General features: G+C 60.7%; 53 protein-coding genes and 3 tRNA genes (1 of these 56 cut by a window edge). 12 read left to right on the forward strand and 44 right to left on the reverse strand.

The features are described from left to right. Window positions 1-238: 238 nt before the first annotated feature. From gmhB to AACW18_RS20025, 22 genes are all read right to left on the reverse strand, one after another. Entirely contained in the window at window positions 239-781 is a 543-nt protein-coding gene (gmhB, locus tag AACW18_RS19920) for a D-glycero-beta-D-manno-heptose 1,7-bisphosphate 7-phosphatase (protein WP_042652971.1), read from the reverse strand. Window positions 782-895: 114 nt separating this feature from the next. Continuing rightward, complete coding sequence (gene tuf, locus AACW18_RS19925) at window positions 896-2,080, reverse strand: elongation factor Tu (RefSeq protein ID WP_126623228.1); 1,185 nt, start codon at window positions 2,078-2,080, stop codon at window positions 896-898. Window positions 2,081-2,134: 54 nt separating this feature from the next. Then, complete coding sequence (gene fusA, locus AACW18_RS19930; protein WP_042654553.1) at window positions 2,135-4,240, reverse strand: elongation factor G; 2,106 nt, start codon at window positions 4,238-4,240, stop codon at window positions 2,135-2,137. A 74-nt stretch (window positions 4,241-4,314) separates the two neighbouring features. Next, entirely contained in the window at window positions 4,315-4,785 is a 471-nt protein-coding gene (gene rpsG / locus AACW18_RS19935; protein ID WP_033129801.1) for a 30S ribosomal protein S7, read from the reverse strand. Between the two features lie 93 nt (window positions 4,786-4,878). After that, entirely contained in the window at window positions 4,879-5,253 is a 375-nt protein-coding gene (gene rpsL / locus AACW18_RS19940; protein ID WP_005306278.1) for a 30S ribosomal protein S12, read from the reverse strand. A 182-nt stretch (window positions 5,254-5,435) separates the two neighbouring features. After that, on the reverse strand, window positions 5,436-5,714 hold the full coding sequence (gene tusB / locus AACW18_RS19945; RefSeq protein WP_218389651.1) for a sulfurtransferase complex subunit TusB: 279 nt from the start codon (window positions 5,712-5,714) through the stop codon (window positions 5,436-5,438). Between the two features lie 7 nt (window positions 5,715-5,721). Further along, entirely contained in the window at window positions 5,722-6,078 is a 357-nt protein-coding gene (gene tusC / locus AACW18_RS19950) for a sulfurtransferase complex subunit TusC (RefSeq protein ID WP_042654551.1), read from the reverse strand. A 9-nt stretch (window positions 6,079-6,087) separates the two neighbouring features. Beyond that, a complete protein-coding gene (gene tusD, locus AACW18_RS19955; RefSeq protein WP_218389652.1) occupies window positions 6,088-6,480 on the reverse strand; it encodes a sulfurtransferase complex subunit TusD in 393 nt (130 codons plus the stop codon). Between the two features lie 86 nt (window positions 6,481-6,566). Next, window positions 6,567-6,947, reverse strand: a complete 381-nt coding sequence (locus tag AACW18_RS19960; protein ID WP_042654549.1) for a RidA family protein — start codon at window positions 6,945-6,947, stop codon at window positions 6,567-6,569. Between the two features lie 24 nt (window positions 6,948-6,971). Further along, on the reverse strand, window positions 6,972-7,688 hold the full coding sequence (locus AACW18_RS19965; RefSeq protein WP_042654548.1) for a helix-turn-helix transcriptional regulator: 717 nt from the start codon (window positions 7,686-7,688) through the stop codon (window positions 6,972-6,974). Window positions 7,689-7,884: 196 nt separating this feature from the next. Then, window positions 7,885-12,189, reverse strand: coding sequence for a DNA-directed RNA polymerase subunit beta' (gene rpoC / locus AACW18_RS19970; protein WP_042654547.1), 4,305 nt, complete (start codon window positions 12,187-12,189; stop codon window positions 7,885-7,887). Between the two features lie 91 nt (window positions 12,190-12,280). Then, complete coding sequence (rpoB, locus tag AACW18_RS19975; RefSeq protein WP_042654546.1) at window positions 12,281-16,309, reverse strand: DNA-directed RNA polymerase subunit beta; 4,029 nt, start codon at window positions 16,307-16,309, stop codon at window positions 12,281-12,283. 222 nt (window positions 16,310-16,531) lie between these two features. Beyond that, window positions 16,532-16,894, reverse strand: coding sequence for a 50S ribosomal protein L7/L12 (gene rplL, locus AACW18_RS19980; protein ID WP_042019315.1), 363 nt, complete (start codon window positions 16,892-16,894; stop codon window positions 16,532-16,534). Window positions 16,895-16,945: 51 nt separating this feature from the next. After that, a complete protein-coding gene (gene rplJ / locus AACW18_RS19985; protein ID WP_042654545.1) occupies window positions 16,946-17,446 on the reverse strand; it encodes a 50S ribosomal protein L10 in 501 nt (166 codons plus the stop codon). Window positions 17,447-17,703: 257 nt separating this feature from the next. After that, window positions 17,704-18,405, reverse strand: coding sequence for a 50S ribosomal protein L1 (rplA, locus tag AACW18_RS19990; protein ID WP_042654544.1), 702 nt, complete (start codon window positions 18,403-18,405; stop codon window positions 17,704-17,706). Window positions 18,406-18,409: 4 nt separating this feature from the next. Next, entirely contained in the window at window positions 18,410-18,838 is a 429-nt protein-coding gene (gene rplK / locus AACW18_RS19995) for a 50S ribosomal protein L11 (protein WP_016352267.1), read from the reverse strand. A gap of 134 nt (window positions 18,839-18,972) precedes the next feature. Then, complete coding sequence (nusG, locus tag AACW18_RS20000) at window positions 18,973-19,524, reverse strand: transcription termination/antitermination protein NusG (protein ID WP_033130103.1); 552 nt, start codon at window positions 19,522-19,524, stop codon at window positions 18,973-18,975. Window positions 19,525-19,533: 9 nt separating this feature from the next. Next, complete coding sequence (secE, locus tag AACW18_RS20005; protein WP_042654543.1) at window positions 19,534-19,905, reverse strand: preprotein translocase subunit SecE; 372 nt, start codon at window positions 19,903-19,905, stop codon at window positions 19,534-19,536. A gap of 60 nt (window positions 19,906-19,965) precedes the next feature. Then, window positions 19,966-20,042 (reverse strand) — tRNA-Trp (locus AACW18_RS20010). A 52-nt stretch (window positions 20,043-20,094) separates the two neighbouring features. Continuing rightward, the gene (tuf, locus tag AACW18_RS20015) at window positions 20,095-21,279 is read right to left on the reverse strand and encodes an elongation factor Tu (RefSeq protein ID WP_126623228.1); all 1,185 of its coding nucleotides are present in this window, start codon (window positions 21,277-21,279) and stop codon (window positions 20,095-20,097) included. Window positions 21,280-21,450: 171 nt separating this feature from the next. Then, a tRNA-Gly gene (locus tag AACW18_RS20020) sits at window positions 21,451-21,525 on the reverse strand. A 38-nt stretch (window positions 21,526-21,563) separates the two neighbouring features. Then, window positions 21,564-21,648, reverse strand: a tRNA-Tyr gene (locus AACW18_RS20025). Between the two features lie 261 nt (window positions 21,649-21,909). Between AACW18_RS20025 and coaA the strand changes: the two genes are divergently transcribed. Beyond that, window positions 21,910-22,848, forward strand: a complete 939-nt coding sequence (gene coaA / locus AACW18_RS20030; RefSeq protein ID WP_042654330.1) for a type I pantothenate kinase — start codon at window positions 21,910-21,912, stop codon at window positions 22,846-22,848. Between the two features lie 84 nt (window positions 22,849-22,932). Here coaA and birA read toward each other — a convergent pair whose 3' ends face one another. Both birA and murB read right to left on the reverse strand, forming a co-directional pair. Continuing rightward, a complete protein-coding gene (birA, locus tag AACW18_RS20035) occupies window positions 22,933-23,898 on the reverse strand; it encodes a bifunctional biotin--[acetyl-CoA-carboxylase] ligase/biotin operon repressor BirA (RefSeq protein WP_218389653.1) in 966 nt (321 codons plus the stop codon). Next, complete coding sequence (gene murB / locus AACW18_RS20040) at window positions 23,895-24,932, reverse strand: UDP-N-acetylmuramate dehydrogenase (RefSeq protein WP_218389654.1); 1,038 nt, start codon at window positions 24,930-24,932, stop codon at window positions 23,895-23,897. Before murB ends, birA begins: the two co-directional genes overlap by 4 nt. 125 nt (window positions 24,933-25,057) lie before the next feature. Between murB and AACW18_RS20045 the strand changes: the two genes are divergently transcribed. Both AACW18_RS20045 and AACW18_RS20050 read left to right on the forward strand, forming a co-directional pair. Further along, entirely contained in the window at window positions 25,058-25,711 is a 654-nt protein-coding gene (locus AACW18_RS20045) for a potassium channel family protein (RefSeq protein ID WP_218292009.1), read from the forward strand. Continuing rightward, window positions 25,708-27,063: a TrkH family potassium uptake protein gene (locus tag AACW18_RS20050; RefSeq protein WP_218389655.1), complete on the forward strand. Its 1,356-nt coding sequence runs from the start codon at window positions 25,708-25,710 to the stop codon at window positions 27,061-27,063. Before AACW18_RS20045 ends, AACW18_RS20050 begins: the two co-directional genes overlap by 4 nt. Window positions 27,064-27,124: 61 nt before the next feature. Here AACW18_RS20050 and AACW18_RS20055 read toward each other — a convergent pair whose 3' ends face one another. Further along, a complete protein-coding gene (locus AACW18_RS20055) occupies window positions 27,125-29,092 on the reverse strand; it encodes a DNA topoisomerase III (protein WP_218389656.1) in 1,968 nt (655 codons plus the stop codon). A 347-nt stretch (window positions 29,093-29,439) separates the two neighbouring features. Here AACW18_RS20055 and AACW18_RS20060 point away from each other — a divergent pair, with 347 nt between their 5' ends. Beyond that, window positions 29,440-30,570 carry a NapC/NirT family cytochrome c gene (locus AACW18_RS20060; protein ID WP_218389657.1) on the forward strand — a complete coding sequence of 377 codons (1,131 nt, stop codon included), beginning with the start codon at window positions 29,440-29,442 and terminating at the stop codon, window positions 30,568-30,570. A gap of 22 nt (window positions 30,571-30,592) precedes the next feature. Further along, a complete protein-coding gene (torA, locus tag AACW18_RS20065; protein WP_218389658.1) occupies window positions 30,593-33,073 on the forward strand; it encodes a trimethylamine-N-oxide reductase TorA in 2,481 nt (826 codons plus the stop codon). 138 nt (window positions 33,074-33,211) lie between these two features. Here torA and AACW18_RS20070 read toward each other — a convergent pair whose 3' ends face one another. The 4 genes from AACW18_RS20070 to AACW18_RS20085 all read right to left on the reverse strand — a co-directional run bounded on the left by AACW18_RS20070 (window position 33,212) and on the right by AACW18_RS20085 (window position 36,398). Beyond that, window positions 33,212-33,673, reverse strand: coding sequence for a hypothetical protein (locus tag AACW18_RS20070; protein ID WP_042654338.1), 462 nt, complete (start codon window positions 33,671-33,673; stop codon window positions 33,212-33,214). Window positions 33,674-33,891: 218 nt separating this feature from the next. Beyond that, window positions 33,892-35,241: a sensor histidine kinase gene (locus AACW18_RS20075; RefSeq protein ID WP_042654470.1), complete on the reverse strand. Its 1,350-nt coding sequence runs from the start codon at window positions 35,239-35,241 to the stop codon at window positions 33,892-33,894. A 49-nt stretch (window positions 35,242-35,290) separates the two neighbouring features. Next, window positions 35,291-35,947 (reverse strand): response regulator transcription factor, encoded by a 657-nt coding sequence (locus tag AACW18_RS20080; RefSeq protein ID WP_042025200.1) that lies wholly within the window; start codon window positions 35,945-35,947, stop codon window positions 35,291-35,293. 118 nt (window positions 35,948-36,065) lie between these two features. Further along, on the reverse strand, window positions 36,066-36,398 hold the full coding sequence (locus AACW18_RS20085) for a PepSY domain-containing protein (RefSeq protein WP_042654339.1): 333 nt from the start codon (window positions 36,396-36,398) through the stop codon (window positions 36,066-36,068). A gap of 63 nt (window positions 36,399-36,461) precedes the next feature. On the opposite strand from AACW18_RS20085, the gene AACW18_RS20090 reads away from it, so the two are divergent. Beyond that, window positions 36,462-36,713, forward strand: coding sequence for a PepSY domain-containing protein (locus tag AACW18_RS20090; protein ID WP_042654340.1), 252 nt, complete (start codon window positions 36,462-36,464; stop codon window positions 36,711-36,713). Window positions 36,714-36,751: 38 nt separating this feature from the next. Here AACW18_RS20090 and msrQ read toward each other — a convergent pair whose 3' ends face one another. Both msrQ and msrP read right to left on the reverse strand, forming a co-directional pair. Continuing rightward, window positions 36,752-37,396, reverse strand: a complete 645-nt coding sequence (gene msrQ / locus AACW18_RS20095; RefSeq protein ID WP_126623445.1) for a protein-methionine-sulfoxide reductase heme-binding subunit MsrQ — start codon at window positions 37,394-37,396, stop codon at window positions 36,752-36,754. Further along, complete coding sequence (msrP, locus tag AACW18_RS20100; RefSeq protein WP_042654342.1) at window positions 37,393-38,397, reverse strand: protein-methionine-sulfoxide reductase catalytic subunit MsrP; 1,005 nt, start codon at window positions 38,395-38,397, stop codon at window positions 37,393-37,395. Before msrP ends, msrQ begins: the two co-directional genes overlap by 4 nt. Before the next feature lie 367 nt (window positions 38,398-38,764). Here msrP and AACW18_RS20105 point away from each other — a divergent pair, with 367 nt between their 5' ends. Further along, the gene (locus AACW18_RS20105; RefSeq protein ID WP_218389659.1) at window positions 38,765-39,238 is read left to right on the forward strand and encodes a DUF1097 domain-containing protein; all 474 of its coding nucleotides are present in this window, start codon (window positions 38,765-38,767) and stop codon (window positions 39,236-39,238) included. Window positions 39,239-39,274: 36 nt separating this feature from the next. Here the strand turns inward: AACW18_RS20105 and AACW18_RS20110 are convergent, their stop codons facing one another. The 4 genes from AACW18_RS20110 to cydH all read right to left on the reverse strand — a co-directional run bounded on the left by AACW18_RS20110 (window position 39,275) and on the right by cydH (window position 42,665). Next, window positions 39,275-40,555: a sigma 54-interacting transcriptional regulator gene (locus tag AACW18_RS20110; protein WP_042654344.1), complete on the reverse strand. Its 1,281-nt coding sequence runs from the start codon at window positions 40,553-40,555 to the stop codon at window positions 39,275-39,277. After that, window positions 40,552-41,061 carry a hypothetical protein gene (locus AACW18_RS20115; RefSeq protein WP_042654345.1) on the reverse strand — a complete coding sequence of 170 codons (510 nt, stop codon included), beginning with the start codon at window positions 41,059-41,061 and terminating at the stop codon, window positions 40,552-40,554. Before AACW18_RS20115 ends, AACW18_RS20110 begins: the two co-directional genes overlap by 4 nt. Window positions 41,062-41,069: 8 nt before the next feature. Next, the gene (locus AACW18_RS20120; protein WP_218389660.1) at window positions 41,070-42,470 is read right to left on the reverse strand and encodes a sensor histidine kinase; all 1,401 of its coding nucleotides are present in this window, start codon (window positions 42,468-42,470) and stop codon (window positions 41,070-41,072) included. A gap of 102 nt (window positions 42,471-42,572) precedes the next feature. Beyond that, window positions 42,573-42,665, reverse strand: a complete 93-nt coding sequence (cydH, locus tag AACW18_RS20125; RefSeq protein WP_126623226.1) for a cytochrome bd-I oxidase subunit CydH — start codon at window positions 42,663-42,665, stop codon at window positions 42,573-42,575. A gap of 125 nt (window positions 42,666-42,790) precedes the next feature. Here cydH and folK point away from each other — a divergent pair, with 125 nt between their 5' ends. Beyond that, a complete protein-coding gene (gene folK / locus AACW18_RS20130) occupies window positions 42,791-43,336 on the forward strand; it encodes a 2-amino-4-hydroxy-6-hydroxymethyldihydropteridine diphosphokinase (RefSeq protein ID WP_218389661.1) in 546 nt (181 codons plus the stop codon). Window positions 43,337-43,345: 9 nt separating this feature from the next. On the opposite strand, the gene AACW18_RS20135 is transcribed toward folK, so the two are convergent. Continuing rightward, window positions 43,346-44,050, reverse strand: a complete 705-nt coding sequence (locus AACW18_RS20135; protein ID WP_218389662.1) for an SDR family oxidoreductase — start codon at window positions 44,048-44,050, stop codon at window positions 43,346-43,348. A 208-nt stretch (window positions 44,051-44,258) separates the two neighbouring features. Here AACW18_RS20135 and AACW18_RS20140 point away from each other — a divergent pair, with 208 nt between their 5' ends. After that, on the forward strand, window positions 44,259-44,663 hold the full coding sequence (locus tag AACW18_RS20140) for a CBS domain-containing protein (protein WP_042654349.1): 405 nt from the start codon (window positions 44,259-44,261) through the stop codon (window positions 44,661-44,663). Here AACW18_RS20140 and AACW18_RS20145 read toward each other — a convergent pair. Further along, window positions 44,660-45,196, reverse strand: a complete 537-nt coding sequence (locus AACW18_RS20145) for a DUF2301 domain-containing membrane protein (protein WP_218389663.1) — start codon at window positions 45,194-45,196, stop codon at window positions 44,660-44,662. The genes AACW18_RS20140 and AACW18_RS20145 overlap by 4 nt on opposite strands. Before the next feature lie 80 nt (window positions 45,197-45,276). Here AACW18_RS20145 and AACW18_RS20150 point away from each other — a divergent pair, with 80 nt between their 5' ends. Beyond that, window positions 45,277-46,041, forward strand: coding sequence for a substrate-binding periplasmic protein (locus AACW18_RS20150; protein ID WP_218389664.1), 765 nt, complete (start codon window positions 45,277-45,279; stop codon window positions 46,039-46,041). Between the two features lie 103 nt (window positions 46,042-46,144). Here AACW18_RS20150 and asnC read toward each other — a convergent pair whose 3' ends face one another. Then, window positions 46,145-46,606 carry a transcriptional regulator AsnC gene (asnC, locus tag AACW18_RS20155; protein ID WP_042654352.1) on the reverse strand — a complete coding sequence of 154 codons (462 nt, stop codon included), beginning with the start codon at window positions 46,604-46,606 and terminating at the stop codon, window positions 46,145-46,147. A gap of 153 nt (window positions 46,607-46,759) precedes the next feature. Between asnC and asnA the strand changes: the two genes are divergently transcribed. Next, the gene (gene asnA, locus AACW18_RS20160) at window positions 46,760-47,758 is read left to right on the forward strand and encodes an aspartate--ammonia ligase (RefSeq protein ID WP_042654353.1); all 999 of its coding nucleotides are present in this window, start codon (window positions 46,760-46,762) and stop codon (window positions 47,756-47,758) included. A gap of 230 nt (window positions 47,759-47,988) precedes the next feature. Here the strand turns inward: asnA and AACW18_RS20165 are convergent, their stop codons facing one another. From AACW18_RS20165 to rluD, 4 genes are all read right to left on the reverse strand, one after another. Beyond that, window positions 47,989-48,813: an MBL fold metallo-hydrolase gene (locus AACW18_RS20165; protein WP_218389665.1), complete on the reverse strand. Its 825-nt coding sequence runs from the start codon at window positions 48,811-48,813 to the stop codon at window positions 47,989-47,991. A 58-nt stretch (window positions 48,814-48,871) separates the two neighbouring features. Beyond that, window positions 48,872-51,445, reverse strand: coding sequence for an ATP-dependent chaperone ClpB (gene clpB / locus AACW18_RS20170; protein ID WP_218389666.1), 2,574 nt, complete (start codon window positions 51,443-51,445; stop codon window positions 48,872-48,874). A 245-nt stretch (window positions 51,446-51,690) separates the two neighbouring features. Continuing rightward, window positions 51,691-52,428 (reverse strand): peptidoglycan editing factor PgeF, encoded by a 738-nt coding sequence (gene pgeF / locus AACW18_RS20175; RefSeq protein ID WP_218389667.1) that lies wholly within the window; start codon window positions 52,426-52,428, stop codon window positions 51,691-51,693. 121 nt (window positions 52,429-52,549) lie between these two features. After that, the gene (rluD, locus tag AACW18_RS20180) at window positions 52,550-53,530 is read right to left on the reverse strand and encodes a 23S rRNA pseudouridine(1911/1915/1917) synthase RluD (protein WP_042654357.1); all 981 of its coding nucleotides are present in this window, start codon (window positions 53,528-53,530) and stop codon (window positions 52,550-52,552) included. 116 nt (window positions 53,531-53,646) lie between these two features. On the opposite strand from rluD, the gene AACW18_RS20185 reads away from it, so the two are divergent. Then, a complete protein-coding gene (locus AACW18_RS20185) occupies window positions 53,647-54,402 on the forward strand; it encodes an outer membrane protein assembly factor BamD (protein WP_042654471.1) in 756 nt (251 codons plus the stop codon). Between the two features lie 79 nt (window positions 54,403-54,481). Here the strand turns inward: AACW18_RS20185 and AACW18_RS20190 are convergent, their stop codons facing one another. Beyond that, entirely contained in the window at window positions 54,482-55,810 is a 1,329-nt protein-coding gene (locus AACW18_RS20190; RefSeq protein WP_218389668.1) for a CoA-disulfide reductase, read from the reverse strand. Between the two features lie 80 nt (window positions 55,811-55,890). After that, window positions 55,891-57,172 carry the 3' portion of an L-cystine transporter gene (locus AACW18_RS20195; RefSeq protein ID WP_042654359.1) on the reverse strand. Its footprint extends 119 nt past the window's final position, so the window shows 1,282 of its 1,401 coding nt (coding positions 120-1,401); the start codon falls outside the window, past its right edge; it ends in the stop codon at window positions 55,891-55,893.

The raw sequence follows: 57,172 nt of genomic DNA on the forward strand, positions 1-57,172 counted from the left end.
GTTGCAACGTTTTGTCGCTGCGGGAGTGGCATTCTACTCAACCGCCTTCTCGAGTCAAGCCTTATTTTCAGAGGCTTTATCGAGGCACCGACCGGCTTGTTTGCGTTGCCGCTTGCCCTGTCGATGGAGGCGCATTATAGGGAGTAGAAACTTTCTGGCAAGCGGTTAATTGCAGAAATATGGCTTTCGTGATGCGTTCGCTCACAAAGCCACCAACATGTATATTAAGCGAACGAATTCAGCCTGCGACCGGTACTGAAACGGCAAAATCATGCAGGTTGTCATAGACGGCATCCGCCAGTGCAGTACCTTCATCTGTCAGCGGTTTGCCGGTACGCACCATGACTTTATGCCCCACCTTGGCATTGGCGGCGGCTTTCAGGTCGGAAGGCTTATCACCCACCATATAGGAACGCGCCATATCGATACCCAGCTCCTGTTGTGCCAGCAGCAGCATGCCGGGCTTCGGCTTGCGGCAATCGCAGGGTGCACCATGATCCGGGTGATGGGGGCAAAAATAGATGCCATCGAGATCCACATCTCGGTCGGCCAGCGACCAATCCATCCATTCGGTGAGGTTCATGAAGTCGTCTTCACTGAAGTAGCCGCGGGCGATACCTGACTGGTTGGTGACCACAATCAGCAGATAGCCTTTCTGCTTCAGCAGTTGCATGGCTTCGATCACACCAGGCAGGAAATGGAAGTCATCGACCTGGCTGACATAACCGGTGTCTTCGTTGATGACACCGTCACGATCCAGAAAAATGGCGGGTTTACTCACGGGCACTACCTCGGCAATGGATGTTTAAAAAGTATCTCACAGGGCAGATAAAGCCCCAAAAAGTAAAAGGGGCGGCCGAAGCCACCCCTTTTATGTGTGCAGATAGCGAATCGATTAAGCGATTACGCTAGCAACAACACCAGCACCTACGGTACGGCCACCTTCACGGATGGCGAAACGCAGGCCGTCGTCCATCGCGATCGGGGCGATCAGGGTAACAACCATTTTGATGTTGTCGCCTGGCATTACCATTTCAACGCCTTCCGGCAGTTCGATGGTACCGGTCACGTCGGTAGTACGGAAGTAGAACTGCGGACGGTAGCCCTTGAAGAACGGGGTATGACGACCACCTTCTTCTTTGGACAGTACGTACACTTCAGATTCAAACTTGGTGTGCGGCTTGATGGAGCCCGGCTTGGCCAGTACCTGACCACGCTCTACGTCTTCACGCTTCACGCCACGCAGCAGGGCGCCAACGTTCTCACCGGCACGACCTTCGTCCAGCAGCTTGCGGAACATTTCAACACCGGTACAGGTGGTGGTCACGGTATCTTTGATACCGACGATTTCCACGGTCTCACCGACTTTAACGATACCGCGCTCAACACGACCGGTTACTACGGTACCACGGCCAGCGATGGAGAAGACGTCTTCGATAGGCATCAGGAACGGCAGGTCGATTGCACGCTCTGGCTCCGGGATATAGGTATCCAGGTGGTTAGCCAGCTCGATGATTTTCTCTTCCCAAGCAGCGTCGCCTTCCAGCGCTTTCAGCGCGGAACCACGGACTACCGGCAGGTCATCACCCGGGAAATCGTACTCGGTCAGCAGTTCGCGAACTTCCATCTCGACCAGCTCAAGCAGCTCTTCGTCGTCGACCATGTCGCACTTGTTCATGAACACGATCATGTACGGGATACCAACCTGGCGACCCAGCAGGATGTGCTCACGAGTCTGCGGCATCGGGCCGTCAGTCGCAGCTACTACCAGGATCGCGCCGTCCATCTGGGCAGCACCGGTGATCATGTTTTTAACGTAGTCGGCGTGACCCGGGCAATCTACGTGGGCGTAGTGACGGGCAGCGGTGTCGTATTCTACGTGGGAGGTGTTGATGGTGATACCACGCTCACGCTCTTCCGGCGCCTTGTCGATCTGGTCGAAGGCGAAAGCTTTACCACCGAAGTGCTTGGCCAGCACGTTGGTGATGGCGGCGGTCAGGGTGGTTTTACCGTGGTCAACGTGGCCGATGGTGCCGACGTTTACGTGCGGTTTATTACGCTCAAATTTTTCTTTAGACACGACGTAGTCCTTCTAGGTTAAACCCGCCTACCGTCGTAGGCGGGGAATCATAAATTACTTGGATTTGCGCTCTTCGATGACTGCCTGGGCCACGTTGTTCGGGGCGTCGGAGTACTTAGCGAATTCCATTGCGTAGGAAGCACGACCTTGGGTAGCGGAACGCAGGGCGGTCGCATAACCGAACATCTCGGCCAGCGGCACCAGGGCACGTACGATCTTGCCGGACGGGCCGTCTTCCATACCTTCGATCAGGCCACGACGACGGTTCAGGTCACCGATAACGTCGCCCATGTAATCTTCCGGGGTCTCGACTTCAACCTTCATGATCGGCTCGAGCAGGACCGGGCTTGCCTTCATGTAACCAGCCTTGAAGGCCAGGGAGGCAGCGATCTTGAACGCCAATTCGGAGGAGTCGACATCGTGGTAAGAACCGTAGTGCAGACGCACACCCAGATCCATTACCGGATAACCTGCCAGCGGGCCGGATTTCAGCTGCTCACGGATACCCTTGTCAACGCCCGGGATGTATTCGCCAGGGATTACGCCGCCTTTGATATCGTTAACGAACTCATAGGCTTTGCCGGCTTCCAGCGGGTACATGTCGATGATGACGTGACCATACTGACCACGACCACCAGACTGCTTGGCGTGCTTACCTTCGATGTCCTTGACGGTTTCACGAATGGTTTCACGGTAGGCAACCTGCGGCTTACCTACGTTCGCTTCAACCTTGAACTCGCGACGCATACGGTCAACGATGATGTCCAGGTGCAGCTCACCCATACCGGCGATGATGGTTTGACCAGATTCTTCGTCAGTCCATACGCGGAAAGACGGATCTTCCTGCGCCAGACGGCCGAGTGCCAGACCCATCTTCTCTTGGTCAGCCTTGGTTTTCGGCTCAACCGCGATGGAGATTACCGGCTCCGGGAATTCCATACGCTCGAGGATGATCGGTGATTTTTCGTCACACAGGGTGTCACCAGTGGTCACGTCTTTCAGACCGATGGCGGCCGCGATATCGCCTGCGCGAACTTCTTTGATCTCTTCACGCTTGTTGGCGTGCATCTGAACGATACGGCCAAAACGCTCGCGCTTCTCTTTGACAGAGTTCAGCACGGAGTCACCGGAGTTAACCACACCGGAGTACACGCGGAAGAAGGTCAGGTTGCCTACGAACGGGTCGGTAGCAATCTTGAATGCCAGAGCAGAGAACGGCTCTTCATCAGAAGCATGACGCTCGTCTTTGGTGACGCCGTCCAGCTTCAGACCGTCGATGGCCGCTACGTCGGTCGGTGCCGGCAGATAGTCAACCACGGCATCCAACATGGCCTGTACGCCCTTGTTCTTGAACGCGGAGCCACAGGTAACCAGGATGATTTCGTTGTTCAGAACGCGCAGACGAAGAGCTTTCTTGATCTCTTCCTCGGTCAGTTCTTCACCGCCCAGGTATTTTTCCATCAGATCTTCAGACGCTTCAGCAGCGGCTTCGACCAGGGTCATGCGCATTTCTTGCGCTTGTTCCAGCAGCTCAGCCGGGATCTCTTCGTAATCGAAGGATACGCCCTGATCTGCTTCGCTCCAGTTGATGGCTTTCATCTTGACCAGATCGATAACGCCCTTGAAGTTCTCTTCTGAACCGATGTTCAGTTGCAGCGGAACCGGGTTACCTTTCAGGCGGGTCTTGATGTGCTCAACGCAGCGCAGATAGTTGGCACCAGTACGGTCCATCTTGTTGACGAACGCGATACGGGGAACCTTGTACTTGTTAGCCTGACGCCATACGGTCTCAGACTGTGGCTGTACGCCACCTACGGCACAGTACACCATCACGGCGCCGTCCAGAACACGCATTGAACGCTCTACTTCGATAGTAAAGTCAACGTGGCCGGGGGTATCGATGATGTTGATACGGTGCGGTTGGAACTGTTTGCCCATACCGGACCAGAACGCGGTGGTCGCGGCGGAGGTGATGGTAATACCACGCTCTTGTTCCTGTTCCATCCAGTCCATGGTGGCAGCGCCATCGTGAACTTCACCGATCTTGTGACTTACACCGGTATAAAACAGAACGCGCTCGGTAGTGGTAGTCTTACCGGCGTCGATGTGAGCGGAGATACCGATGTTACGATAACGCTCAATGGGGGTTGTACGAGCCATTGTCATCCTCTTACTAGGAGCGTGCCCCTAGATAACTGAAGGTGCGCAGAGCCAAAAGACCCTGCGCAAGCGGATTACCAGCGGAAGTGAGCGAAGGCCTTGTTCGCTTCAGCCATACGGTGAACGTCTTCACGTTTCTTGACAGACGAACCCTTATTGTCAGCGGCATCCAGCAGCTCGCCAGCCAAACGCTGAGCCATTGATTTTTCACCACGTTTACGAGCGGCGTCAACCAACCAGCGCATTGCCAGGGCATTGCGACGGACCGGACGAACTTCTACCGGTACCTGATAAGTTGCACCACCGACACGACGAGATTTAACCTCGACGGACGGACGGATGTTGTCCAGAGCGACTTCGAACAGGGCCAGGTGCTCTTTGCCAGATTTGGTGGCAATGATGTCCAGGGCGCCATAAACGATGGCTTCTGCAACAGATTTCTTACCGTCAACCATTACTACGTTGACAAATTTAGCCAGCAGCTCTGATCCGAACTTAGGATCCGGCAGGATTTTACGCTGACCAACAACACGACGTCTTGGCATTTCAAATTCTCCGTAACTTCAGGGATTACCCAAAACTAGAAAGTTATCTAACTAGAAACGAATTAACGTTTGGCCTTACTTAACGGAGAACCATTAAGCTTTAGGACGCTTCACGCCATACTTGGAGCGAGCCTGCTTACGGTCTTTAACACCGGCACAGTCCAACGCACCACGAACGGTGTGATAACGAACACCTGGCAAATCCTTGACACGACCGCCACGGATCAGAACAACGGAGTGTTCCTGCAGGTTGTGACCTTCACCGCCGATATAGGAGGTGACTTCGAAGCCGTTGGTCAGACGTACACGGCAGACTTTACGCAGTGCAGAGTTAGGCTTCTTGGGGGTGGTGGTATATACACGGGTGCATACGCCACGCTTCTGAGGGCACGCTTCCAGCGCCGGCACGTTGCTTTTCACAACGAGCTTGATGCGTGGCTTGCGAACCAACTGGTTAATAGTTGCCATCAAAAGGCTCCTGATAATGACTTCATAAACGTGTGAAAAATCCTCCCCGCAGATACGGGGACGCGAAATTTTATGCCCTGTTGTCTGGGGAGTCAAGATTTATACAATTCGTGCGCCAAAAGGGCAAATGACATCCCGCAACTAATGTGGTAACCACCTGAGCTATCAAGCAAAAATTAAAACTAGCCGGCCCAGGTCTGGGGTGATCCATGCTCGGCGATCAGGCTGATCAGGCCGGGCATGTCGAGTTCCATCCCGATCCTGCACGGCAATCCCCTCGCCCGCAGGTCTTCCTCCATCACATAGAGCGGGATCCCGGCCAAGCGTTCACACCACTCCGGCGCGACGACAGCCACCACGGCATCCTGCATCAACACCAGCGGATCCTCTGCCTGGCGATAGCGCAGTGCCTGTTCGAGGTCCTGGTTCAGGAAGGGAGAATTCAATACCAGCTGAATCATGGGCACCTCAGAAGCTGATGTGGGTGGTGCAACGGCCCCACTGGTGGCGGATCTCCGCGGGGGACAGCGCCGTCACGGGGATCAGCAGATCCGCCGCGGTCAGGCCACGCTCGGCCAGCGAAGCCGCACAGACATAGACCTCCTCGATGTCGTACAGTTCCAGCATCTTGAAGGTCGGAGCATAGTGGCGCTGCAATATCGCCTGTGGCGACTGTTCCTTGACCAGCTGCAACACGCCGTCCCCCAGCAGGAACAGGGCCAAAGACTCGGTCAATGCCGAGGTAGCCAGCAGGGCATCCAACCCTTCCCGACCGCTCGCCGTGCCATGGGGACCACGCCGGCAGATAAAGGCAATCTTGCTCATCTCATCCCCCTAGAACTGGACGAAGCGATCGGCAGTCAGGCTGGCCTCGGCCAGCTGCCCCAATCCACTCAGGCGAAATGGCGCCTGCAGGTTGAACTGGGTCTTGCCGACCCCCTTCGCCTCGGTCTCGTCGAGCACACCACGCCGCATGGCGGCGGCGACACACACATCGATGCCGATGCCCTGTGTCATGGCCAGCTCGCGCCACAGCGTCACCAGGTCGGTCTCATCGGACGCGGGGGCATGCAAGCTGCTGCCGTTATAGACCCCGTCCTGATAGAAGAACAGGTGAGACAGGCGATGGCCCTGCTCGATGAGGCTCAGGGCGAAGCGATAGGCGGTGCTGGCCGTCTGGGTGCCATAGGCGGGCCCAGTGACCAGCAGGGCAAAATTCAGACTCATGTCCGGACTCCTGCGCAAATATGCATCCATTCTACCTCAAAGACGAAAAAGCCCCTCCTGGGAGGGGCTCTTCCAATGACAGTGGCTCAGACGTAGGCGATGGCTTCGACTTCGACCAGGACGTCCTTGGGCAGGCGAGCCACTTCCACACAGGAGCGCGCCGGTGCGGCGTCGCCGAAGTAGCGGGCATACACCTGATTGAAGGCCACGAAGTTATTCATGTCGCTGAGGAAGCAGGTTGTTTTAAGCACCTTGCCGGTATCGGCGCCGGCCGCCTTCAATACTGCAACCAGGTTCTTCATCACCTGCTCGGCCTGCGCTTCGATGCCACCGGCGACTATGTCCATGGTGGCGGGATCGAGCGGGATCTGCCCAGAGGTGAAGACCAAATCACCCAGCTTGGTAGCCTGGACGTACGGGCCAATTGCGGCAGGAGCCTTGTCGGTTGCAATCACTTCTTTAGCCATTCTCACTATCCCCTTCTATGGCGCTTATTCGTTCTCTTCTTCACCCTGCTTGCGCTGTCGGATGTACAGATAAACGGTATGTTTGGAAATATTCAACTTGTCGGCGACCAGGTTGATCGAGTCCTTGATATCAAATATGCCCTTCTCGAACAGCTGGGTCACGATAAAACGATTCTTGGCATTGTTGGCCACGGTCGGATCGCGATTGATCTCGTCGATGGTGTTGTCCACCGTCTGGGCGACCAACTCCTCCACGCTATTGGCAAAGGTTTCCGGCGATTGGCGCTCCGCTTGCTGCGGGGTCGGGAAAAACTCGGCCACGAACTCGTGGAAGGGCGCATTGATGTGCAGGTTGATGCAGATCAGTCCGACCACCTGCTTGTCGCTGTTGCGGATGGCGATGGTACTCGACTTCATCAGCGCACCGGTCCGGCTGCGCGCGAAGTAACTCTGGGTGTGATCCTGGCCGGTGCTCTCGATGTCCTTGAGCATACGCAGGGCCAGATCGGTGATCGGCGCCCCCAGGGTACGTCCCGTGTTAAAGCCGTTTGCTATCTTGATCACTGACTCATGCAGATTTTCCAGGGAGTGAAGCACCACCTCGCAGTGCTTGCCGAACAGATCGGCCAAGCCTTCGATGAGGCCCTCATATGAACGCAACAATTCCCTGTCTTCGTCTGTAAAAGCGCGACCGCTCAGTCGTTCTTCGGGAAGCAGTACTTCCTCGATACCTGCAGCCATGTTCTACCCCTGTAATAACCATTCAACTTTCCCGAGTTTTCAATTGCGGGGGATCAATGTCAACTTTTTTTGATTTTTTGCTCTATAACCTTGCACTGGATCATCCCCTGCCCCAGCACCGTGCAAGGCCGTGGCGCGCGACAGGCATAAAAAAGGGCCCCTCGAAGGGGCCCTCTTTAATCACAACGGCTGAAGATTACTCTTCGTCAAAGCTGCCGGCTGCGTTGAGCAGATCCGCCAGGTTTTGCTGAGCCTCATCGGCAGTCACCTGCGGTACACCGACAGCACGGGCTGCGGCGGCACGCTGGTTGATCCGGGCATGGTGGTAGGCAAAGCCGGTACCAGCCGGGATCAGACGACCCACGATCACGTTCTCTTTCAGGCCACGCAGTTCGTCACGCTTGCCGCCAACGGCCGCTTCGGTCAGAACGCGAGTGGTTTCCTGGAAGGAAGCCGCGGAGATGAAGGACTCGGTGCTCAGGGATGCCTTGGTAATACCCATCAGGATGTGACGGAAGGTGGCCGGGGTCTTACCCTCGGCAACCAGCTTACGGTTGGCAATCTTCACACGAGCCACTTCAACCTGCTCACCTTCGATCAGGTCGGTGTCGCCGGCGCTCAGGATCTCGCACTTGCGCAGCATCTGACGAACGATGACTTCGATGTGCTTGTCGTTGATCTTAACGCCTTGCAGACGGTAAACGTCCTGCACTTCGTTGGCGATATAGTTGGCGACCGGGCTGATACCGCGCAGACGCAGGATGTCGTGAGCAGACTCAGGACCGTCCGCCAGCACTTCACCCTTCTCAACTTTTTCACCTTCGAACACGTTCAGGTGACGCCACTTCGGAATCATCTCTTCGTAGATGTCGCCACCGTCGGTCGGGGTGATGACCAGACGGCGCTTGCCCTTGGTCTCTTTCCCGAAGGAGATGGTACCGGAGATCTCGGCCAGAATAGCCGGTTCCTTCGGTTGACGTGCTTCGAACAGATCCGCAACGCGCGGCAGACCACCGGTGATGTCCTTGGTACCGCTGGACTCTTGCGGGATACGCGCAACCGCGTCACCCACGCCCACGTTGGCACCATCTTCCAGGTTCACGATCGCCTTGCCCGGCAGGAAGTACTGGGCGGCAACATCGGTACCCGGGATCATGACATCCTTGCCGTTCTGGTCGACCAGTTTCACGGTCGGACGCATCTCTTTACCGGCGCTCGGACGTTCGTTGACATCCAGTACGACGATAGAGGAGAGACCGGTCAACTCGTCGGTCTGACGAGTGATGGTCACGCCATCGATCATGTGTTCGAAGTCCAGGCGACCTGCTACTTCAGTGATGATCGGGTGGGTGTGCGGATCCCAGTTGGCGACGGTGTCACCGGCACTCACGGCCTGGCCATCTTTCACTTCCAGGACGGAACCGTAAGGCAGCTTGTGGCTTTCCTTGGTACGGCCCATCTCGTCCATGATGGTCAGTTCGGTAGAACGGGAGGTGATTACCAGCTTGTCAGCACTGTTGGTAACAAACTTGGCGTTCTGCAGCTTGATGCTACCGGTGTTCTTGACCTGGATGCTGCTCTCGGCAGCGGCTCGGGATGCGGCACCACCGATGTGGAAGGTACGCATCGTCAGCTGGGTACCCGGCTCACCGATGGACTGGGCGGCGATAACACCGACAGCCTCACCCTTGTTCACCAGGTGACCACGGGCCAGATCACGGCCGTAGCAGTGAGCACAGTTACCGAAGTCGGTCTCACAGGTGATGGCAGAACGTACCTTCACGCGGTCGACGGAGTTACGTTCCAGCAGATCACACAGATACTCGTCGAGCAGGGTATTGCGCGCGACCAGGATCTCGCTTTCAGTACCCGGCTTGATCACGTCTTCCGCGACCACACGACCCAGCACGCGCTCACGCAGCGGCTCGACCACGTCGCCACCTTCGATCAGCGGAGTCATCCACAGACCTTCGGTAGTGCCGCAATCGTCCTCGGTGACCACCATGTCCTGAGCCACGTCGACCAGACGACGAGTCAGGTAACCGGAGTTCGCCGTCTTCAGTGCGGTATCCGCCAGACCTTTACGAGCACCGTGAGTGGAGATGAAGTACTGGAGTACGTTCAGACCTTCACGGAAGTTCGCCACGATCGGCGTTTCGATGATGGAGCCATCCGGCTTGGCCATCAGGCCACGCATACCGGCCAGCTGACGGATCTGGGCGGCGGAGCCCCGCGCACCAGAGTCGGCCATCATGAAGATGCTGTTGAACGAGGCCTGCTCTTCTTCTTCACCCAGGGAGTTGACGTTACGCTCCTTGGACAGGTTATCCATCATGGCCTTGGAGACGCGATCGTTCGCGCTGGCCCAGATATCGATAACCTTGTTATAGCGTTCGCCCGCGGTCACCAGACCGGACAGGAACTGGTCCTGGATCTCGGCAACTTCGGCTTCGGCAGCGGCAACGATGTCTTTCTTGGCATCCGGGATGACCATGTCATCGATACCAACAGAGGCACCAGACAGGGCCGCATAGTGGAAACCGGTATACATCAGCTGGTCAGCGAAGATGACGGTGTCCTTCAGGCCCTGCTTGCGATAACAGGTGTTCAGCAGACGGGAGATGAGCTTCTTGCCCAACGCCTTGTTGGAGACGCTCTTGATCCAGTTCTGCGGATTGGCATCCAGATCGGCCTGCTCTGCCGCAGTCAGCACCTTCGGCTCGTCGATCAGCGCGTATTCCATGCCTTTCGGCAGGATCAGGCTCAGGATCGCACGACCAACGGTGGTGTTCTTCAGCTCGGTACGCTCTACCAGCGAATCATCTGCTTGACGCAGGTATTCGGTGATACGCACTTTGACGCGAGCATGCAGATCGGCCAGACCGGCACGATAGACCTTCTCGGCTTCTTTCGGGCCGGCCAGCACCATACCTTCGCCCTTGGCGTTGATACGGGCACGGGTCATGTAGTACAGACCCAAGACCACGTCCTGGGAAGGAACGATGATCGGCTCACCGGAGGCAGGCGACAGGATGTTGTTGGTAGACATCATCAGGGCACGCGCTTCCAGCTGGGCTTCCAGGGTCAGCGGTACGTGGACCGCCATCTGGTCACCATCGAAGTCCGCGTTATAGGCGGCACAGACGAGCGGGTGCAGCTGGATGGCCTTGCCTTCGATCAGGGTCGGTTCGAACGCCTGGATACCCAGACGGTGCAGGGTCGGTGCACGGTTCAGCAGGACCGGGTGTTCGCGGATCACTTCGTCCAGGATGTCCCAAACGACGGCTTCTTCGCGCTCCACCATCTTCTTGGCGGCCTTGATAGTGGTCGCCAGACCGCGGGATTCCAGCTTGCCGTAGATGAAGGGCTTGAACAGCTCCAGCGCCATCTTCTTCGGCAGACCGCACTGATGCAGACGCAGGGTCGGACCTACGGTGATAACGGAACGACCGGAATAGTCGACGCGCTTACCCAGCAGGTTTTGACGGAAACGACCTTGCTTACCCTTGATCATGTCGGCCAAGGATTTCAGCGGGCGCTTGTTGGAACCAGTGATGGCACGACCACGACGGCCGTTGTCCAGCAGGGCATCCACGGACTCTTGCAGCATGCGCTTTTCGTTGCGCACGATGATGTCCGGGGCGGCCAGGTCCAGCAGACGCTTCAGGCGGTTGTTACGGTTGATCACGCGACGATACAGATCGTTCAGATCTGACGTTGCGAAACGGCCGCCGTCCAGCGGTACCAGCGGACGCAGGTCCGGCGGCAGCACAGGCAGCACTGTCATGATCATCCACTCCGGCTTGTTGCCGGACTGCAGGAAAGCTTCCATCAGCTTCAGACGCTTGGTGGTCTTCTTGCGCTTGGTCTCGGAGTTGGTCTGATCCAGCTCCTCGCGCATGGTCTTGACTTCACCTTCCAGATCGATGGCACGCAGCAATGCAAGTATTGCTTCGGCACCCATCTTGGCGTCAAATTCGTCGCCCCACTCTTCCAGTGCGTCCAGATAGTTCTCTTCGGACAGCATCTGGCTGCGCTCGAGGTTGGTCATGCCGGGTTCGATCACCACATAGGATTCGAAATACAGCACGCGCTCGATGTCACGCAGGGTCATGTCCAGCAGCAGACCGATACGGGACGGCAGGGACTTCAGGAACCAGATGTGGGCAGTCGGGCTGGCCAGCTCGATGTGGCCCATACGCTCGCGACGGACCTTGGTCTGGGTCACTTCTACGCCGCACTTCTCGCAGATCACACCACGGTGTTTCAGGCGCTTGTACTTGCCGCACAGACACTCGTAGTCCTTCACCGGTCCGAAGATACGGGCACAGAACAGACCATCACGTTCCGGCTTGAAAGTCCGGTAGTTGATGGTCTCAGGCTTTTTGACCTCACCGAATGACCAGGAGCGGATCATGTCAGGAGAGGCCAGACCGATCTTGATACTGTCAAACTCTTCGGTCTTGGTCTGAGCCTTCAAAAACTTGAGTAAGTCTTTCACGTGTTTCCCCTGTCAGGAGTCTAACCTCGGCGCCCCAACTGCCAAAGCAGCGGGGCGCCCACGTCAATTCTCGAACAATAAGAGCGAGCTCTTACTCTTCGTCCAGCTCGATGTTGATACCCAGAGAGCGAATTTCCTTCAGCAATACGTTGAAGGATTCGGGCATGCCCGGCTCCATACGGTGGTCGCCATCCACGATGTTCTTGTACATCTTGGTACGGCCATTCACATCGTCAGACTTGACGGTCAGCATTTCCTGCAGGGTATATGCCGCACCGTAAGCCTCCAGGGCCCACACTTCCATCTCACCGAACCGCTGACCACCAAACTGTGCCTTACCACCCAGCGGCTGCTGGGTAACCAGGCTGTAGGAGCCGGTAGAACGCGCATGCATCTTGTCGTCTACCAAGTGGTTCAGCTTGAGCATGTACATGTAACCCACGGTGACCTTACGCTCGAAAGTGTTACCGGTACGACCGTCGAACAAGGAGATCTGACCGGATTCCGGCAGATCGGCCAGCTTCAGCAGGGCCTTGATTTCGTGCTCTTTGGCACCATCAAAGACAGGTGTAGCAACTGGCAGACCCTTACGCAGGTTACCCGCAAGGGTACGTACGTCGTCGTCAGACAGCTCGGCGATGTTCACTTGCTGGGTGTCTTTCTCGCCCAGGTCATAGACCTGTTGCAGGAATTCACGCATCTCGTGCAGCTCGCGCTGATCTTTGATCATGCGGTCGATCTTCTCGCCGATGCCCTTGGCCGCGAGGCCCAGATGCACTTCGAGGATCTGACCGATGTTCATACGGGACGGTACACCCAGCGGGTTCAGTACGATGTCGACCGGACGGCCGAACTCGTCATGGGGCATATCCTCGACCGGGCAGATCTTGGAGATAACACCCTTGTTACCGTGACGGCCCGCCATCTTGTCACCCGGTTGGATGCGACGCTTGACTGCCAGGTAAACCTTGACGATTTTCAGTACGCCCGGCGCCAGATCATCACCCTGGATAATCTTGCGACGCTTGTTCTCGAACTTCTTGTCGAAGTCGGCTTTCAGCTCGATGTGCTGCTCGCCGATCTGCTCCAGTTCGATCTGTTTGGCTTCATCTTCGATGGCCAACTCAAACCACTTGGAACGATCCAGCTTGTTCAGACGATCTTCGCTGTAACCGGCGGCCAGCAGCAGGTTGCGGGAGCGGCCGAAGATGCCGTCTTCCAGGATCTTGAACTCTTCGGTCAAGTCCTTCTTCGCTTCCTTCAGCTGCATCTCTTCGATTTCTTTGGCGCGCTTGTCTTTTTCCACGCCATCGCGGGTAAAGACTTGCACGTCAACCACGGTACCGTACACACCGTTCGGCACACGCAGGGAGGAGTCCTTCACATCGGAGGCCTTCTCACCGAAGATGGCACGCAGCAGCTTCTCTTCCGGCGTCAGCTGGGTTTCACCCTTGGGTGTTACCTTACCAACCAGAATGTCGCCGCCCTTCACTTCGGCACCCACGTAGACGATACCGGACTCGTCCAGCTTGGACAGAGCGGCTTCACCCACGTTCGGGATGTCGGCAGTGATCTCTTCCGGACCCAGCTTGGTGTCACGGGAGATACAGGCCAGTTCCTGGATATGGATGGTGGTCAGGCGATCTTCCTGTACCACGCGCTCGTTTACCAAGATCGAATCTTCGAAGTTGTAACCGTTCCACGGCATGAACGCGACGCGCAGGTTTTGGCCCAGCGCCAGTTCGCCCAGATCGGTAGACGGACCGTCAGCGACCACGTCGCCCGCCATCACCGGCTCACCCAACATCACGCAAGGACGCTGGTTGATACAGGTGTTCTGGTTGGAACGGGTGTACTTGGTCAGGCTGTAGATGTCGATGCCGGCTTCGCCTGGCAGCAGCTCATCTTCATTGACCTTGATAACGATACGGGAGGCATCGACGTAGTCGATCATGCCGCCACGCTTGGCCACTACGGTTACCCCGGAGTCGACGGCCACGGCGCGTTCCATACCGGTACCTACCAGCGGCTTGTCAGCACGCAGAGTCGGTACGGCTTGACGTTGCATGTTCGAACCCATCAGGGCTCGGTTAGCATCATCGTGTTCCAGGAACGGGATCAGAGCAGCAGCCACAGAGACGATCTGTTGCGGGCTCACGTCCATGTACTGGATCTGGTCGGCGTTCATAAAGGTGGATTCACCCTTATGGCGGCACGGGATCAACTCATCTTTCAGACGGCCATCTTCGGAGGTCGCGGCGTTAGCCTGAGCGATCACGTACTTGCCTTCTTCGATTGCAGACAGGTAATCCACTTCGTCGGTGATCACACCGTCGATGACCTTGCGGTACGGGGTCTCGAGGAAACCGTACTCGTTGGTGCGGGAATACACGGACAGCGAGTTGATCAGACCGATGTTCGGACCTTCCGGAGTTTCGATAGGGCACAGACGACCGTAGTGAGTCGGGTGTACATCTCGAACTTCGAAGCCGGCACGCTCACGGGTCAGACCACCCGGGCCCAGCGCGGAAATACGACGCTTGTGGGTCACTTCGGACAGCGGGTTGTTCTGGTCCATGAACTGGGACAGCTGGCTGGAACCGAAGAACTCTTTGACCGCGGCGGAGATCGGCTTGGCGTTGATCAGATCCTGCGGCATCAGGGTGTCCAGGTCGCCCAGAGAGAGACGCTCCTTGACCGCACGCTCGACACGCACCAGACCGACACGGAACTGGTTCTCGGCCATTTCACCGACAGAACGGATACGACGGTTACCCAGGTGGTCGATATCGTCCACCTCGTCATTGCCGTTACGGATGTCGATCAGGCGCTTCATGACCTCGACGATGTCGTCTTTGGTCAGCACACCTACGCCGGTCTCATCTTCACGACCCAGACGGCGGTTGAACTTCATCCGACCCACGGTAGACAGGTCGTAACGCTCGGAAGAGAAGAACAGGTTCTCGAACAGCTGCTCAGCCGCTTCGCGGGTGGGCGGCTCGCCCGGACGCATCATGCGGTAGATCTCGACCAGCGCTTCCAAACGGGTGGAGCTGGAGTCGATGCGCAGGGTCTCGGACATGTAAGCACCGTGATCCAGTTCGTTGGTGAACAGAACCTCGAAGTGCTTGAAGCCGGCTTGGGACAGGTTGGCAACCGCTTCCAGGCTCAGCGCCTGGTTGGCAGTCACGACCACTTCGCCAGTCTGCGGATGTGCGTAGTTCTTGGCTGCAACTTTGCCAACAACATACTCCACCGGCACCTCAATCTGGGTGATGGCGTCTTTTTCCAACTGACGGATGTGGCGCGCGGTTACCCGACGACCGGTTTCAACCACCACGGCGCCATTGGCGATGATGTCGAAGGTCGCAGTCTCACCACGCAGGCGCTCGGGCACCAGGTCCATCATCAACTTGCCATCTTTAACCTCGAAACCGATGGTCTCGAAGAAGGTGGCCAGAATCTGTTCGGAACCGAAGTCCAGGGCGCGCAGAATAATGGATGCCGGCAATTTACGACGACGGTCGATACGGACAAACAGGTTGTCTTTTGCATCGAACTCGAAGTCCAGCCAGGAGCCACGGTAGGGGATAACGCGGGCGTTATACAGTACCTTACCGGATGAATGTGTTTTGCCTTTATCATGGTCGAAGAAGACGCCCGGGCTGCGGTGCAGCTGGGAGACGATGACCCGCTCGGTACCATTGATAACAAAGGTGCCGTTTTCGGTCATGAGCGGGATTTCGCCCATGTAAACTTCTTGTTCCTTGATGTCTTTGACGGTGCCGGCAGCTGCTTCACGGTCGTACAGAACCATACGAAGCTTGACACGCAGCGGCGCGGAGTAGGTCACTCCACGGATCTGGCATTCTTTTACGTCAAATACCGGCTCACCCAGGCGATAGCTGACATACTGAAGCTCAGCACTACCGGAGTAACTGGTGATCGGGAAAACGCTACGGAAAGCGGCCTCTAGGCCGTATTCACCTTCCGGGTCAGCCTCGATGAACTGCTTGAAGGAGTCCAGCTGAATGGACAACAAATAAGGCGTGTCCAGTACCTGGTCTCGCTTACCGAAGTCCTTACGAATGCGTTTTTTTTCGGTATAAGAGTAAACCATAGGGTTCCTCAGCTCGCTGATAAGTGACCCACTCTGTCCCGCAGGACAGCTCTGTCTCAACACCGTTTTGTGTTGGCCCGGACGATGATACGGTCCGGATTGCTGGTGCACCGAGAGTCGTAAACGGTGTGAAATGCTCTCAGTCTACAGCGCAAAAAGGCTGGTGAACAAATATTCACCAGCCCTAGCCTGTTTTATCAGGCTAATCTACATAAATGCAGATTATTTGATCTCAACAGAAGCACCAGCTTCTTCAAGCTGCTTCTTCAGAGCTTCAGCTTCATCTTTGGAGATGGCTTCTTTCAGGTTGGTCGGTGCAGCTTCTACCAGGTCCTTGGCTTCTTTCAGGCCCAGACCGGTGGCAGCACGAACGGCCTTGATGACGGCAACTTTGTTGGCGCCAGCAGCAGTCAGAACTACGTCGAACTCGGTCTTCTCTTCTACTGCTTCAGCGGCCGGACCGGCAGCTACAGCAACAGCGGCAGAAACACCGAACTTCTCTTCCATTGCTTCGATCAGCTCAACAACTTCCATTACGGACATGGAAGCAACGGCTTCGATGATTTGGTCTTTAGTGATAGACATGACAAAAATTCCTGATGTTGAATAAACTCAAACAGCCTAAATAGGCGAGAATCAAGCAGCAGCTTGTTTCTGGTCGCGAACAGCAGCGATAGTACGAACCAGCTTGCCAGCAGAGGCTTCCTTCATGGTAGCCATCAACTTCGAAATCGCTTCGTCGTAGGTCGGCAGCGTGGCCAGACGATCAATTTGTGCTGCGGCGATAAACTCACCGTTAAAAGCGCCAGCCTTGATTTCGAACTTTTGGTTCGCTTTGGCAAACTCTTTGAACAGACGAGCGGCAGCGCCCGGGTGTTCGTTAGAGAAAGCAATCAAGGTAGGACCAGTCAATACGTCGTTCAGGCAACCGAATTCGGTGCCCTCTACCGCGCGACGCAGCAGGGTGTTACGCACAACGCGCATGTACACACCGGCTTCACGAGCGGATTTACGCAGGACGGTCATCTTGTCAACAGTCACACCGCGAGAATCGGCTACAACTGCAGACAGAGCGCCTTTGGCAGCTTCGTTGACTTCAGCAACAATTGCCTTTTTGTCTTCGAGTCCCAATGCCATTGGCTTAACTCCTGGATTGAATCTGAGTCTCATGACTCAGTACTGACACATCCCCCCTACCTTCACAACAGAGGGGAACGATGCGGTAGCAGGATTCCAGAAGAGAAAGAAAACTTTCTCGCTGGGTGTCCGGCACCGTCTACGCAGGAAGGATTAAGGCCATGCGGCCACCTGCGGTCTTGGACGGAGGTCGAAACCCCCAACCAATCAAGGCGCAAAATTATAGATTAAATTTTGCGCCTTGTAAAATCCATCAATTAGCCCTGAGCTTCCAGAGAAGCTTGGTCTACGGCAACACCGGCACCCATGGTGGTGGAGATGCTGACTTTCTTGATGAAGATACCTTTGGCGGAAGAGGGTTTGCCCTTTTTCAGAGCAACCAGCAGAGCTTCCAAGTTTTCTTTCAGCTGAACTTCGTCGAAAGAAACCTTACCCAGAGTGGTATGGATGATACCATTCTTGTCATTGCGGTAACGAACCTGACCGGCTTTAGCATTCTTCACAGCTTCAGCAACGTTCGGGGTCACGGTACCCACTTTCGGGTTAGGCATCAGGCCACGCGGGCCCAGGATCTGGCCCAGTTGACCAACAACGCGCATGGCATCCGGGGATGCGATCACGACGTCGAAGTTCATCTCGCCTTTCTTGACCAGCTCGGCCAGGTCATCCATACCAACCAGTTCAGCACCGGCAGCCTTGGCGGCTTCGGCGTTGGCACCCTGGGTGAATACGGCGACACGGATGTCACGACCGGTACCGTGCGGCAGTACAGTAGCACCACGTACGTTCTGGTCGGATTTACGAGCATCGATACCCAGGTTAACGGCAACGTCAACGCTTTCAACGAACTTGGCGGTCGCCAGTTCTTTCAGCAGGGCAATGGCTTCGTTGATGGAGTACTCTTTGGTACCGTCAACTTTTTCGCGAATAACGCGCATACGCTTGGAAAGTTTTGCCATTGTCTTAATCCTCCACTACCAGGCCCATGGAACGAGCGGAGCCTGCGATGCAACGTACTTTTGCATCCAGATCGGCACCAGTCATGTCCGGCTCTTTGGTCTTGGCGATTTCTTGCAGCTGAGCAACAGTCACCTTACCAACTTTGTCTTTGTTCGGCTTGGCGGAACCAGACTGGATACCAGCGGCTTTCTTCAGCAGGAAGGAAGCAGGCGGAGTCTTGGTTTCGAAGGTGAAGGAACGGTCACTGTAAACGGTGATCACGACCGGAGTCGGTGAGCCTTTTTCCAGCTTCTCTGTACGAGCGTTGAACGCCTTACAGAATTCCATGATGTTGACACCGTGCTGACCCAGCGCAGGACCAACGGGAGGGCTGGGGTTAGCACTGCCAGCCTTAACTTGCAGCTTGATATAAGCTGTGACTTTCTTAGCCATTACGAAAATACCTCAAAAATGGGTTCTAGCGCCTCGGAGACATGCTCCTGCAAACGGCTCCCCAACAAATAAAGGGGCAGCGAATTATAGAGATATTCGCTGCCCCTGACAACCGTTAAACGTACAGACTTTAATCAGCCCTTTTCGACCTGACCAAAATCCAGTTCTACCGGCGTTGAGCGACCGAAGATCAGTACCGAGACCTTCACGCGACTCTTCTCGTAGTCCACCTCTTCAACAGTACCGTTGAAGTCGGCAAACGGACCATCGGCAACCCGCACCATCTCACCCGGTTCAAACAGGGTTTTCGGCCGCGGCTTGTCATGGGCATCTTGCAGACGATTGAGAATGGCATCTGCTTCCTTATCGGAGATAGGAGCTGGGCGATCTGAAGTACCGCCGATGAAACCCATCACGCGCGGTACGTTACGCACCAGGTGCCAGGTGGTTTCATCCATCAGCATCTGCACCAGGACATAACCCGGGAAAAATTTGCGCTCACTCTTGCGCTTCTGGCCAGCACGCATCTCGACCACTTCTTCGGTCGGGACCAGCACTTCGCCAAACATCTCTTCCATGCCATGCATCTTGATATGTTCACGCAGGGATTTGGCAACCCGACCTTCATAGCCGGAAAATGCCTGCACGACATACCATCTCATACGTTGTTCACGTTGTTCAGTCATGGCTTATCCTTACACACCGGTAATCAAGTTGACCAACCAGACCAAGGCACCGTCCAGAAGGAACAGCAAAAGCCCCATCACGGCGGTCACCGCCAGCACAATCAGGGTTGTCTGAATGGCTTCCTGACGGGTCGGCCATACGACCTTGCGGACTTCCAGGCGCGACTCACGAGCAAATGCCAGTGTTGCCTTACCTTTGGTGGTTTGCAGGGCCACTGCACCAGCAGCGGCGATGACAACGACCACACCCAGGGCGCGGACGGCTGCGACAACATCGTGCAGCAGGTAATTACCCACTACAGCGGCCGCCAGGATGATGAAAACCAGACCCCAAAGCAGGGTATCCTTGTTTCCGCCCTGTCCCTCAGAACTAACACTCATACAACCCACCTGTATCTGACGTAACCAAAGACACAAAAGCCCCGTACGAGACGAGGTATATGGCAGGGGCGGCAGGACTCGAACCCGCAACCATCGGTTTTGGAGACCGCTGTTCTACCAATTCGAACTACGCCCCTGCATAAGAAAGCCCCTATTATAGGGGCTTCGCTTTATTTATGTAAGCCAAGATTACGCGATTACGCTGGCTACAACACCAGCACCTACGGTACGGCCACCTTCACGGATGGCGAAACGCAGGCCGTCGTCCATCGCGATCGGTGCGATCAGGGTAACAACCATTTTGATGTTGTCGCCTGGCATTACCATTTCAACGCCTTCCGGCAGTTCGATGGTACCGGTCACGTCGGTAGTACGGAAGTAGAACTGAGGACGGTAGCCCTTGAAGAACGGGGTATGACGACCACCTTCTTCTTTGGACAGTACGTACACTTCAGATTCGAACTTGGTGTGCGGCTTGATGGAGCCCGGCTTGGCCAGTACCTGACCACGCTCTACGTCTTCACGCTTCACGCCACGCAGCAGGGCGCCAACGTTCTCACCGGCACGACCTTCGTCCAGCAGCTTGCGGAACATTTCTACACCGGTACAGGTGGTGGTCACGGTATCTTTGATACCGACGATTTCGACGGTCTCACCGACTTTAACGATACCGCGCTCAACACGACCGGTTACTACGGTACCACGGCCAGCGATGGAGAAGACGTCTTCGATAGGCATCAGGAACGGCAGGTCGATTGCACGCTCCGGCTCCGGGATATAGGTATCCAGGTGGTTAGCCAGCTCGATGATTTTCTCTTCCCAAGCAGCGTCGCCTTCCAGCGCTTTCAGCGCGGAACCACGGACTACCGGCAGGTCATCACCCGGGAAGTCGTATTCGGTCAGCAGTTCGCGAACTTCCATCTCGACCAGCTCAAGCAGCTCTTCGTCGTCGACCATGTCGCACTTGTTCATGAACACGATCATGTACGGGATACCAACCTGACGACCCAGCAGGATGTGCTCACGAGTCTGCGGCATCGGGCCGTCAGTCGCAGCTACTACCAGGATCGCGCCGTCCATCTGGGCAGCACCGGTGATCATGTTTTTAACGTAGTCGGCGTGACCCGGGCAATCTACGTGGGCGTAGTGACGGGCAGCGGTGTCGTATTCTACGTGGGAGGTGTTGATGGTGATACCACGCTCACGCTCTTCCGGCGCCTTGTCGATCTGGTCGAAGGCGAAAGCTTTACCACCGAAGTGCTTGGCCAGCACGTTGGTGATGGCGGCGGTCAGGGTGGTTTTACCGTGGTCAACGTGGCCGATGGTACCCACGTTAACGTGCGGTTTATTACGCTCAAATTTTTCTTTAGACATGATCGTCCCTCTAAACTAACGCTGAGTACGCGGTGGCAAGCTAACCACAGAACAGTTTATATGATGGATTTGAATCTGGTGGGAATAGAGGCTGGTGCTGGCAGGCAGGTTCGATTGCCGAACACACCCTAGGGTGTGGCTCTCAGTATCACCTGAGCCATATCAGCATCTTGGAGCGGGCAGCGGGAATCGAACCCGCATCATCAGCTTGGAAGGCTGAGGTAATAGCCATTATACGATGCCCGCATTTCTCTAACCCAAAGAACTCAAACCGCAGAGAAATATGGTGGAGGGAGAAGGATTCGAACCTTCGAAGGCAGAGCCGTCAGATTTACAGTCTGATCCCTTTGGCCGCTCGGGAACCCCTCCGGTACCTCAATGCCACAACGGTAATTCTGCTTGCACCCGTTGTTTTGTCGCTTTTGCCGGGCAAATAGACGACAGACATCTAAGCGTCGCGCATTTTATTGTAAGGATTTTGGGGATGCAACCATTGCACCCTGCAAAAAGTGCATTATTGCAGGGATCCATGCAAAAAAAGCCTCCTTCCCCGTTCGAACCGGATGCGTCACTTGTCGCTCCCGATCCCTTGGTGTATGGTCGCCCTGCCCAAGAAACAGTGATGACATCATGACGACAGAGCATAACCCCTATTTGCAATTCACCCGCGAACAATGGGCGTTATTGCGCGATGCAGTCCCCCTGACCCTGACCGAAACCGACCTGCATACCCTGCGCGGGATCAACGAGAAGGTGTCATTGCGCGAGGTAGAAGAGATCTATCTGCCCCTCTCCCGCCTGCTCAATCTCTACGTCAAGGCCAAGCAGCGCCGCAGCCGGGTGCTGGAGCAGTTCCTCGGCCAGTCCCGTGGCAAGGGCACCTACATCATCAGCATCGCCGGCAGCGTGGCGGGGGGCAAGAGCACCACGGCCCGCATCATGCAGGCGCTGCTGGAACGCTGGCCCGAGCATCCGCGCGTCGAGCTGGTCACCACGGATGGCTTCCTGTATCCCAACAAGGAGCTGGAGGAGCGCGGGCTGATGCGCCGCAAGGGCTTCCCGGAGTCCTACGACATCCGCCACCTGGTGGAGTTTGTCGCCAATATTCGCGCCGGCCACGAGAAGGTCGAGGCCCCCGTTTACTCCCACCTCATCTACGACATACTGCCGGATGAGAAGAAGGTGGTGGAGCAACCAGACATCCTGATCCTGGAAGGGCTGAACGTACTGCAGAGCGGCATGGATTACCCGCAGGAACCCCACCGGGTCTTCGTGTCAGATTTTGTCGACTTCTCCATCTATGTGGATGCCGATGCCGAGCTGCTGCGCACCTGGTACATAGATCGCTTCCTCAAGTTCCGCAGCGGTGCCTTCTCGGATCCGGACTCCTACTTCCATCACTACGCCAAGCTGGCGGAGAGTGAAGCCACCGAGATTGCCAGCAACATATGGCAAGACATCAACTATCTGAATTTGAAAGAGAACATCCTGCCGACCCGGGAACGGGCCAACCTGATCCTGACCAAGGGTCACGAACACGCCATCGAGCAGATCAAGCTGCGAAAGTGATGGCAGGCGCCAACGGCGGACAAGCAAAGGGGCCCCTCAGGCCCCCTTTGCTATTGTGGTCGCAGGCCAGGCCCAGTCCCTGACTCAGTCCCCGCGCCGCAGGGAGATCTCGCCCCCCAGGTAGTATTTGATCCCCTCGTCCGTCTCCAACCGCAGCGCGCCACGATCGTCGATGCCGCGGGCGATGCCACGGATCTCCTGCTCCCCCATCAGCAACCGCACCGGCCGGCCGGCAAAGTAGTCGAGCCGGTTCCAGCTGTCGACGAAGCTGGCCAGGCCGCTCTGCTCGAAGGTCTGCATGGCCCGTTGCAGGTACAGGAGCACGCAGGCCGCCAGTTGATTGCGATCCACCAGTTCGGGTTGGACGTGGCGCAGTTCGGACCAGGCCTGATCGATCTTCTCCCCCTGCCGGGCCGGCATCGCCAGGTTGAGGCCTATGCCGATCACCAGATGGCAGCTGGCACCGGCGCTGCCGCTCATCTCCACCAAGATGCCCGCCAGCTTGCGGCCCTGATAGTAGAGGTCGTTCGGCCACTTCAGCTCGACGCCCGGATAACCGAGTGACTCCAGCGCCTCCACCACGGCCACCCCGACCGCCAGGCTCAGCCCCATGGCCGCCGCCATGCCCTGCTCGAGCCGCCAGTACATGCTCAGGATCAGCTGGCAGCCGAAGGGGGAGACCCAGGGCTTGCCACGACGGCCACGACCGGCGGTCTGGCACTCCGCCAGGCAGCTCTCGCCGGACTGAAGCCGGCTCACCCGCTCCAGCAGATGCTGGTTGGTGGAGTCGATCACCGAGAAGCAGTGCACCGGCGCCATGGGAGCCAGGGTCTGCAGCTGCGCCTGATCGTACAGCGCCATGGGCACCGCCAGCCGATAGCCCTTGCCGGTCAGGCTGAACAGGTCCAGCCCGAGATCCTTGAGGGCGGCCATGTGCTTGCTCACCGCCGCCCGGCTGATGCCGAGCTGCTCGCCGAGCTGCTCACCGGAGTGGAACTGACCATCGCTGAGCAGGTTGATCAGGGTCTGTCTGATGGGGGTGAGGCTCATGCCAGCACCTCGTCGAGCCAGGTCTCGCCGGTGAGCCCCATGAAGCGCACCTCGTGCTCCAGCAAGACGCCGAAGCGCTGCTCTACACTGTCGCGCACATGGGCCGCCAGGGCGATCAGCTCCATGGCGCTGGCCCCGCCGAGGTTCACCAGCACCAGAGCCTGCTGCTGGTGCACAGCGGCGCGGCCGATGGCGAAGCCCTTGAGACCGCACTGATCGATGAGCCAGCCCGCCGCCAACTTGGCCTGCCCCTCCCCGGCGGGATAGACCGGCAGTTGCGGGTGCTGCAGCTTGAGCCGCTCGGCCTGCGCCAGGCTGACCAGGGGGTTCTTGAAGAAGCTGCCGGCATTGCCGAGCACGGCCGGATCCGGCAGCTTGGCCATGCGGGTGGCGCAGACGGTGTCGAAGATGGCCTGCGCCGTGGGGTCTTCACCTAGCGCCGCGAGCGGGCCATACCCCAACACCGGCTGCCAGGCCTTGGGCAGGCGCAGACCGACGGCGGTAATGAAGTGGGAATCCTGGCAGGCGTGCTTGAAGATGCTGTCGCGATAGCCGAACTGGCAGTCGGCGGCCTGGATGCGCTCCACCTCGCCCGTCTGCCAGTTGAATGCCTCCACATAGGCACAGAAGTCGGCCAGCTCGACGCCGTAGGCGCCGATGTTCTGCACCGGGGCGGCACCGACAGTGCCCGGGATCAACGCCAGATTCTCCAGCCCATGCCAACCCTGCTGCAGGGCGTGGCGCACCAGCTGGTGCCACTCCTCCCCCGCCGCCACGTGCAGCAGCCAGTGGTCGCCCTCCTCCTGCAGCTCGATGCCCTGCAGGCGGTTGAGCACCACCAGACCGGCAAAGTCATTGCAGAACAGGATATTGCTCCCACCCCCCAGCACCAGGCGTGGCAGGGCATTCAGCTCGGGGTTGGCCATCAAGGATCTGAGGTCATCGAGCCGGGTCACCTCTGCCAGCCAGAGGCAATGGGCATCGAGGGCCAGGGTGTTGAGGGTCAACAAGGGGGCGTGGGGGGTGAGTTTCATCTGCGTGTCCCGACAAGAGCAAGCGGGCAGTTTACCCCAGATCCCGCGGGACGAAAAATCCAGGCACTTTTCGGACTCAATCTGCTGGGGTAGAGTAACTCCTTCAGCCCTCTGAGGAAGCATAAATGAACAACCAATTTGCCGTCATAGGCCTCGGCCTGTTCGGCAGCGCCCTGTGCGAAGAGTTGCAACGGCAGGATGCCGAGGTACTGGCGATCGACATCGACGAGGTCAGAACCCGTCAGATCGCCACCCTGTGCAATCATGTCATCGTCGCCGATGCCACCGATGAGGCTACCGTCGCCGAGCTCGGCCTGGCCAACTTCGACATCGTCTTCGTCGCCATAGGTGACAACCTGGAGACCAGCATTCTCACCACGCTCGTGCTGAAGGAGGCGGGGGTGAAGAAGGTGTGGGTCAAGGCGCGCGACAAGTTTCACGCCAAGATCCTGCAGAAGGTAGGCGCCGACAAGGTGATCAACCCGGAGTGGGACATGGGGCGCCGGGTCGCCCAGAGCATGCTGGACAACCGCCTGTTCGACTACCTGGAGCTGGGCCACGACATGGTGCTGACCGAGTTTGTCATCGGCCTGGCGCAAAATGGCCGTACCCTGGCCGACCTGCACCTGTTGCAGCAGACCGAACTGCAGTTGCTGGCCATCAAGCGCGGCCAGGTGCTGCACAACGTACTGACCGGCAAGATGGAGCTGCAACTGGGCGACATCCTGATCCTGGCCGGTAACAAGCATGCCATCGATCACTGGCTCGACACCCTATGATCAACTGGCGCAGCAGCTATGCCTTTGCCCTGCATCGGGATGCCGACTCCCGCTGGAGCGAAGCCAGGCTGATCCTCGGCAGTTTCCTCGTCATCCTGTTGATCGGCACCCTGTTCCTGGTCCAGCCCTCCAGCCACAAGGGCGAAGTCACCTTCGTCAACGCCCTGTTCACCGCCACCTCGGCCATCAGCGTGACCGGCCTCGGGGTGGTGGATACCGGCACCGCCTTCACCCTGCAGGGGCAGATCTTCCTGCTGATGCTGATGGAGATCGGCGGCCTTGGCCAGATGACCATGACCCTGCTGCTGATCGCCATGTTCAGCAAGCGGGTCGGCCTGCGCCAGCAGGTGCTGGCCAAGGAGGCACTGGGTCAGGAGGGCTCGGTCAACATCATCCAGCTGGTGAAGCGCATAGTGCTGTTCGCCCTGGTAGCCCAGCTGATCGGCACCGGCCTCATGGCCATTCGCTGGGTGCCGGAGATGGGCTGGGCCCACGGCCTCTATGTCAGCTTCTTCCATGCGGTGTCCGCCTTCAATAACGCCGGCTTCTCGCTGTTTGCCAACAATCTGATCAGCTATCGGGATGATCCCATCATCAGCCTGACCATCGCCGGTCTGCTGATCCTCGGCGGGATCGGCTTCACCGTCATCGTCGATCTGGTACGCAACCGGCGCTGGCGCAAGCTGAAGCTGCACAGCAAGCTGATGCTGCTGATGACCCCGGCGCTGTTGCTGGCCGGAACCCTGATGTTCTGGCTGCTTGAGCACAACAACCCAGGCACCCTCGGCAACGCCGGCATTGGCGGCCAGCTGTTGGCGGCCTTCTTCCAGTCCGCCACGGCGCGGACGGCGGGCTTCAACACCATCGACATCGGCTTGATGACCCCTGCGGCCCTGCTGTTCATGATGATGCTGATGTTCATCGGCGCCGGCGCCACCTCCACCGGGGGCGGCATCAAGGTAACCACCTTCGCCGTGGTGCTGCTGGCCACCAAGGCCTTCCTGACCAAGCGGCCCCATGTCACCGCGTTCGGCCGCACCCTGTCACCCCAGATAGTGACCCGCTCGCTGGCCATCATCATCGTCAGCACCATGGTGCTGATGCTGGCCATGTTCCTGTTGATGATCACCGAGTCACAACCCTTCGACAAGATCATGTTCGAGACCATCTCGGCCTTTGCCACCGTGGGGCTCACCACCGGCATCACCGCCGAGTTGAGCGAACCCGGCAAGTGCATCCTGGTGCTGGTGATGATCTGTGGCCGTCTCGGCCCCCTCACCCTGGCCCTCATGCTGGCCAGACCGAGCGAGACCCGGATCCGCTACCCGGAAGAGGGGGTCTATACGGGCTAATCTTCCATAGATGCGAGAAAGGGGCCCATGGCCCCTTTCTTTTTTCCTGTGCATCCACGGCTCAGGCCACCTTGCCCCTGGCCGGACGTTTGGCCACGCTCTTGCGGGAGCTGCCGCCGGCACTGCTCGTGCTCCCCTTGCGGCTGAAGCGGCGTTTGTCGGCGCCCGCGGCCGCCTTGGGCAGGGCGCTGAAGCTGGCGCCGGAGTCCTGCCTCGCCCCCTCAATCAACTCATGCAGCTGCTCGGTGAGCGGCCCCATGAACTGCTGGTAACTGGCGTGACGTTCGGCGATCTGGCCGAGGTGCTGCTCCCACAGCGCCGTCATATCCGGGGTGGTAGCGCTGGCGGGCAGCGCCAGGATCAGCGCCCGCCCGGTGGGGGTGGCCTTGATGCTCTTGCCCTGGCGCACCAGGAAGCGCCGCTTGAACAGCAGATCTATGATGCCGGCCCGGGTCGCCTCGGTACCGAGGCCATCGGTCTCGCGCAGGGTCTTGCGGATTTCGGGATCCTGCACATGGCGGGCGATGCCGGTCATGGCGGCAAGCAGGGTGGCGTCGGTGAACGACTTGGGCGCCTGGGTCATCTTCTCCAGCAACTCGCCCCGTTCACACTGCAACTGCTCGCCCTGGCGCAGGGCGGGCAAGCTCCCCGCCTCCTCCTCATCGTCCTCTTCCACCCCCAGCAGCGCCTTCCAGCCAGCCTTGAGGATGCGCCTGGCCTTGGCCTGGAACAGGCCCCCGGCGATGCGCAGCAGCACTTTGCTGTCGTTGTACTCGAACGGCGGGTAGAACTGCAGCAGATACTGGCGGGCGATCAGGCCATAGATCTTGCCCTCCTCGGCGGAGAGACTGGCCTCGTTGCCCCGCTTCTCGGTGGGGATGATGGCGTGGTGAGCATCGACCTTGCTGTCGTTCCAGGCCTTGCTGCGGATCTTGCCATCCGCCTCGCTCACCGCCTTCGCCAGGGCCGGCGCGGTCGCGGCTATGGCGTCGCGCACCTGAGGGGCCCGGCTGAAGTGATCGCTCGGCAGGTGCCGGCTGTCGGATCTGGGGTAGGTGATAAGCTTGTGACGCTCGTAGAGTGCCTGGCAGACATCCAGCACCCGCTTGGCATCCATGCCGAAGCGCTTGGCGGCATCGATCTGCAGGCTGGAGAGGTTGTAGGGCAGTGGCGCCGTCTGCTTGCGGGCCTGCTCCTCGACCTCCTCCACCTGGGCAGGCTGACCTTTGATCCGCTCCACCACCTTGGCGGCCAAGGCCCGGTTCAGCACCCGACCCTCCTCATCCTGCCAGGGGGCGCAGGCCTCGGACGGCAACCACTTGGTGCCGAACCGCTCGTTGCCCTCGGTCACCACATGGGCCAGCACCTCGAAGAAGGGTTTGGGCACGAAGGCATCGATCTCCAGATCCCGCCGCACCACCAGCCCCAGCAGCGGGGTCTGCACCCGGCCGACCGACAACAGCTCGCTACAACCCCCCTTGCGCCCGAGCAGGGTGTAGGCCCGGGTCATGTTGATGCCATAGAGCCAGTCGGCACGGCTGCGCGCCAGCGCCGAGACCGCCAGCGGCACGAACTCCTTGTTGTCCCGCAGCTTGTCGAGGGCCCGGCGCACCGCCGGCGGGTTGAGGTCGCTGATGAGGCAGCGCTGCACCGGCTTGGTCTTGGGATAGCCGAGAAAGTCGATCACCTCGTCCACCAGCAACTGCCCCTCCCTGTCCGGATCGCCGGCATTCACCACGCAGTCGGCCTGCTTGATCAGCCGCTTGATGACGGTTAGCTGGGCCCTGGTCTTGGGCTTGGCCACCAGCTGCCACTGGCCGGGAATGATGGGGAGCTGCTCCATGCGCCACTGCTTGTAGGCGGCGTCATAGGCATCGGGCTCGGCCTGCTCCAGCAGGTGGCCGATGCACCAGGTCACCACGTCGCCCTGAGCTGTCTCGATAAAGCCCTCTCCCTTCTTGTGGGGCTTGGGCAGGGCATCGGCGATGGCGCGGCCCAGGCTGGGCTTCTCGGCAATAAAGAGTCGCATGACTGACAAACCTGATCACTGTATATGCAAACAGTATATATCGAGCCTTTCGCAAAGCCCAACACCTGTCCATTCAGAGCCCGGCTGTCATACCTGAGAGCAAAACGTCGAGTCAGAGCCGTTTCCAGCATGACTCGTGCGGATTTGATGATTTAAAGGGTGCCAAATAAGGCTAAACTAACAAAGTTAACAACTAGAATTTGATTTAAATTCATACATAAAAACTTAAATGGAATTTAAAACGAAAAAAACCACATTTAAAGAATAAAAACCATAATCGAGGTCAACCCCTCATCCGCCAAGACTACTACTATATTGGTAATATTTGATCGTAGGGAACTGCCGCCATGCTTGGAAAAATGTTGAGAAAGACCTGGTTCTGGCTCCTGCTGCTCGGGGCCCTGCTGGGCGTCGCGGCGCTGGGAGTCACCGTCACAGTGCTGCACAAGACCAGCTCCACCGAGTTCTGTGTCTCCTGCCACTCCATGCAGACACCGCTGGCCGAATATCAGGGCAGCGTGCACTTCCAGAACGTGAAGGGGATCCGGGCCGAGTGCGCCGACTGCCACATCCCCAATGACCCCGGCTCCTATCTGTGGACCAAGATCCGCGCCGTGAAGGATATCTACCACGAGGCCCTCGGCACCCTGGACAGCCCCCAGAAGTATGAGGAGCACAAGCTGCGCATGGCCCAGACCGTCTGGGATCAGCTCAAGGCCAATGACTCCGCCACCTGCCGCAGCTGCCACAGCTACGCCGCCATGGACATCCTGGCCCAGCGTCCCAACGCCCGCGCCGAGCACCCGGTCGCCATCAAGGAGGGCCAGACCTGCATCGACTGTCACCGCGGGGTCGCCCATATCATGCCGGACATGAGTGGCCTGGCCGCCGCCGGCGCCAGTGAACTGGCGGCGGCCGCCGCCCAGACCCCGGCGACGGTCACCACTCGCTACGCCATCGCCACCACTCCGCTATTCCTCGATGCTGCCGCCAAGACCGACGAAGGCACCCTGATGCCATCGACGCAAGTCGAGATCCTGGCCAACGACAACGGTCGCGCCCAGGTACGGATCGAAGGCTGGCAGCAGGACGGGGTGAGCGAGGTGTTCTACGCCGCCCCCGGCAAGCGCATCCTGAGCGTGCTGGTCGGCGACGCCGCCAAGCAGGCGCTGGTCACCGGCAAGAGCGAGACCGACAGCGCCACCAACCTCACCTGGCATCAGGTCAAGCTGACCGCCTGGGTGGATCAGCGCCAGCTCATCGGCGATCAGGGCAAGCTGTGGCAATACGCCTCCACCCTGATGTCCAACAACTGCACCGGCTGCCACGGCCTGACCGCGCTGGATCACTTCAACGCCAACCAGTGGATCGGCGTCATCAAGGGCATGGAATCACGCACCTCTCTTACCCCGGAGCAGGCCCGCATGCTGACCCAATACGTGCAAAAACACGCCAGTGACATGAGCGCGGCACACTAAGGCTGGAACAGAGGAATTCGATATGACTTTTTTCAATGACCAACAGACCAATCTGTCCCGCCGCAGCCTGCTCAAGGGACTGGGGGCCTGTGCCGCCCTGCCGCTGCTCGCCGGCCTGTTCCCGAAGCACGCCCTGGCGCAAGCCATCAGCACGGCGCTTGAACAGTTCCCGACTCTGGTACCGGCCCAGAAGGGCATACTGACCGGCGCCCACTGGGGTGCCTTTGAAGCCATAGTCGCCGATGGCCGCATGATCCGCGTGCAGCCGGTGGCCGACGATCCGGCACCGAACGATCTCATCGACATGGCGCCGTTCCAGGTCCATGCCAAGAACCGCATCAAGTACCCCATGGTGCGCAAGAGCTGGCTGGAGCATGGCCCGGGCGCCAGGCCCGAGCTGCGCGGCGCCGACGAGTGGGTGCGGGTGAGCTGGGACCAGGCCATAGCGCTGGTCGCCGGCGAGATCAAGCGGGTGCAGGGCGAGTTCGGCCCCCAGGCCATCCACGCCGGCTCCTACGGCTGGAAGAGTGTCGGCATGTTCCACAACAGCCGCACCCTGCTGCATCGGCTGATGAACCTGGCCGGTGGCTTCACCGGCTATGCCGGCGACTACTCCACCGGCGCGGCCCAGGTGATCATGTCCCACGTGATGGGCTCCATCGAGGTGTACGAGCAGCAGACCGCCTGGCCGAACGTGGTGGAACATGCGGAACTGGTGGTGCTGTGGGGGGTCAACGCCCAGGTGACCCTGAAGAACAGCTGGAACATGCCGGATCACGAGGGCCAGGCAGGCTTCAAGGCGTTGAAGGAGAAGGGCACCCGCATCATCAGCATAGATCCCGTCTACAACGAGACCGCCAAGCTGGCCAACGCCGAGTGGATTGCCCCGAACGCCTACACCGATGTGGCCATGATGCTGGGGGTGGCTCATACCCTCTATAGCGAGAAGAAGCACGATCAGGCCTTCCTCGAGCGCTACACCGTCGGCTTCGACAAGTTCCTCGACTACCTGCTCGGCAAGGACGACGGTCAGCCGAAGAGCGCCGACTGGGCTTCCACCGTCTGTGGGGTCGAGGCCAAGGTGATCCGCCAGCTGGCCCTCGACATGGCCTCCAAGCGCACCATGATCATGGCGGGCTGGGGCATGCAGCGTCAGCATCACGGCGAGCAGCCGAACTGGATGCTGGTCACCCTGGCCGCCATGCTGGGCCAGATCGGCCTGCCGGGGGGCGGCTATGGCTTCAGTTATCACTACTCATCCGGCGGCAGCCCCACCGCCAAGGGCGGCATATTGGCAGGCATCTCGGCCGGGACGGCGCCGCAGAACAGTCCGGCGCCCATCCCGGTGGCCCGCATCGCCGACTGCCTGGCCAACCCCGGCAAGACCATCGACTTCAACGGCCGCAAGCTGACCTACCCGGATGTCAAACTGGTCTACGTGGCAGGCGGCAACCCCTTCCACCACCATCAGGACACCAACAACCTGCTGCAGGCCTGGCGCAAGCCGCAGACGGTGATAGTGCACGAGCCCTACTGGACCGCCACCGCCAAGCACGCCGACATAGTGCTGCCGGTGACCACCAGCTACGAGCGCAACGATCTCGAGATGGGGGGTGACTACTCCCAGCGTTACGTCTTCCCCATGCACCAGTGCGTGCCGCCCCAGCACGAGTCGCGCAACGACTTCGACATCTTCAGCGCCGTCGCCGCCAAGCTCGGCCTGCAGGAGGCCTATACCGAGGGCAAGGACGAGACCCTGTGGCTCAAGCAGATGTACGACGGCATGGCCGCCCAGGCCCGCGGTGCCAAGGTGGCGCTACCGCCGTTCAACATGTTCTGGGAGTCCAACAACTACATCCGCTTCCCCATCCCGGAGGCGAACCGTCAGTGGATCCGTCACGCCGATTTTCGCGACAACCCGCTGCTCAACCCGCTCGGCACCCCGTCCGGCAAGATAGAGATCTTCTCCAATGCCATCGCCGGCATGAGCTATGCCGATTGTGTTGGTCATCCCAAGTGGTATGAGCCCAAGGAGTGGGCCCAGGGCGAACAGGCCAGCCGCTATCCGCTGTCCCTGAACACCTCGCACCCGACCCAGCGACTGCACTCCCAGCTGGACAACACCCCGCTGCGGGACAAGTTCGCCATCGCCGATCGGGAGGCCATCCTGATCCACCCGGACGATGCCAAGGCCCGTGGCATCCAGGCCGGGGATCTGGTGCGCGCCTTCAACGAGCGCGGCCAGATCCTGGTGGGCGCCCTGGTGTCGAAGGACATTCGCCAGGGGGTGGTGCGGATCTGCGAGGGGGCCTGGTTCGATCCGGCCAAGCCGGGCGAGGTCGGCGCCATCTGCAAGAACGGCAACGTCAACTGCCTGACCTTCGATGAAGGCTCCTCCAGCCTGGCGCAAGGCAACTGCGGCCACATGGCCCAGCTGCAGATCGAGAAGTACAGCGGGCCCGAGCTGCCCAACACCGCCCATGAGGTCCCCGCCAACGCCTGAGTCGGCGGTCGGCCAACCAAAACGGCGCCCTCGAGGCGCCGTTTTTTATTGTTTGTCTCAGGACGATTCAGCCGCCCCTTCCATCCTGTACTATTCCGCTCATTCCACTCTGAGGTGGCCAGAGGGGGATGGAATGACTCAGAAGTCTCCCTCTACCATGTACTCTTCCGCACATTCGACCAGCTGGGGCCAGAGATCTTCCTGTATCCAGGCCTCGGGGTCATCCTCGTCGCCGTCATACTGGGTCCAGAAGAAGGCGCGTAGCCCGCTGGCAAAGTCGTCGCTGACCTCGGCCAGCTCGGAGAGCGGCCCCAGCCAGGCGATGCGGCGCAGGCCGGAGGCGAGATCGTTGATGGCATCCATCAGGCCGCGATCATCGCCGCACTGCTCCACCAGCAGGGTGAAGCGCTCACGGGCGCTCGCGGTCTGATCCTCATCCAGCTCGCCGGCATCGGCCAGCAACTCGACGAAGTCTTCCAGCAAGAATTCGATCAGGGATTCCCGATCCTCAAACCACTGGAGCTGGGCCCCCTTGGTGCCCAGCACAGAGGCATCGAACGAATCATCGAGATGACAGAGTGCCCACGGATCGTCAGTCATTGCTACCCTTCCTACACCTTAAAACAAGAGCCATATCTTAAGCCTAGCGCTCGCCCCTTGCCAGCTCGGGCAGAGACGGGAAGAGCACCAGACCACCATCATGCCGGCCGTTCCATGACGAGACGGCGTTGCTAGCTCTCCACCCTGGCCACCTGGGGCAGCGACGGAAGGGCACCAGACCACTATTATGTCGTCCGTCCCATGATGAGACGCCGTTGCTAGCTCTCCACCCTGGCCACCTTGGGCAGCGACAGAGAGGCGGCCAGGCCGCCCAGCTCGGCTCGTCCCATGATGAAACTGCCGCGATAGGCTTCGGCCAGATCTGACACTATGTTGAGCCCGAGCCCTGAGCCCGGCACCTTCTCGTCGAGCCGCACACCGCGCAGCACCGCCTTGGCGATCTGATCCTCGCTCATGCCGGGGCCGTCATCCTCGATGCGCAGGGTGATCCAGCCCCCCAGCTCGGCGCTGGAGATACGCAGCTGGCTGCTGGACCACTTGAAGGCGTTCTCCAGCAGGTTGCCCACCATCTCGTCGAAATCCTGCTCCTCCACCCCGACCGCCAGGTTGGCCGGCACCTGCAGATCCACCTCCTTGCCCGGATAGAGGCGGGAGAAGGCGCGGCAGATGTATTCGACCCTGGCCCGCACCGGGGTCGAGACCCCCAGGATCTTGGCGGCCCCGGTCACCCTGGCCTTACCGAGGTGATAATCGATGTGGCGCTGGATCTGGTCGAGCTGCTCGTCGATGGCGGCCCTGTCCTCCGGCGGCAACTGGGCCACCTGGTTGCGCATGATGCTGAGGGGCGTCTTGAGCGCGTGGGCCAGGTTGCCGGTGTGAGAGCGGGCCCGCTGCAGCAGTTCACTGTAGTGGTGCAGCAGCCGGTTGATGTCTTCCACCAGCGGCTGGATCTCCAGCGGATAGCGCAGCCGGAACCCTTCCTGATGGCCCTGATGCACCCGTCCCAGCTCACGGCGCAGCAGGTGCAGCGGCCGCAGGCCGTAGACGATCTGGAACATGAAGCCCAGCACCAGCCCGGCGGCGGCGAAGCCCAGCCCCAGGAACAGGCTGATGCGGGTCTTCTTCAGGGTCTGGGTCAGGACGCTGCTGTCCTTGGCCATCACCAGGGTGAACACCCGATCCGAGCCCGGCAGCAGCACGGTGCGGGTCATGATCAGCAGCGGCTCCTTGTTGGGCCCCTTGCCGACGAACAGATCCGGATCGCCAAAGGCCGACTTCAGGCCATGGGCGCTGAGGTGGGCATCCCACAGGGAGCGGGAACGGCTGACCACGTCGCTGCCCAGCTCCAGCTGCCAGTAGTAGCCGGAGTAGGGCTGGCGATAGCGGGGATCGGCCATGGGCTCGGTGACCACGGGCAGCCCATTGGGCTGGATCTCGAGGCGGGAGAGCAGATCATAGAGCTGCAGGCGCAAGCCGTCCGCCTCCGCCTCCTGCCAGTAGTTGCGCATCATGGTCTGCAGGCTGAAGCCGGTGGCGAACAGGAAGAGCCCGCACCAGACCAGGGCGATGACCACCAGCCGGCCGCGCAGGGTGCGCACCAGCCTCATGGGCTCACCCGCCACGCACCATGCCTACCGGAACCGCTCAACACCAAGGTCATTCGTTGATCCTGTACCCTAACCCGCGCACCGTCTCAATCAGATCTGGGTGGGTCTTCTTGCGGATCCGGCCGATGAACACCTCCACGGTATTGGAGTCCCGATCGAAATCCTGGGCGTAGATGTGGTCGATCAGCTCGCTGCGCGACACCACCTTGCCCCTGTGCTGCATCAGGTAACCCAGCACCCGGAACTCGTGGGCGGTGAGCTTGATGGGGGTGCCCTCGTACCACACCTGGGAGGCCGCCATGTCGAGCCGTACCCCGCCGATCTCGAGGATCGAGCTGGCATTGCCCGCCGCACGGCGCACCAGGGCATGGACCCGCGCCACCAGCTCGGCGACCTGGAAGGGTTTGGTGAGGTAGTCGTCGGCGCCGGCGTTCAGCCCCTCGATCTTCTCGTGCAGCTGGCCACGGGCGGTCAGCACCAGCACAGGAGTGTCTATCCCCTTGCTGCGCCACTCTTTTAGCACGCTCAGGCCGTCGCGGCCCGGCAGGCCCAGATCCAGAATGATGGCGTCATAGGGTTCAGTCTCGCCTAGGAAGCCGGCCTCGTTGCCATCGTGGCAGAGATCGGTGACGAAACCGGACAGGCGCAGCTGTTCAGCCAGCTGGCCTGCCAGGGTCTTCTCATCTTCAACTATCAGAATTCGCATGAATTATTTTCCAAAGTGGGGGCACTTCCGGCCGCTCGGGATGAGACGCGGCGAGTCGCGGCGCCGACGCCGCATCGCCTACCCTGTCCGGCGGCAGCTTTGCAAGACGGTCTCGGGGTCACTCTTCTTCCAATGGGGGGCGGGGCTCGAACAGGCGCTCCAGATGGTGGCCCTTGAGCCACACCATCTCCAGATTGTCGGCGCGGTAGCCCACCTTGATGACGCTGTTTTCGCTGTCGATGAGCCGAAGCTCATAGAGCCAGACGCCATTCTCCTCCCCCAGATCGACGCGCAGCACGCGCACCGGCAGGCGGGAGGCGACCTCCATCAGCTCATGAAAAGGTCTGATCCGCCCCTCGCTGACCGCCTGTTGCAGCAAGGCCTCGTTCGGCTGGGCCGCCTGCACCAGTGCCGGCAGCAACAGCCCAAGCAGGGACAGGGCTCTATTCATGGATGATTCATCTCCCAAAACCTAACATAATGCCGTTTATAGTGTGCCAGCCATGAATCCGGAATGAATATGATCCCACGCAGTATCCTGCTGATCCTTTGCCTCTTTTCCACCCTTGGCTGGGCGGCCCAGACGCGTCTCGACATGCCTGCCCTGGTCAAGCTGCTGCTGGCACAAGGGTACCACGACATTCGGGAAGTCGAGCTGGAAGGTGACACATTTGACGTCAGCACCCTGGACGCCAGGGAGCAGAAGGTGCGGCTCAGCGTCGACGCCCACAGCGGCAAGATCACCCAACAAAAAGAGGCCGATTAGGCCTCTTTTGCTATGCGCGTCTGGATGGGGGGAGGGGATCACGCCTCCTCCAGTTTCTGGCGTTGCCGCAGCCTCTGGCGCTGGCGCCAGGGACGCAGCAGCTTCTCGCGCCGCGGCACCAACAGGGCACAGGCCAGCAGCAGGTAGATGAGCGGCTCCTGCCAACCGCTCTTGACCGACCACCAGTAATGCACCGGCACCAGCAGGGCCACCGCATAGATCCAGTTGTGCAACCGCTGCCAGCTCGGGCCCATGGCCCGCAGCAGGGCCGGGATCGAGGTGATGCTCAGGGCCAGCAGCAGCAGCAGCGCCACCGCCCCCACCATGATGTAGCTGCGCTTCACCAGCTCGCCGCCGATGAGCCTCCAGTCGAACTGCAGATCCAGCCCCAGCCACACCATGAAGTGCAATACTGCCCAGGCCGCGCACCAGAGCCCGAGTGGCCGGCGCAGCTTGACGAGCTGCCCCTGCCGCCAGCGTTTGGCGAGCGGCGAGATAAGCAGGGTCAGCAGCAGCAGGTGCAGGGCGCCCTTGCCGAGGTAATGGGTCAGCCCCTGCACCGGATCCCCTCCCAGCAAGCCGGCCGGCACCGCATAGCCCAGCCAGAGCAGGAAGCCAAGGGACGCCAGATGCACCAGGGCCCGCAGCAGGCCGATGTGGCGGCCGGTCAGTCTCGGTGTCAGTACCATTTGCGCAGATCCATGCCCTGATAGAGGGAGGCCACCTCGTCACCGTAGCCGTTGAACAGCAGGGTGGGCTGGCGCTTGGCGCCGAAGATGCTGCCCTCCCCGATGAAGCGTTCGCTGGCCTGGCTCCAGCGCGGGTGATCCACCTGCGGATTGACGTTGGCGTAGAAGCCATATTCGTTCGGTGCCAGCAGATTCCAGGTGGTGGGGGGCATCTCTTCCACCAAGCGGATGGAGACGATGCTCTTGATGCTCTTGAAGCCGTACTTCCAGGGTACCACCAGCCGGATCGGCGCCCCGTTCTGGGCGGGCAGCGTCTTGCCGTAGAGCCCCATCGCCAGGAAGGAGAGCGGGTGCATCGCCTCGTCCATCCGCAGCCCCTCCACATAGGGATAGTCGATGCCGCCCCCCAGGCCGCTGGACGCCTGCCCCGGCAACTGCGCCGGATCATAGAGCGTCTCGAACGCCACGAACTTGGCGCGGCTGGTCGGCTCGGCGCGGCGGATTATCTCCGCAAGGGGGATGCCGCTCCAGGGCAGCACCATGGACCAGGCCTCCACGCAGCGCAGCCGGTAGATCCGCTCCTCCAGCTCGCGCTTGTTGATGAGATCCCACACATCCAGGGTGAAGGGCTTGGCCACCTCCCCCTCCACCTTCAGCGTCCAGGGCTCGGGCTTGAGGTAGTGAGCATTGCGGGCCGGATCCCCCTTGTCGGTCCCCAGCTCGTAGAAGTTGTTGTGGCTGGTCGCCTTCTCCAGCGGGGTCAGGGTCAGCCCCTCAGGCCGGGTCGCGGCCTTGTACTGGATGGCCTTGGTGGCGGCGGCCGGGGCCGGGGTCTCGCTGGAGAAGAGATCGAGCAGACTGGCCTTGACCGGGAAGGCCAGGCTGGCGGTGCCCAACCCCAATCCCTTGAGGATGAGGCGGCGATCCTGATAGACGGCTTCCGGGGTGACATCCCGCTCGGTGGGGTGAAGAGGGTTCGAGTGCTTGATAAACATGAAAAACTCCCGGGGCTATGAGACGACATTCATTAGACCGGCCCCGGCGAGATTTTATTTCACAGCTTTACATCATCTGATACAGAGGCAGTGCCTTGGCCATGGTACCGGCCAGAAACAGCACTATGAACACCAGCAGAGGAACGATCACGTTTGGCACCATCAGACTCACTCCATGAGCAGGACAGGGCCTCTAACTATGGTGCAGCCCCCAAGAAGCCACCAATGAATTTTTTTCGCGAGCGCAAGCGTATTCCCGAGTTGAAAAAGGTGACTCAGATCACACACAATTCGGCCCCTGCTTGCCGCCCCTCAGCCGAAGGGTAGGCTGCCTCCTTTTCCGGATTCAACCACTGAGAGTCATGTCATGAGCCCATTGATCGCCATCGCCATCACGACCGGGATCCTCTCCGCCGTCTGGGGCGGACTGGCCGCCGCCCTCGGCCTCATCTCCTGGGTCGGCTTCCTCGGTTGCACCAGCTACTTCGCCTCGAGTGGCGGCTACAAGGCGTTGCTGCAGACCCTGCTGTGCAATGCCAGCGGCATGCTGTGGGCACTGGTGCTGATCCATGGGGAGAGCTGGTGGGGCGCCGGCATGGCGGGCTATCTGATGACGGGGGTGGTAGCGACCCTGATGTGCGCCCAGGCCAAGCAGCAGTGGCTCGGCTACATTCCCGGCACCTTCGCCGGTTGCTGCGCCACCTTCGGGGCGGCCGGGGAGTGGCGCCTGATCCTGCCATCTCTGGTGATCGGCGCCCTGTTCGGCTATCTGATGAAGGCGAGCGGCCTCTGGCTGTCACGCCGCACCCAGGCCACGAGCAGCATGGTCGACCCCGCCTGAGCCTGGCCACGACCCGCGTGGCCAAAACGCCTGACGTTACCCCTTCGACTTGAAGTTCGCGGCCTCGATACCGTGTCGATTCAACAGCTTGTAGAAATCGGTCCGGTTGCGGCCCGCCATATTGGCCGCCAGGGTCACGTTGCCCTCTGTGGTGCGCAGCAGGCGGATCAGGTACTCCTTCTCGAACTCGGCACGCGCCTCGTTGAACGAGGGGATGCCGCCCACCCCGCCGCTCAGGGCCGACTCGACCATGGCGGCCCCGATCACCGGGCTGCAGCAGAGGCTGGCGAGCTGTTCCACCACCCCATAGAGCTGGCGTACGTTGCCGGGCCAGGCCGCCGCCGCCAGCAGGGCCAGCGCCTCCGGCGAGAAGCCGAGCGCGGCGCAGCTGTCGTGGCGGCTGCGGTATTCATCCAGCGCCTGACGGGCCAGCAACGGGATGTCCTCGCTGCGGGCGCTGAGGGGCGGCAGGGTGATGTTGGCCACGTTGAGCCGGTAGAAGAGATCCTCCCGAAAGCGCCCCTCCTCCATCGCCGTGACCAGATCCTGGTGGCTTGAGCTGATGACCCGCACCTCGGGGGTGCCCTGGCCATACTCCGCCAGCACCTGCAGCAGCTTGGCCTGCAGTGACTCGGACAGGTTACCAATCTCATCCAGAAACAGGGTCGCACCCTTGGCCTGGGCGAACAGACCGGACTGACCGTCTTCCCCGAACAGCTGCAGATCCAGCGCGGGCCAGGGCAGGGCCGCACAGTTGATGGCGTGCAGCGGCTTGTCGTGGCGGTTGCTGGCCTGGTGCAAGGCCTGGGTCATCACCCCCTTGCCGGAGCCGGAAGGGCCCAGGATCAACACCGGCACCTCCATGGTGGCGATGCTGCTCGCCTGGATCAGCAACTGCTCCATCTGCGGATTGCGGGTCTGGATCAGGGACTGCCACTCCCGCTGCTGCTTCGGCCGGGTCAGGCTGAGGGCATGCTCTATGGTGGCAAGCAGCTCATCCTTGTCGATGGGCTTGGTGAGAAAGCTGAACACCCCGGAGCGGGTCGCCTGGATGGCGTCGGGAATGGTGCCGTGGGCGGTCATGATGATGACCGGCATGCCGAGCCACTGAGACTGGATCCGCTCGAACAGCGCCAGCCCATCCATGCCCCCCATCCGCAAGTCGCTCAGCACCAGATCGGCGCGCTGCTGGCGCAGCCTGTCCAGCGCCCCTTCGGCGCTGTCGGCGGTATCCACCTCATAGCCCTGGCTGCGCAGCCGCATGCTCATCAGCTTGAGCAGGCTGGCGTCGTCATCGACCAGCAGGATGCGGCTCATGGCTGGGTCCCGCCATTGAGTTTGCGCTGGTTCAGCTGCTCATCGATGGCGCTGAGCTGCTCGATCTGGCGGCGCAGACGCTGCACCTCCTGGCTCTGATCGTCGCGGCGGCTGTCACGGGCCAGCAGCTCCTCGCCGAGGGCGATCCAGCTGCGCAGGAAGGCCTGGGCGTCCAGGCCGAGTTCGGGCAGCAGGGACTTGAGCTGATCCAGCCCGGCCCGGCGGCTCGCCACCGACTCGGAGGGATGGGTGTTGACCATGGCCAGGTTGACCCGGCTCTCGAGGTCGGTGGCACCGGTCAGGCGCTGGCGCTCCTGTACCCGTTGCTGAGGATGGCTGGCCAGCAGCCAGTCCGAGTATTGCAGGCGGACCTGCATCTCTTTATTGGCAAATTCCATCCGCTTGGCGAGGGCCTGCTCCGACGGCGCCGTCAGACTGGACGACGGCAGCAGGGAACAACCCGAGAGCAGGCTCATCATCAATGCGGGAACAACAAATCGTTTCATTTTGAACTTCACTTCAGATCCAACCGGAAACAGACATCAGCCTGTTCATCTTCAATCAATTTAAGCTCTCCCCCCAGGCTCATCGCCGACTCGCGGGCGATGGAGAGGCCCATGCCAGACCCCTTCAGCAGTCCTTGCCGCACCGTGCTGCCCTGCTCGAACGGCTCGAAGATCCGCTCCTGCTCGGCCTGCGGGATGACGGGCCCTTCGTTGGCCACCTCCAGCCAGCCACCGCTGGCGTCTGCCCCCGCCCGGATCCAGATCTGGCCGCCCTTGGCGCCATAGCTGACCGCGTTGGAGAACAGGTTATCGAGGATGAGTCGCAGGCGATAGGGCTCGGCCTGCAGGCTGATGGGCTCGGTCGGCAAGTGTACACTGATTTGTTTGGATTCCAGTGCCAACCGGTATTCTGTCAACAGTTCATTCAGCAAGGGGGTCAACGGCACCGGCGTCAGGCTGAAGACCTCCTGCTGGCTGAGGCGGTTGAAGTCGAGCAGCCGCTCGATCAGGGTCTGCAGCCGGCGGCTGTTCTCCTCCAGCATCTGGCAGATCTCCTGCTGATCTGGATTGAGCGGACCCACCAGCTGTTCTGACAGCAGATCCGCCCCCTCCCGCAGCACCGCGAGCGGCGTCTTCAGCTCGTGGGAGACGTGGCGCAGGAACTGATACTTCTGCTGCTCCAGCTCTTTAAGCCTATCGTGCAACCAGCCGATCCGCTCCCCCAGCAGCACCAGTTCGGCCGGGCCGTCGACCGGGCGCTTGTCCGGCTCCACGCCGGCCCCCAGGCTCAGGATCCGCGACTCAATCTGACGTACCGGGTGGATGATCAGATAGGTAAACAGCAGCACCAGCAGCAGGCTCAGCACGGCCACGAAGCCGCTGGCCCACCAGATCTCGGTCCTCAGATCGGCGATGGCGGTTCTCATGCGCACCACGTGTTCATCGACCTGGCTGCGGGTGATCACCTCCAGTTGCTGGCTGAGCTGGTTGAATTGATCGAACTTGGGGCTGGTCGCATCGCTCTTCGCCTTGCGCAAGTCCTGCAAGTCATCCAGCCAGGCCAGCGAGGTCTCGAGGCCGGCATAGGCGGCCACATCCGGGATGGATTGCTGATGGGTGGCGAGCAGCTCGCGGTAGTTCGCCAGCTGCTGCTGGTAGCTGGCGAGGATGCGATCATCCCCCAGCACCGCGTAACGCCGCAGGGTGCGCTCCAGATCGACGGCCTGGGTCGTGAGCAGGGTCGCCCGGCGGGTATCGCGCACCGCCCGCTCCAGCTCGTCGCTGGTCAGCTGGCTCAGGTGAGATAAGGCCTGGCTGTCGTGCCAGATCATGCCCCCCAGGGGCATCAGGACCAGGACGAAGCCCATCAATACCACCTGTAGCAGGGAACGGGGGCGTACCTTGGTCATCTTGTGCTGTCTCGACTCTTCATGGGGGGCCCAGCATATCCGCACTGCATCAAAAAGCAAAACCGGCCGAGTGGCCGGTTTGATGCGATGCGGGGACGGCGCTCACGCCAGTCCGACGGATGCCACACAGATGATCAGGATCACTGCCAGGGCCCCGGAGGCGGTCAACAGCGCCCATTTCAGCTCAACACTCATGCAAACCTCCTTTCTGCCAATCAGAGTTGGATCACAACAGATAAAACTATGTTAATTCATAGTAAATCTGATAACCGTGAGCTGCGTATATATTTCAGACGAGACCAACCAAAGGAATGGCAAGCATGTTCTACCTGTGCAGCATTGGCTCAAATCTTGACCCCGCCCATCACGTCAGCCTGGCCGTGGGGGAGCTGCTGGCGCGCTTCGGTCACCTGCGCCTGAGTTCGGTGATCCAGACCAAGCCGGTGGGCATGCGCTCGCGCCACGACTTCCTCAACTGTCTGTTCATCGTCGAGAGCGAGCTGTCGCCGCCCCAACTGAAGGCCGAATTTGTCCGTATGGAGCTGGCCCACGGCCGGGATCGCAGCAATCCCCACTGCAAGGTGACGGACCGACCGCTGGATATCGACATCCTGGCCAGCGGCCCGGTGGCGGACTTCGCCGGCAGCCCGGTGGATGCCTACCTCCGCGAGTTGCTGGCCGAGTGCCATGGCGGCGGTCAGGTGCAGGATCCCAAGGTGGTGCTGCGCCTGCACAGCAGCAAGGTGTTTGTGGAGCAGCGCTTTGGTCAGGCCCCCGTCGATCTCTGGCAGCCAGAGGGTGAGCAGGGCACTGTCATCGCCCACCCGGACGCCGATCCCCGCAATGTCGCCACCCGTCATCACTAGCCTGAGCGCCTAGATAACGGCCAGAGCCCGGCCACCGTCCACTCTGATGCTGGCCCCCGTCATATAGTCATTGGTCATCAGCAGTGTGACCGCCTGCCAGATGGGCTCAAGGCCCCCCTCCCTGGCCAGCGGCGTCCTGGACAGCACCTGCTGGCGCCAGGCGTCGCCGTGTTCATCGAGAAACAGTATGGGGCCCGGCTCTATGGTGTTGACCCGCACGGCCGGTGCCAGTTCGCGGGCAAAGCTCATGGCCAGCGAATGAGCCCCCGCCTTGGTGGCCACATAGGCGGCAAACTGCGGTGCCGGCGCGTGTATATAGATGTCGGTGATGTGGATGATGCTGGCGTTATCATGGCGGGCCAGCCGGGGCGCCAGCGCGCGGTTGAGCTGAAACGGTGCCGCCATGTGCACCCGATAGAACAGCTCGAACTGGGCGAGCTGCGCCGCCGGCTCGCTGGCCTCAGGCTCAAACGCCGAGGCATTGTGGATGATCAACGCCAGATCGTCATGGGCGCTGAGCGCCCCGATCAGCAGCTCGACCTCCGCGGCCTGCGCAAAGTCCGCCTGCACCAGCTCCACCCCCAGGGCCCGCAGATGGGTCAGCTCGGGGCGCTCGCTGCGATAGCTGCCCGTCACCTGCCAACCCGCAGCCACCAGCTGCTCGCACAGGTAGAAACCCAGTCGGCGGCCACAGCCCGTCACCAATGCACGCATAGCCTCTCCTTGTGTCATTAACCATCCTGGCCAACAGGCTCCCGGCCTGGAGACGCCATCCACTTCTCGCCATCCCCCAGCCCTGATTGCCGTTGCGCGGGCTGGATGACGCCGTCGTTCGCCTATCAATGCCCGAGGCAGAACCCATTGGCCGCGTCGTCGGGGGCAAGGGCATAGTGGCCTCATTGAATCTTATGGAGCCACCATCATGCTACAAGTTCGCGATCATATGCAGCGCCTGACCCACTCACTCAGCCCCCAACTCGGCCTGGCCGAGGCGCTGGACCGCTTGCACCAGGCCGGATTGAGCGGGCTGCCCGTGCTCGACGAGCGCCAGCAGCTGATCGGTTTTCTCTCCGAGCAGGACTGCATTCCCAGCCTGCTCACCGGCAGCTATCACTGTGACAGCCGCACCCGGGTGGAGGATCTGATGAGCCACACGCCGCTCTCGGTCGCACCGGATGACAGCATCCTGGATCTGGCGCGCCAGATGACGGGCTCCAAGCCCAAGATCTACCCCGTGTTGCAGCAAGGCAAGGTGATCGGCATCATCAGCCGCCCACTGGTGCTGCAGGCACTCAACCGGCAGATGAAGAGCTGTCAGGCCACCTAGAGCTGATAGCGCCCCCTGTCACCGATATCGAAGTGCAGGGGCATCCGCCACTTGGCCAGACTGAGCAGACAGAGCAGCAGGCCGCACATCAGGGCCACCAGGGCGGCGGCCCAATCGAGCCGGGCCCACTCCAGCAGCCATAACAGTGGCAGCAACAGGGGCACCGCCTTGATGCCGGGGATGGCGAAGCAGAACTGCTCCTTGAACGCCAAGCCGGAGAGCGTTGCCAGCCCGGCCCCCAGCACCAGTGCATCAGGTGCGCCGCAGGCCGCCAGCATCAGCCCGCCCCAACCCAATCCCTGCAGCAGGAAACGGACTCGCTTGTCATAGATGTGCAGGCAGAACCCGCACAGGCCGCTCGCCACCACCAACGCCGTCAACCAGAGGCGTTGAGGTAAAAAATCCTGCCCGATCAGCAGGCTCCCCCCTCGACACAACAGCAGCAAAGCTGCCAGACTCAAGCCGAGACGATAGAGACAGACCGAACATTTGTCGATCGGGTCCAGTTCACTTTCTACTTCAGGATTTGCCATCCGGGGTCGCCTCTGTTGCCTATCTACCGGCCAATATACCCAAATGCAGGTGAACCCGCCCCATGCGTAGGAGATGTGATTTGCGCAGCTTGCTTCTGCTCTGCCTGTTGCTGCCCTGTTGGCTGTCGGCCAAGGAGCTGGTCATCGGCGGCACCCTGGAAGCACCGCTGAAGTCGCTGGATGCCGCCGCCAGGCCCTATGGCCTGGATGTGGATCTGGTGACCGCCATCTTCGGCGCCCTCAAGGTGCCCATCAGGATAGAGCTGACCGATTCGGGGGCCAGGCTCACCCGCAACGCCAAGATGGGTGAGTATGATCTGTTGATGAGCCTCTCCCACAAACCGGAGCGGGAGAGCTATCTGATCTACCCCAAACAGGCCCATATCCGCCACAGCTGGCACTTCTTCGTGCGCAAGGGCGATCTGGACAAGATCCACTACGACACCCTGGCAGACCTCAAGCCCTGGCGCATCGGCATCACCAAGGATTACGCCTACACCCCTGAGCTGAGCGCCGCCGAGCAGGATCCCGACTACCACTTCCAGCAGATCCCCCTCAACCAGTTGCAGCTGCGCAAGCTGGTCGCCGGCCGCATCGATCTGGTGCCCATGTCACTGGTGACCGCCTTCGGCCAGATCCGGAAGGAGCACCTGGAAGACAAACTCGGCTACCTGCCGAAGCCCCTCAAGACCAACCCCTACTACCATGTCTGGTGCAAGGCCCGCGCCGATGAGCAGACCCCGGCCCTGATGGCGGCCTATGACGCCGAACTGCTGCGCATGAAGCAGGACGGTCGCCTCAAGGCCCTCTATGACAGATACGGCATCCCCTATCTCGAACCCTGATCCTCGGCCACAGAGTTCACATCCCGCAGGATAGGGTTCTGCCACGAGCTCAGCGTCTCCATAGGGAAATGGATCTCATCCCATACACCGGAGCGGGCAATCATCAGGGCTTCACATCCCGCAAGATCGGGTTCTGCAGCGAGATCAGGGTCTCGGTGGACTGGATCTCGTCTATGGTCTGGATCTTGTGGATCAGCACCGTCTGCAGCTCGTCGATGGAGCGGGTCATCACCTTCATGAAGATGCTGTAGTGGCCTGTGGTGTAGTAGGCCTCCACCACCTCGTCCAGCGCCTGCAGCTTGGCCAGCGCCGAGGGGTAATCTTTCGCACTCTTGAGATTGATGCCGATGAAGCAGCAGACGTCGTAGCCCAGCTTCTTCGCATTCACCTGCACCCTGGTGCCCTCGATGATCCCCGCCTGCTTCATCTTCTCCACCCGCACATGGATGGTGCCCGGGCTGACCAGCAGCTGTTTGGCCAGCTCGGCATAAGGAATGCGCGCATTGTCCATCAGGGCGGTGAGGATGGCCTGATCGAGATTATCGATCCGATAATTTTCTGGCACTTTTTTGCACTCCCGTTAACGATATCTCAGTAATACCCCGAACATTTTGAACAAAAAAATACGTAAAGCCTATTTCTATTATCGAATATTGAATTTAGTACGCCATCTGTTGAAGAATCGCTACATCCAACGGGTTTGAAACAGGTATTTCCCATGAAACAGCACTACATTCGCAGCCAACAACAGATCAGCTTCGTCAAAGAGATGTTCTCCCGCCAGCTCGCCCAGCAACTCGGTCTGATGGAGGTGCAAGCCCCCATACTGAGCCGGGTCGGTGATGGCACTCAGGACAACCTCTCCGGCTGTGAGCATGCGGTGCAGGTCAAGGTGAAGACACTACCCGAACACAGCTACGAGGTGGTGCACTCCCTGGCCAAATGGAAGCGCCAGACCCTTGGCCGCTTCGGCTTCGGCCCGGGTGAAGGCATCTACACCCACATGAAGGCGCTGCGCCCGGACGAAGACAGACTCACCCCCATCCACTCCGTCTATGTGGATCAGTGGGACTGGGAGAAGGTGATGCCGAGCGAGCGCCGGGATCTGGCCTACCTGCAGGAGACGGTGCGCGGCATCTGGGCCGCCATCAAGGCCACCGAGCGCGCCGTCTGTGCAGAGCACGAGCTGACCCCCTTCCTGCCGAGCGAGATCCAGTTCCTGCACAGCGAAGAGCTGCTGAGCCGTTACCCGGATCTGGATGCCAAGGGCCGTGAGCGCGCCATCGCCAAGGAGCTGGGGGCCGTGTTCCTCATCGGCATCGGCGGTGCCCTGTCCCACGGCGAGCGCCACGACGTGCGCGCCCCGGACTACGACGACTGGAGCAGCGAGAACGATCTCGGCCAGGGTCTGGCGGGGCTGAACGGCGACATCCTGGTGTGGAACCCGGTGCTGGAAGACAGCTTCGAGATCTCCTCCATGGGGATCCGGGTCGATGCCGAGGCGCTGCGTCGCCAGCTCGCCACCACAGGGGATGAGGATCGCCTGCAGTACGACTGGCACCAGGCACTGCTGGCAGGAGAGATGCCGCAGACCATAGGGGGCGGCATAGGCCAATCCCGTCTGGCCATGTTGCTGCTGCAAAAGGAGCACATAGGTCAGGTCCAGGTCGGCGTCTGGTCGGCCGAGATGAAGGCCGCTGTGCCAGGCATGTTGTAAGCAGATTGATGCCTTGCACCTGGCTGGAGGCTGCTCAGGCAGCAGATCGGTCGGGTGCAACGCGAAGTGTGGCCACCCGGGATGGAGAGCGCATCCCGGGCAGGCTGTAAGGAGGGTGACCGCGGTTTGCGGTTCTCTTCGAAACCGGGGCTTGCCCCTGCGGCCCGCTCAACCCACGTCAGGTCGCATCGAATACATTCCTCTCGGCAATCCTCGGATTGCCGCTTTTTTTATGGCCGGAACACATGTTCAAAGCCCGCCCCGATCTGGGTCTGCCCCGGCAGCCCGGCCTTTCGCTTGCCGGTGCAGTGGCAGGCGAACAGACTGTCCACCCCTTCCCGTTGCAGATAGAGTCCCAGCGCCTCCGCCCGCCGCGGACCGGAAAACTTGAGGTGCAGGCCGCCGATGACGGCCTGGATACGCTCGTCACCGCATACTTCCCTGGCCCGCTGCACTATGTTCTCGACCCCGGCATGACCACAGCCGATGAAGATGATAAGGCCTCGCTCCCCCTTGTAGGCCAGCGCCGAGTCATCGCTGATGAGATCTTTCTCCACTCGGCCGCCACGCAGCATATAGCCGAGCAGGGAGGGGGCGGCCCGATCGCGCCGCAGTATGGAGCCCAGGAATACCAGCCGCTCGGATAGCCAGACCGGCTCGGCCGAGCAGTGGGGGATCAGCCCCCTGGCCGCCAGTTGTGGCGGATCCAGCTCGCCCGAGAGGCGGTAGAGGTTGTAGCGCCGGGACAGCAGCGGCAGGAAGTAGCCGCGCTCATTGAACACATCCGGGCAGGCGATCAGCGGGATGGGATCGGGGTAAACGGGCAGGGAGCCGATGCCACCCACATGGTCGTAATGACCGTGGGACAGCACGACGTGGGTGAGGGAGCCGAGATCCATGCCCATCACCTCGGCGTTATGGCGCAAGGCCCGCCCTCTGCCGCTATCGAACAGCACCTTGAGGCCATCGCACTCCAGCACCATCGACAGCCCTCGCTCCGGCAGACAACCTGGGCTGTGTACCTCGTCATCCACCAGCACCGAAAACTTCAGCATGCCATCTCCTTGAAAGCAAAACGCAGGCACGAAGCCTGCGTCTTGATCGATAACCCCATCACTGGGTCATGGTGAGGCCGCCGCTGTCGGCCCCCAGCAGCAATTTCTTGCCGGGGATGACCCGACCGCTGAGCAGCGCCTGGGCCAGCGGGTTCTCCACCTTCTGCTGGATCGCCCGCTTGAGGGGACGCGCCCCGTAGACGGGATCGAAACCGGCATGCACCAGCTTGGTCAGCAACTCCTCGCTCACCTCCACCTCGAAGCCCTGGGACTCCAGACGGCCCATCAGGCTCTTGAGCTGGATGCGGGCGATGGACTTGATGTGATCCTCGCCGAGCGGGTGGAACACCACAGTCTCGTCGATCCGGTTGATGAACTCCGGTCGGAAGCTGCGGGTCAGCAGCTCCATCAACAGGGCCTTCATCTCCTCATAGTCCTTCTCGGCATAGTGCTCCTGGATCAGATCCGAGCCGAGGTTGGAGGTCATGATCACCACCGTATTGCGGAAATCGACGGTACGGCCCTGACCATCGGTCAGACGACCATCGTCCAGCACCTGCAGCAGGATGTTGAACACATCCGGGTGCGCCTTCTCCACCTCGTCCAGCAGGATCACCGAGTAGGGGCGACGGCGTACCGCCTCGGTCAAATAACCCCCCTCCTCGTAACCCACGTAGCCGGGAGGCGCCCCCACCAGCCGCGCCACGCTGTGCTTCTCCATGAACTCGGACATGTCGATGCGCACCATGGCGTCCTGGGTATCGAACAGGAACTCGGCCAGCGCCTTGCACAACTCGGTCTTGCCCACCCCGGTCGGGCCGAGGAACAGGAAGGAGCCGATCGGTCGGTTCGGATCGGACAGCCCGGCCCGGGAGCGGCGAATGGCGTTGGAGACGGCTTCCACCGCCTCTTCCTGGCCGATCACCCGGCTGTGCAGCTGATCTTCCATCCGCAGCAGCTTGTCGCGCTCACCTTCCAGCATCCGCGCCACCGGAATGCCGGTCGCACGGGCCAGCACGTCGGCGATCTCCACGTCGGTGACGCGGTTGCGCAGCAGGCTGGTCTCCTGCATCTCGGCCTGGGTGGCGAGATCCAGCTGCTTCTCCAGCTCGGGAATGCGGCCGTATTGCAGCTCTGACATGCGACCGAGATCGCCGGCGCGACGGGCCACCTCGAGATCCTGACGGGCCTGCTCCAGTGCCGCCTTGATGTGCTGGGTACCGGCCAGCGCCGCCTTCTCGGCCTTCCACACCTCATCCAGCTCGTTGTATTCGCGCTCCTTCTCGCCAATCTCCTGATTGATGAGATCCAGCCGCTTGCGGCTGGCGTCGTCATCCTCCTTCATCAGCGCCTGCTGCTCGAGTTTGAGCTGGATGATGCGCCGCTCCAGCCGATCCAGGGACTCGGGCTTGGAGTCGATCTGCAGCCGGATGCTGGCGGCAGCCTCGTCGATGAGGTCGATGGCCTTGTCCGGCAACTGGCGATCGGCGATGTAACGGTGCGACAGCTGGGCCGCCGCCACGATCGCAGGGTCGGTGATCTGCACATGGTGGTGCAGCTCATAACGCTCCTTCAGGCCGCGCAGTATGGCGATGGTATCCTCCACCGAGGGCTCCTCCACCAGCACCTTCTGGAAGCGGCGCTCGAGGGCGGCATCTTTCTCTATGTACTGGCGGTACTCGTCCAGGGTGGTGGCACCGACGCAGTGCAGGTCGCCACGGGCCAGCGCAGGTTTCAGCATGTTGCCCGCGTCCATGGCTCCTTCGCCCTTGCCGGCGCCGACCATGGTATGCAGCTCGTCGATGAAGAGGATGACGTTGCCCTCCTCCTTGGCGAGATCGCTCAGCACGGCTTTCAGCCGCTCCTCAAACTCGCCGCGGTACTTGGCACCGGCCACCAGGGCGCCCATGTCCAGGGAGAGCACCCGCTTGTTCTTGAGCCCTTCCGGCACCTCGCCGTTGATGATGCGCTGGGCCAGCCCCTCGACGATGGCGGTCTTGCCGACACCGGGGGCCCCGATCAGCACGGGGTTGTTCTTGGTACGGCGCTGCAGCACCTGGATGGTGCGGCGGATCTCTTCATCCCGCCCGATGACGGGATCGAGCTTGCCGAGTTCGGCCCGCTCGGTGAGATCGACGGTGTACTTCTCCAGCGCCTGACGGTTCTCCTCGGCGTTGGCGTCATCGATCTTCTTGCCGCCACGGACCTTGTCGATGGCCTGCTCGAGTTTCTCCTTGGTCAGGCCCTGGGCGCGCAGCAGCTCCCCCAGGTTGCCCTTCTCGTCGAGGGCCGCCAGCACGAACAGCTCGGACGAGATGAACTGATCCTTGCGCTGCTGGGCCAGCTTGTCGCAGACGTTGAGCAGCCGGCCCAGGCCATTGGAGAGCTGCACATCCCCCTCGACGCCGCTCACTCTGGGCAGGCGGTCGAGCTCCTCACCGAGGCGCGAGCGCAGGGCGTTGATGTCCATCCCGCACAGGGTCAAGAGCGGACGAATAGAACCGCCATCCTGGTTGACCAGGGCGGTCATCAGGTGAGCGGGTTCGATAAATTGATGATCACGACCCAGTGCGAGTGACTGGGCATCGGAGATAGCTACTTGGAATTTACTGGTCAGGCGATCGAGGCGCATTGCACTCCCCCCTTTGAAACAGACGCCGCCCTGGGCGGCAACAACAGAACTTTCTGACAAGGAAGATGAGGTCAAGGGCCGCGATTTCAAGGGGAAGGGCTGTTTATTTTTCCCTCAACATGGGAATCAGAGGGAGCCGCCCCTACCCGGCAAGGGCGGCACGGCTCACTCAGCCCGCCGGCGCGGGGCGGCCATCAGATCGCTCCGGCCATCACGGCAGAAACAGGCATCGAGGACTCCCCGATTCAGTCCGCCAGCCAGATGAGCGAGGCCATGCGGCCGGTCTGGCCGTCGCGGCGATAGGAGTAGAAGCGCTCGTCATCGCTGAAGGTGCAGTGCTCGCCGCCATAGACGGCGCTCACCCCGGCACGGGCCAGCCGCAGCCGGGCCAGCAGGTAGATGTCCGCCAGCCACTTGCCCTCGTTGACAGAGGGCGCGAAGGCGGCGGCCGCCTCGGCCTGCTCGGCCAGGAAGGCGTCGCGCACCTCGCCCCCCACCTCGAATGCCCGGGGGCCTATGGCCGGCCCAAGCCAGGCGAGCAGATCAGCCGGCTCGCAGCCCATGGCGGCGATGCTGGCCTCCAGCACGCCACCCTGCAGCCCGCGCCAGCCGGCGTGAGCTGCGGCCACCCGGGTGCCGGCCCGGTCGCAGAACAGCACCGGCAGGCAGTCGGCGGTCATCACTATGCAGGCCAGGCCGGCCTCGTGGGCGCAGGCCGCATCGGCCTGCGGCGTGGCGCCGAGCGCGTTGCTGACCGGGTGGACTAGGGTGCCGTGTACCTGATCGAGCCAGTTTAGCCGACCCGGGATCCCGGCCGCCTGCTGCAAGGCGGCGCGGTTAGCCTCGACTCTGGCCGCCTCGTCGCCCACATGGGCCCCCAGGTTCAGGCCGCGAAAGACCCCCTCGCTGACACCGCCATCCCGGGTGGTCGACAGCGCCCGCACTGAGGCCGGGGCCGGCCAGTCAGGTACGATCCACTTCATCTTCTCTCCTTCATTTTCAACAAATAAAAAAGGGGCTCCTTATCTGTCATCAGCTAAGGAGCCCCGTTTGGCCTGTTATCCGGGCCTGGTTACGGCAGAAGCCTACGCAGGCCTCGACCGATCAACCCCAGACCAGATCGTCCGGGTTGGCCAGGGTGTCTGCACGCAGCACTTCCATCAGATCCAGCATGTCTTGCGGGGTGGCAGAGTGCCACTCCATGACTTCGCCGGTGATGGGGTGCGCCAGCTTCAGCATGGTGGCATGCAGCGCCTGGCGGTGGAAGCCGCGCAGCGCCTGAGTCAGCTCCGGGGTCGCGTTGCGCAGCAGGCGCATACGGCCACCGTAGGCGGGATCACCCACCAGTGGGTGCTTGATATGAGCCATGTGCACGCGGATCTGGTGGGTACGCCCCGTCTCCAGCCGCAGACGCAGTCGGGTGTGGCCACGGAACTTCTCATGTACCCGGAAGTGGGTCACGGAAGGACGGCCATTGGGCACCACAGCCATGTGGGTACGCTGGGTCGGGTGACGGCCGATGGGGGCGTCCACTGTGCCGCCTGCGGTCATGTGACCGATGGCGATGGCTTCATACTCACGGGTGATCTGGCGCGCCTGCAGCGCCTCCACCAGATGGGTCTGGGCCGGTACCGTCTTGGCGACCACCATCAGACCGGTGGTGTCCTTATCCAGACGGTGCACTATGCCGGCACGGGGCACCTCGGCAATGCCGGGGTAGCGGTGCAGCAGGGCGTTGAGGATGGTGCCATCCGGTGTGCCGGCGCCCGGGTGAACCACCAGGCCAGCCGGCTTGTCGATCACCAGGATGTGTTCATCTTCATAGATGATGTTGAGTTCGATATCCTGAGCATCCCAACGGGTGTCATCTTCCAACTCGACATCTACATGTACCTGTTGCCCTGCCAGCACTTTCTCGCGCGGGGTGTTGGCAACCTGACCGTCCAGGGTCACTCTGTCCTGTAAAATCCACTCCTTGATGCGGGTTCTGGAGTAGTCTGGAAACAATTCAGCCAGGGCCTGGTCGAGTCGCTGCCCGAATTGGTGATCCTGAAATTCGCCTGTCAGTTCAATATGCTGGCTCATGTATGGTCTCTTGAGCGGGGGTATCAATTCGAAATAATCCGGGTATTCTAGCTTTTCTTTTAGCCAAGCATAACGGATACTTTGCCAATTTCGTGGAAATGGACCGGATGTTGTTGATGGGAAAGAAGTCTCACCTGCTGATGTCGCTCGCCTTGATCGCTACCCTGATCACTGGCTGTTCCAGCACCAAACCCAAGGTTCCCGACGAACCGCCGGAAGTCCTGTACCAACAGGCACGCCTCAAGCTGGATACAGGTAACTACCTGAATGCCATCGAGTTACTGGAAGCATTGGACTCACGCTACCCCTTCGGTGCCTACTCCAGCCAGGTTCAGCTTGACCTGATCTACGCCTACTACAAACAGGATGATACCGCCCAGGCCATCGCCAATATCGACCGGTTCATCCGCCTCAATCCTGCCCACAAGAACATAGATTATGTGTTCTACATGCGTGGCCTGACCAACATGGCGGCGGATTACAACTTCTTCCAGGACTTCCTGGGGATAGATCGGGACGACAAGGACCCCTCCTACGCCCGTCAGGCCTTCCAGGACTTCAAGACGCTGCTGCAGAACTACCCCAACAGCAGCTTTGCCGCCGATGCCCGTGCCCGCATGATAGGTCTGAAGACCCGTCTCGCTCGCTACGATCTGGGGGTGGCCGAGTATTACGTGAAGCGTGATGCGCTGATCGCCGCCGCCAACCGCGCCAAGATGGTGGTCGAGACCTATCCCGATACCGTCGAGACCGAGAAGGCGCTGGAGATCATGGTCAACGCCTACGATACCCTGAAGATGCCGACCCTGGCCCAGCACGCCCGCGAGGTGCTGGCCAAGAACTACCCGGACAATCGCCTCGGCCGTGGCTGAGTGAGACCGGAACAAAAAACCGATGCCTAGGCATCGGTTTTTTTATGGGCGCGACCAGTGCCGCGCCCGAACACCAGCCCTACTTTGCCACATTGCCCGCTACGTTGAGCACATCCCAGGTGCGGGAGAAGGGCGGTGCGTAGGCGAAGTCCAGCATGCCGAGCTGCTCGGTGGTGACCCCCATGGTGATGGCCACCGCCAGCGCGTCGATGCGGTGCACGGCCCCCTTGCGCCCCAGGATCTGGCCCCCCAGCAGGCGCTTGCTGCCCGCCTCATACACCAGCTTGACGTGGATGTCGGACTGGCCCGGGCAGTAGTTGGTGTGGCACTTGTCCTTGATCAGCACGGTGCGATAGTCGATGCCCAGCGCCTGCGCCTCCCGCTCGGACAGGCCGGTACGGCCCGCCTCCAGCCCCAGCACCTTGAGCGCCGCAGAGCCTAACGTGCCTGGGAATTCCTGTTCGGCACCGGCCAGGTTCTCACCCACCATGCGCCCCAGCTTGTTGGCGATGGTGGCGAGCGGCACATAGACCTGCTGCTGCTTGACGCTGTGCCAGACGCTGGCACAGTCCCCCGCCGACCAGACGTTGGGCAGCGAGCTGCGGCCCTGCCGGTCCACCTCGATGGCGCCGTTGGCCAGTCGTTTGATGCCGGTATCGGCCAGGAACTCGGTGTTGGGCCTGACCCCGGTGCAGACCACCACTATATCGGCCTCGTAGCAGCCCTGGTCGGTGCGCACGCCACTGACCCTGCCGTCCCCCAGCAGCGCCTCCACCCGCTCTCCCAGGTGCACAGAGACGCCCTGCTCACGTAGCTCGGTCTCGATGTGCAGAGTGATCTCTGAATCGAAGGCATCGGGGATGACCCGATCCGCCAGCTCGATGAGTCGCACCTCCTTGCCCTGATGCACCAATGCCTCCACCACCTCCAGCCCGATGAAGCCGGAGCCGATGACGACGGCTTTCTGCTTGCTGCCATCCTGCACCGCGGCCTTCAACGCCAGGCCATCGGCCAGACGGCGCAGGCCGAACACCCCCTCCTGCTGCAGGCCGGGGATCGGCGGCATCTGCTCACGGGCACCGGTGGCGATCATCAGGCGATCGTAATGGTCGCTGAAGCTGTCGCCATCATGCTCGACCCTCAGGGTCTGATTCTTGGCATCCAGCGCCAGCACCCGGTGGCCGGTCTTGACCTCGATCCCCTTGGCGGCGAACTGCGCCGGGGTGAACTCGGCCATGTAGCCGGGCTCCTGGAAGTCGTCGCCGACGAAGTAGGGCAGCCCGCAGGCCCCGAAGGAGATCACCTCGGAGGCCTCATACACCACAATCTCGGCATCCTTGGCCAGACGGCGGGCCTTGGCGGCCGCACTCATGCCGGCGGCTTCGCCACCTATGATCACAATACGCATTGCTTGACTCCTGTTACGACAGGGGAGGCATCGCCTCCCCTGATTGATCTATTAGCTGGGAACGGGCCCCCGTGGATGGGTCAGACCGCGGACTCTTCGCCGTCCAGGCTGACCTCGGCATCGCTGTTGAAGACCGCCATGTCGGTCTGCCCCATCAGGCGGCCAGTGATGGTGCCCGCAGTGATGGAGCCGGAGACGTTGAGGGCGGTGCGGCCCATGTCGATGAGCGGCTCGATGGAGATGAGCAGGCCCGCCAGCGCCACCGGGAAGTCCAGTGCCGACAGCACGATCAGCGCCGCGAAGGTGGCGCCGCCGCCGACCCCGGCCACCCCGAACGAGCTGACGGTGATGATGGCGATCAGCGTCATGATGAAGCCGGGATCCATCGGGTTGACGCCGACGGTCGGGGCTATCATCACCGCCAGCATGGCCGGGTAGATGCCGGCGCAGCCGTTCTGGCCTATGGTGGCGCCGAAGGAGGCGGCGAAGTTCGCGATCCCTTCAGGCACGCCGAGCGCCTTGGTCTGGGTCTGCACGTTCATCGGGATGGAGCCCGCGCTGGTGCGCGAGGTGAAGGCGAACGCCAGCACCGGCATGATCTTCTTCAGGAAGCGGGCCGGGTTGATGCCCACCAGGCTCACCAGCAGCAGGTGCACGCCGAACATGATGGCGATGGCGCCGTAGGAGGCCAGCACGAAGTTCAGCAGGTTGATGATGTCGGCGTAGTTGGAGCCGGAGACCACCTTGGCCATCAGCGCCAGCACGCCATAGGGGGTGAGGCGCAGCACCAGGGTCACCATCCGCATCACTATGGCGTGGGCCACCAGCATGAAGCGTTCGAAGCTCGCGAAGATCTCGGGTTTCTTGCGGGCGATACCGGTGGCGGACAGGCCGATGAAGATGGAGAAGATCACCACGGCTATGGTGGAGGTCTTGCGCGCCCCCGTCATGTCGAGGAAGGGATTGGCCGGGATGAACTCCAGCACCATCTTGGCGAAGGACATGCTCTCGACACTGCCGAGGCTGGTCTGCAGGGCCGCGCCACGGGCGGTCTCGGCGGCGCCGGCGACCAGTCCCTCGGCGGTCAGGCCGAACAGGTTGGACATCAGTATGCCCGCCCCGGCGGCGATCATGGTGGTGAAGATCAGCACCCCTATGGTCAGGGCGCTGATCTTGCCGAGCGAGCTGCCGCCGCTCAGCTTGAGGATGGCGCCTATGATGGAGACCATGATAAGCGGCACTATGATCATCTGCAGCAGCTTCACGTAGCCGCTGCCGACGATGTCCAGATAGTCATTGGTCTGCACCAGTACCTCGGAGCCGACCCCGTGCAGCAGTTGCAGCGCCCCGCCAAACAAGATG

It is taken from the genome of Aeromonas sp. sia0103 (genome assembly GCF_963895295.1).
Lineage (GTDB): Bacteria > Pseudomonadota > Gammaproteobacteria > Enterobacterales > Aeromonadaceae > Aeromonas > Aeromonas encheleia.

What these genes read in the sequence shown, in the direction of transcription:
- rpsL (WP_005306278.1), bottom strand. Translation starts at nt 5,253, where the DNA reads ATGGCAACTATTAACCAGTTGGTTCGCAAGCCACGCATCAAGCTCGTT.
- AACW18_RS20165 (WP_218389665.1), bottom strand. Translation starts at nt 48,813, where the DNA reads ATGCTGAAGTTTTCGGTGCTGGTGGATGACGAGGTACACAGCCCAGGT.
- AACW18_RS20075 (WP_042654470.1), bottom strand. Translation starts at nt 35,241, where the DNA reads ATGAGGCTGGTGCGCACCCTGCGCGGCCGGCTGGTGGTCATCGCCCTG.
- AACW18_RS20115 (WP_042654345.1), bottom strand. Translation starts at nt 41,061, where the DNA reads ATGAAACGATTTGTTGTTCCCGCATTGATGATGAGCCTGCTCTCGGGT.
- msrP (WP_042654342.1), bottom strand. Translation starts at nt 38,397, where the DNA reads ATGTTTATCAAGCACTCGAACCCTCTTCACCCCACCGAGCGGGATGTC.
- tusC (WP_042654551.1), bottom strand. Translation starts at nt 6,078, where the DNA reads ATGAGCAAGATTGCCTTTATCTGCCGGCGTGGTCCCCATGGCACGGCG.
- tuf (WP_126623228.1), bottom strand. Translation starts at nt 21,279, where the DNA reads ATGTCTAAAGAAAAATTTGAGCGTAATAAACCGCACGTTAACGTGGGT.
- AACW18_RS20080 (WP_042025200.1), bottom strand. Translation starts at nt 35,947, where the DNA reads ATGCGAATTCTGATAGTTGAAGATGAGAAGACCCTGGCAGGCCAGCTG.
- asnA (WP_042654353.1), top strand. Translation starts at nt 46,760, where the DNA reads ATGAAACAGCACTACATTCGCAGCCAACAACAGATCAGCTTCGTCAAA.
- folK (WP_218389661.1), top strand. Translation starts at nt 42,791, where the DNA reads ATGTTCTACCTGTGCAGCATTGGCTCAAATCTTGACCCCGCCCATCAC.
- murB (WP_218389654.1), bottom strand. Translation starts at nt 24,932, where the DNA reads ATGAAACTCACCCCCCACGCCCCCTTGTTGACCCTCAACACCCTGGCC.
- rplA (WP_042654544.1), bottom strand. Translation starts at nt 18,405, where the DNA reads ATGGCAAAACTTTCCAAGCGTATGCGCGTTATTCGCGAAAAAGTTGAC.
- birA (WP_218389653.1), bottom strand. Translation starts at nt 23,898, where the DNA reads ATGAGCCTCACCCCCATCAGACAGACCCTGATCAACCTGCTCAGCGAT.
- AACW18_RS20135 (WP_218389662.1), bottom strand. Translation starts at nt 44,050, where the DNA reads ATGCGTGCATTGGTGACGGGCTGTGGCCGCCGACTGGGTTTCTACCTG.
- AACW18_RS19960 (WP_042654549.1), bottom strand. Translation starts at nt 6,947, where the DNA reads ATGGCTAAAGAAGTGATTGCAACCGACAAGGCTCCTGCCGCAATTGGC.
- AACW18_RS20190 (WP_218389668.1), bottom strand. Translation starts at nt 55,810, where the DNA reads ATGCGTATTGTGATCATAGGTGGCGAAGCCGCCGGCATGAGTGCGGCC.
- AACW18_RS20140 (WP_042654349.1), top strand. Translation starts at nt 44,259, where the DNA reads ATGCTACAAGTTCGCGATCATATGCAGCGCCTGACCCACTCACTCAGC.
- AACW18_RS20045 (WP_218292009.1), top strand. Translation starts at nt 25,058, where the DNA reads ATGAACAACCAATTTGCCGTCATAGGCCTCGGCCTGTTCGGCAGCGCC.
- AACW18_RS20060 (WP_218389657.1), top strand. Translation starts at nt 29,440, where the DNA reads ATGCTTGGAAAAATGTTGAGAAAGACCTGGTTCTGGCTCCTGCTGCTC.
- AACW18_RS19965 (WP_042654548.1), bottom strand. Translation starts at nt 7,688, where the DNA reads ATGGCTGCAGGTATCGAGGAAGTACTGCTTCCCGAAGAACGACTGAGC.
- AACW18_RS20050 (WP_218389655.1), top strand. Translation starts at nt 25,708, where the DNA reads ATGATCAACTGGCGCAGCAGCTATGCCTTTGCCCTGCATCGGGATGCC.
- rpoB (WP_042654546.1), bottom strand. Translation starts at nt 16,309, where the DNA reads ATGGTTTACTCTTATACCGAAAAAAAACGCATTCGTAAGGACTTCGGT.
- AACW18_RS20085 (WP_042654339.1), bottom strand. Translation starts at nt 36,398, where the DNA reads ATGAATAGAGCCCTGTCCCTGCTTGGGCTGTTGCTGCCGGCACTGGTG.
- AACW18_RS20105 (WP_218389659.1), top strand. Translation starts at nt 38,765, where the DNA reads ATGAGCCCATTGATCGCCATCGCCATCACGACCGGGATCCTCTCCGCC.
- rplJ (WP_042654545.1), bottom strand. Translation starts at nt 17,446, where the DNA reads ATGGCATTGGGACTCGAAGACAAAAAGGCAATTGTTGCTGAAGTCAAC.
- AACW18_RS20055 (WP_218389656.1), bottom strand. Translation starts at nt 29,092, where the DNA reads ATGCGACTCTTTATTGCCGAGAAGCCCAGCCTGGGCCGCGCCATCGCC.
- coaA (WP_042654330.1), top strand. Translation starts at nt 21,910, where the DNA reads ATGACGACAGAGCATAACCCCTATTTGCAATTCACCCGCGAACAATGG.
- AACW18_RS20120 (WP_218389660.1), bottom strand. Translation starts at nt 42,470, where the DNA reads ATGACCAAGGTACGCCCCCGTTCCCTGCTACAGGTGGTATTGATGGGC.
- rpsG (WP_033129801.1), bottom strand. Translation starts at nt 4,785, where the DNA reads ATGCCAAGACGTCGTGTTGTTGGTCAGCGTAAAATCCTGCCGGATCCT.
- AACW18_RS20070 (WP_042654338.1), bottom strand. Translation starts at nt 33,673, where the DNA reads ATGACTGACGATCCGTGGGCACTCTGTCATCTCGATGATTCGTTCGAT.
- rplL (WP_042019315.1), bottom strand. Translation starts at nt 16,894, where the DNA reads ATGTCTATCACTAAAGACCAAATCATCGAAGCCGTTGCTTCCATGTCC.
- nusG (WP_033130103.1), bottom strand. Translation starts at nt 19,524, where the DNA reads ATGACTGAACAACGTGAACAACGTATGAGATGGTATGTCGTGCAGGCA.
- AACW18_RS20090 (WP_042654340.1), top strand. Translation starts at nt 36,462, where the DNA reads ATGAATATGATCCCACGCAGTATCCTGCTGATCCTTTGCCTCTTTTCC.
- tusD (WP_218389652.1), bottom strand. Translation starts at nt 6,480, where the DNA reads ATGAGTCTGAATTTTGCCCTGCTGGTCACTGGGCCCGCCTATGGCACC.
- cydH (WP_126623226.1), bottom strand. Translation starts at nt 42,665, where the DNA reads ATGAGTGTTGAGCTGAAATGGGCGCTGTTGACCGCCTCCGGGGCCCTG.
- fusA (WP_042654553.1), bottom strand. Translation starts at nt 4,240, where the DNA reads ATGGCTCGTACAACCCCCATTGAGCGTTATCGTAACATCGGTATCTCC.
- clpB (WP_218389666.1), bottom strand. Translation starts at nt 51,445, where the DNA reads ATGCGCCTCGATCGCCTGACCAGTAAATTCCAAGTAGCTATCTCCGAT.
- pgeF (WP_218389667.1), bottom strand. Translation starts at nt 52,428, where the DNA reads ATGAAGTGGATCGTACCTGACTGGCCGGCCCCGGCCTCAGTGCGGGCG.
- AACW18_RS20110 (WP_042654344.1), bottom strand. Translation starts at nt 40,555, where the DNA reads ATGAGCCGCATCCTGCTGGTCGATGACGACGCCAGCCTGCTCAAGCTG.
- secE (WP_042654543.1), bottom strand. Translation starts at nt 19,905, where the DNA reads ATGAGTGTTAGTTCTGAGGGACAGGGCGGAAACAAGGATACCCTGCTT.
- AACW18_RS20185 (WP_042654471.1), top strand. Translation starts at nt 53,647, where the DNA reads ATGGGAAAGAAGTCTCACCTGCTGATGTCGCTCGCCTTGATCGCTACC.
- rplK (WP_016352267.1), bottom strand. Translation starts at nt 18,838, where the DNA reads ATGGCTAAGAAAGTCACAGCTTATATCAAGCTGCAAGTTAAGGCTGGC.
- torA (WP_218389658.1), top strand. Translation starts at nt 30,593, where the DNA reads ATGACTTTTTTCAATGACCAACAGACCAATCTGTCCCGCCGCAGCCTG.
- tusB (WP_218389651.1), bottom strand. Translation starts at nt 5,714, where the DNA reads ATGATTCAGCTGGTATTGAATTCTCCCTTCCTGAACCAGGACCTCGAA.
- AACW18_RS20145 (WP_218389663.1), bottom strand. Translation starts at nt 45,196, where the DNA reads ATGGCAAATCCTGAAGTAGAAAGTGAACTGGACCCGATCGACAAATGT.
- rluD (WP_042654357.1), bottom strand. Translation starts at nt 53,530, where the DNA reads ATGAGCCAGCATATTGAACTGACAGGCGAATTTCAGGATCACCAATTC.